We start from the raw sequence: 57,671 nt of genomic DNA, 5'->3' as shown, positions 1-57,671 counted from the left end.
GCCGGTTGACCTCCTCCTCCGAGGAGCTGGAGGCCGAGGAGCTGCGGCAGGACACCGCGGAGGCGGGCTGCACCCCGATCGCCGCCTGCGGCGACCGCGAGATCGTCACCGTCGCGGGCACGCTGCGCACCGTCACGCTGCGCCCGCGCGCGGGAGTGCCCGCGCTGGAGGCCGAACTGTTCGACGGCACCGAGGCGCTGGACGTGGTGTGGCTGGGCCGACGCTCGATCGTGGGCATCGAGCCGGGCCGCCGCCTGATCGCCAGTGGCCGGATCAGCCACGCACGCGGGCGCCGCGTGCTCTTCAACCCCCGCTACGAGCTGCGTCCGGTGGGACACGGGAGCGAGACCGCGTGAGCAACGAGGCGATCAGGGTGAGCGCGCACGGCCCGCAGGGCCCGCAGGACGACGACCGGTCCGGTCCCGGGGTGCACGAGCCGGCCGGGTCGGCGGCCGAGCCGGAGCGGGACGCCTCGAAGGAGGCGGCCGAGACGGTGCTCAAGGCGTTCGGCGGCGTGCGCGGCATGATCGACATGACGCTGCCGGGCCTGGTGTACATCATCGCGTTCAACATCACCCACAAGGTGCCGGCCGCCGCCTGGTCAGCGCTGGCGCTGTGCGCGGTGTTCGTGGTGGTCCGGCTGGTCCGCCGGGAGACCATCCAGCACGCCTTCTCCGGCGTGTTCGGGGTGGCGATCGGCGCCTGGATCTCGATGAAGACCGGCAAGGCCGAGGACTTCTACCTGCCCGGCCTGCTGTGGAACGTCCTCTACTGCGCGGGGCTCGCCGTCTCGGCGCTGGTGCGCTGGCCGATGATCGGCCTGATGCTCGGCCCGATCACCGGCGAGATGTTCACCTGGCGCAAGCAGAACCCCGGCCGGCTGGCCGCCTACACCAAGGCGACCTGGGCCTGGGTGCTGATCATGGGCCTGAAGCCGGTGATCCTGTTCCCGCTGTACTTCACCCACAACATCAACCTGCTGGGCTGGCTGAAGGTCGCCCTCGGCATCCCGCCGCTGCTGCTGGCGATGTACGTGACCTGGCGGATCCTGCTGACCGCGCCGCCGCCGATCAAGGCGGAGCTGGACGAGGACGAGCAGGCGCCGGAGAAGTGACCTCCCGGACGTGACGAAGGGCCCCGCGCACCGCGCGGGGCCCTTCGCCGTGCGGGGGCGGGTCAGCCGGCCAGCAGCGTCTCCAGCTCCTCCTCGCGCTCCTGGGCGGCGACGAACAGCAGTTCGTCACCGGCCTCCAGGGTGTCGCTGCCGCCGGGGACCAGCACCCGTCCCTCGCGGATGATGGTGACCAGCGCGGTGTCCACCGGCCAGGCGACGTCGCCGACCCGGGTGCCGACCAGGTCGGTGTCCGCGGCCAGGGTGAGCTCGACCAGGTTGGCGTTGCCCTGGGAGAAGCGCATCAGGCGGACCAGGTCGCCGACGCTCACCGCCTCCTCGACCAGCGCCGACATCAGCCGCGGGGTGGAGACCGCGACGTCCACGCCCCAGGACTCGTTGTACAGCCACTCGTTCTTCGGGTTGTTCACCCGGGCGACCACCCGCGGCACGCCGTACTCGGTCTTGGCGAGCAGCGACACCACCAGGTTGACCTTGTCGTCGCCGGTGGCGGCGATCACCACGTGGCAGCGCTGCAGCGCGGCCTCGTCCAGCGAGGTGATCTCGCAGGCGTCGGCGAGCAGCCACTCGGCGAGCGGGACGCGCTCCACCGAGATGGAGTTCGGGTTCTTGTCGATCAGCAGGACCTCGTGGCCGTTCTCCAGGAGCTCCCCGGCGATGGAACGGCCGACGGCTCCGGCTCCGGCGATGGCGACGCGCATCAGTGACCAGCCTCCTCGGGGGCCTTCGCGAACGCCGCCTCGACCGCGGTCAGTTCGTTGCGGCGCAGCATCACGTGCACCAGGTCGCCCTCCTGGACCACCATCTGCGGGGTGGGCAGCGTGCCCTCGCCGACCCGGGTGACGAACGCCACCCGGACGCCGGCGGCCTCCTCCAGCTCGGAGAGCCGGTGGCCGATCCAGGCCGGGGCGAACGCGACCTCGGCGAGCTGCACCGAGCCCGACGGGTCCTGCCAGAGCGGCTCGGCGCCGCTGGGCAGCAGCCGGCGCAGCATCTGGTCGGCGGTCCAGCGGACGGTGGCGACGGTCGGGATGCCCAGGCGCTGGTACACCTCGGCGCGGCGCGGGTCGTAGATGCGGGCCGCGACGTGCTCGACGCCGAAGTTCTCGCGGGCCACCCGGGCCGCGATGATGTTCGAGTTGTCACCGCTGGAGACGGCGGCGAAGGCGCCCGCCTCCTCGATGCCGGCTTCCTTCAGGGTGTCCTGGTCGAAGCCGACGCCGGTGACCCGGCGGCCGTTGAAGCCCGCGCCGAGCCGGCGGAACGCGGTCGGGTCCTGGTCGATGACCGCGACCGAGTGACCTTGTTTCTCAAGCGTTCTGGCGAGGGCGGAGCCCACGCGTCCGCAGCCCATGATGACGATGTGCACGCGCCTACCTCACCCGGTCCGTTGGGGTCATGACCTGCGTAAACACCGCTCATCGTCCTTCCGTGCACCCGATTCCGGGGGCCGCTGGTCGGCCGCGCCTGTGATCCGACGCGAGGGGCAACTCGGTGTTGCCCGCAAAACCTTCTGCCGACACGCTAGCCGGTCCACCGAACACAGTCTCGACCAAGGTGGCCCCGCGAGGCATCCGGTGCCACCGGGAGCCCTTACGATCCCTTGTTGTGCCTATGCCTGCTGACCTACCGAAACGCATCCTGATCGGGCGTGCGCTGCGCAGCGACAAGCTGGGGGAGACGCTCCTCCCCAAGCGCATCGCGCTGCCGGTGTTCGCCTCGGACGCGCTCTCCTCCGTCGCGTACGCGCCCGAGGAGATCCTGTTGACGCTGTCGCTGGCCGGCGCCTCGGCCATCCACTTCTCGTGGCAGATCGGCGTCGTGGTCGCCATCGTGATGCTCGCGGTGGTCGCCTCCTACCGGCAGAACGTGCACGCCTACCCCAGCGGCGGCGGCGACTACGAGGTCGCCACCGTCAACCACGGGCCGAACTCCGGCCTGGTGGTGGCGAGCGCGCTGATGGTCGACTACATCCTCACCGTGGCGGTGTCGACCACCTCCGGCGTGGCCAACGTGGTCTCCGCGGTGCCCGCGCTGCGCGGGCACGAGATGACGCTGTCGGTCTTCCTGGTCATCCTGCTGATGGGCATGAACCTGCGCGGCGTGCGCGAGTCCGGCACGGCGTTCGCCGTCCCGACGTACGCGTTCATGGTCGGCGTCATGGGCATGGTGGTGTACGGCCTGGTCCGGCACTTCGGGTTCGGCGCCGCGCTGCCCGCGGAGAGCTCCTCGTACCACCTGGCGGCGACGGACGGGAACGGTTCGCTGGCCGGGTTCGCGCTGGTGTTCCTGCTGCTGAAGGCGTTCTCCTCCGGCTGCGCCGCGCTGACCGGCGTGGAGGCGATCTCCAACGGCGTGCCGGCCTTCCGGAAGCCGAAGAGCAAGAACGCGGCGACCACGCTGCTGATGATGGCCTCCATCGCCGTGACGATGTTCATGGGCATCATCTACCTGGCCCACCTGACCGGCACGCAGATGGCCGAGAACCCGGCCGAGCAGCTGATCGGCGCGCCGGAGAACTACCACCAGAAGACCGTGCTGGCACAGATCTCCGAAGCGGTGTTCTCCAACTTCACGCCCGGCTTCTACTTCGTCGCCGCCACCACCGGCCTGATCCTGGTGCTGGCCGCCAACACCGCGTTCAACGGCTTCCCGGTGCTCGGCTCGATCCTCGCCCAGGACCGCTACCTGCCCCGGCAGCTGCACACCCGCGGCGACCGGCTCGCCTTCTCCAACGGCATCGTGCTGCTGGCCGGCGCGGCGATCCTGTTCATCGTGGCGTTCGGCGCCGACCCGAACCGGCTGATCCAGCTGTACATCGTCGGCGTCTTCGTGGCCTTCAACATGAGCCAGTCCGGCATGATCCGGCACTGGACCAGGCTGCTGCGCACCGAGACCGACCCGAAGAAGCGCGCCCACATGCAGCGCAGCCGGGCGATCAACACCTTCGGCCTGGTGATGACCATGGCCGTGCTGATCGTGGTGCTCGCCACCAAGATCGGCCACGCCTGGATCGCGATCGCCCTGATGGTGGTGCTGTTCGTCGTGATGAAGGCGATCCGCCGGCACTACGACCGGGTCAACGCCGAGCTCAAGGCCGCCGAGGAGCCCGACGACGCCGCCCCGCCGACCCGGGTGCACGCCATCGTGCTGGTCTCCAAGATCCACAAGCCCGCGCTGCGCGCCCTCGCGTACGCCCGCCTCGCCCGGGCCCAGACCCTGGAGGCCGTCACCGTCAACGTCGACCCGGCCGACACCGCGGCGCTGCGGCAGGACTGGGAGGAGCGCGGCCTGGACGTGCCGCTCAAGGTCCTCGACTCGCCCTACCGCGAGGTCACCGGGCCGGTGCTGGAGTACGTCAAGAACCTGCGCCGCTCCAGCCCGCGCGACGTGGTCGCGGTCTACATCCCCGAGTACGTGGTCGGCCACTGGTACGAGCACCTGCTGCACAACCAGAGCGCGCTGCGGCTCAAGGGCCGCCTGCTGTTCAAGCCCGGCGTGATGGTGACCTCCGTACCCTGGCAGTTGGAGTCCTCGGAGCGGCGCAAGGCGCCCAAGGCGTGGTCCGCGCCCGGTGCGGTGCGCCGCGGCGAGCCGCGGCGGCGGCCGGGGGCGGGCGGTCCGGCCGATTCCGCCGGGTCCGCCGGTCCGACCGGCGGGTCGGGCGGCGGGGCGGACGCCGCGCCGCGCGACTGAGCGCACGCGCTGCCCGTCCGGTCTCCGGATGGCCTTCAATGGCCCGTGGCGGATCGTTCCCGGTCCGCCGCGGGCCGCCGTGTTCGCCGCACGGTGCTCCACCCGTTAGTGTCCCGCTGTCTCCCGTAAGGAAGCGACCCCCGTGACCCGCAACAACCCGCCCCGCTCCTCCGGTCGCCAGGGCCGCCCCGGCCGCACGTCCGGCGCCAAGCCGGGGCAGGTCGCGCACCCGCGCTGGAGCAGCCGGCCCGCCCGGCCGGAGGCCACCGACCGGGAGGGCAACACCGCCCGCAGCCTGCCGCCGGTGCCCGGCGAGCAGCGCCCGGAGAAGCCCGTGAAGGCCGCTCCGGCGAAGAACGCTCCGGCGAAGGCCGCTCGGGCGAAGAACGCGACGAAGGCCGCGCCCAAGGACAAGGCTCCGGAGCAGGCCGGGCCGAAGCAGGCCGCGCCGAGGGGCGAGGGCGCGAAGAAGCCGGCCCGGCAGGGGCGCAAGCCCGGCGCGGTGCGCCCGACCAAGGCGCTGCGGCCCGCGCAGCCGGTGATGCGGCAGCCCTCCGGGGACCCGCTGGTCGGCGAGCGCTACGAGGTCGAGGTCGGGCCGGTCGCGCACGGCGGCCACTGCGTGGCCCGGCACGAGGGGCGGGTGCTGTTCGTCCGGCACGCGCTGCCCGGCGAGCGGGTGGTCGCGCTGGTCACCGAGGGCACCACCACCTCCCGCTTCCTGCGGGCCGACGCGGTGGAGGTGCTGGACCCCTCCAAGGACCGGATCGAGGCCCCCTGCCCGTTCTCCGGCCCCGGCAAGTGCGGCGGCTGCGACTGGCAGCACGTCACCCCCGGCGGGCAGCGCAAGCTCAAGGCCGCCGTCCTCACCGAGCAGCTCGCCAAGCTGGCCGGCCTCACCCCCGAGGAGGCCCGCTGGGACGGCTCGGTCGAACCGGTCGGCGGCAAGCTCCCGGCGGGCGAGGTCCCGGCCTGGCGCACCCGGGTCCAGTACGCGGTGGACGAGGAGGGCGGCGTCGGCCTGCGCAAGCACCGCTCGCACGACGTCCAGCCGATCGACCGCTGCCTGATCGCCGCGCCCGGCGTCACCGAACTCGGCATCGAGTCCCGGGACTGGACCGGCGTGGCCTCCGTCGAGGCGATCGCCTCCTCCGGCTCCTCCGACCGCCAGGTGATCCTGCGGCCCCGGACCGGCGAGCAGCTGCCGCTGGTCGAACTGGACCGGGAGACCTCCATCGCCCGGATCGACGACCAGGACCTCTTCCACCGCGTCCACGGCCGCACCTTCGTCCGCGAGCGCGCCGCCGGCCGCACCTGGCGGGTCTCCGAGGGCGGCTTCTGGCAGATCCACCCCGAGGCCCCCGAGACCCTGGTCGACGCCGTCCTCACCGGCCTCGACCCGCAGTGGGGCGAGAGCGCGCTCGACCTCTACTGCGGCGTCGGCCTGTTCGCGGGCGCGCTCGCCGAACGGGTCGGCGAGGAGGGCGCGGTGCTCGGCATCGAGTCCGGCAAGCAGGCGGTGGCCGACGCCCGGCACAACCTCGCCGCGCTGGAGCACGTCCGGATCGAGTGCGACAAGGTCGAGACCCTGCTGCCCCGCACCGGCATCACCTCCACCGACCTGATCGTCCTCGACCCCCCGCGCGCCGGCGCCGGCCGCGACACCGTCGCCCACCTCAGCTCCCTGGAGGCCCGCCGGATCGCCTACGTCGCCTGCGACCCGGCCGCCCTCGCCCGCGACCTGGCCTTCTTCCGCGAGGGCGGCTACCGCCCGGTCTCGCTGCGGGCCTTCGACCTGTTCCCGATGACCCAGCACTTCGAGTGCGTCGCCATCCTGGAGCCGGTCCGGTAACGGCCGGCGGCGCACCACACGCACGGGCGCGGGAGCCCTTCCCGCGCCCGTGCGGCGTTTCCCGGGGCCGGCTCCGTTCAAGGGGATGGCGTGAAGATCCGGCAGGAGTAGCATCCTCGGAACGTGTGGGCATGGTGACGCTGCGCACACGTCGTTCGCCGTGCTCAGGAGGGGAAGCCGTGCACCAGTTGACCAAGGGCGCCAACGCCGAACTGTTCGCCGAGGGGGACGAGCCGGGGCCGGTGACGGTCGCCCTGAGTTGGACCGATCCGACCGGGGCGGGCGACGCCGACGTGTCGGTGCTGCTGCTGGGCGCGGACGGCAAGGTGCGCGGGGAGACGGATTTCCTCTTCTACAACTGCCCTGCCACGCCCGACAGTTCGGTGCAGCTCCTGGGCAAGGTGCCGACCGGCAGCGGCACCCAGGACCGGATCCTGCTCGACCTCGCGGCGCTGCCCGCCGAGGTGCACCAGGTGGTCCTGGCGGCAAGCCGCTATGCCGGGGCCACCTTCGGCGAACTCGCCGAACTCCGGCTGGCCGTGCTGGACGGCGGCGGGGACACCCTGGTGGCCTTCGACATCCCCGAGGCCGGGGAGGAGACCGCGTTCGTCTTCGGCGAGATCTACCGGCGCGGCGGGGCGTGGAAGTTCCGCGCGGTCGGCCAGGGCTACCGGTCCGGGCTCGGCGGCCTCGCCGGGGACTTCGGCATCGACGTCGACCAGGAGGAGGAGACGGCGCAGGCCGAGCGGGCCGCCGAGCCGGGCGCACCGGCCATCGGTGCCGCACCGACCTCCGGGACCGCTCCGGCCGCCGAGCCGGCCGTTGCCCCACCGGCCGCGACCGCGCCGAAGCGCGCGGTGCGCACCGCCAAGAAGCGGGTCACCCTGCCGAAGGCCGCCAAGGCCGACCTCGCCGACCACCCGTCCTGGAAGCAGGCCCGGCTGTTCTCGGTGGCCGGGCTGAAGAACGAGCTGGACCGGGAGAACCGGGCCACCTCCACCCTGCTGGCGGTGATGGCCGAGGTGCCGGAGTTCGGCCGCCGGATCACCGCCATGTTCAACGCCCCGGCGGGCACCGTCCAGACCTTCACCGAGACGAGCTTCAAGCACGCCGACAGCACCGTCCGCCCCGACGGCACGATCCGGGTCAGCCGGGCCGGGAAGATCTGGACCGCCCTGGTGGAGACCAAGACCGGTGGCAGCCCGCTCAAGTCGGAACAGATGCAGGCGTACCTCGACGTGGCCCAGCGGCACGGCTACGAGACGGTCATCACCCTCTCCAACGACCTGGCGCTGGAGGGCGAGCCCCCGGTGACGGTCGACCGGCGCCGGGCCCGCAAGGTCGCGCTGCGGCACCTGTCCTGGGCCGAGGTGGCGCACGAGGCGCACCTGCTGTGCCACCACGACGGCGTGGTCAACCCCGCGCACGCCTGGCTGCTGAACGAGTTCCTGCACTACCTGCGGCACGAGAACTCCGGCTGCCACGGCTTCCAGAACATGGGCCCGGCCTGGGTGACCGTCCGCAACGCGATCTCCGAGGGCACCCTGCGGGCCGGGGACCGCAACGCGCTGCGGGTGGTGGAGAACTGGGAGCGCCTCACCCGCCAGCTGTGCCTGCGCCTGGGCGGCGAACTCGGCGTCCCGGTCTCCCCGGTGCTGCGCGGTGGCCGGCGCACCGAACCGGCGGTCCGCCGGGAGAGGGCGGTGGAGGAACTCGCGGCCGGCGGCCGGATGCGCTCCGAACTGGCGGTCCCCGGCCTGCCCGGGCCGATCGTGCTGGAGGCCGACCTGCGCACCGGCCGGATCGAGACCACGGTCGAGGTGGCCGCGGCCGAGCGCTCCAGGGCGCTCACCAGGGTCCAGTGGCTGCTGCGGCAGCTCACCGAGGCCCCGGCCGAACTGCGGATCGAGGCGCTGACCGCGGACGGCGGTCCCGGTCCGTGCGAGCTGCTGCGGGCGCTGCGGGTCGAACCCGGCCTGCTGGTGCCCGCCGACGGCGCGGAGGTCCGGGCGTTCCGGCTGACCCTGCCGGCCGGCATGGGGACCAGGCGGGGCGCGGAGGAGACCGGGTTCATCCGCAGCGTGGACACCGTCGTCGACCGCTTCCTGAACGAGGTGGTCCGGGGGCTGAAGCCCGCCGAGTGAGGTGCGGCGGGTCAGTTGTCCTGGCGGGGGCCGCGGCGGGTGCGGCGGCGGAGCAGGGCGATCGCGGGGGCGGCGAGCAGGCCGCCGCCCGCGGCGCGCAGGGTGGTGCCGAGCGTGGTGTCCGGGTCGGTCCGGCCGAGGAGGGCGAGCAGGACGGCGGCGCCGAGCAGGTAGGCGAGCAGCCCGACGAGGAAGCGCACGGCCTTGGGGAACCGCATCGGGTGCCTCCGTTCCTGGAAAGGGGCGCTCATCGTACTGGTGGGGGGCGTTCCGCCCGCCGGGCGGGGGACTCGCCGGATCGGGACGGGCGGCCGGTTTTCGCGGGGGCGCGGGCGGACATGGTGGGGGTGGGGGAGCGGCCGGTTTGCGCCCTTGTTGTGCTAGCACCTCGGCGCTAGCGTTGAAGGATGGCCAAGAAGCAGCTGAACGTCAGGGTGGACGCGACCACCGCCGAGATCGCCCGCGAGCGGGCGGAGCAGCAGGGGATCAGCATGAACCAGTACATCGAACGGCTGGTGCAGCAGGACATGGGCGAGGCCGGACGCAACTTCGTGGACGCCGCGGCGCAGTTCATGAAGGAGCACGAGGCGGTGTTCCTCGCCGAGTTCGGGTCGCCCGGCGAACTCCAGGACGTGCGCCGTTGAAGCTTGAGGTCGACCTCTCGTGGCTGCTCATGACCGCCGAGCAGTACACGCCCGGTGACCCGCAGGTCACCGACTACGGATCGCTGCTCGCGGCGATCACCAGGCACCAGGCCGAGGTCTTCGACATCGCGGTCTACCCCGAACCGCAGGACCGGGCGGCGGCGCTGATGCACCAGCTGATCCGGGTCCCCGCGCTGGAGCGCAACAACGAGCTGTTCGCCACCGCCGTGGCCTACGCGTACCTGGTGGCCAGCGGCTGCCGGGTGGCGACCACCGCGCGCGAGGTGCGCAGCCTGGCCCGGGCGATCCGGGAGGGCAAGCTCGGCATCACCGGCGTGGCGGAGCGGCTGGGCATGTGGGTGGTCGACGAGGCGGAGGAGGAAGAGGTCGGCGACGACGGCGAGGAGTGAGGCGCCCCCGCCGCACGGGCCGGACGCGTCAGGGGCCGGGAGAGCGACGAGGCGCCCGCGGGCGGGATACCCTCGACGTTCCCCCGGCCCCTGACGGCCCCCGGGGCACCGAACGATCTGCGCCGAGGATGCGAGCGAGTTGCTGCAGGACATCGAGCCCTACCTGGTCTGCCCGCACTGCGCCCGCCCGCTGGCGCTGGACGCCCGCACCCTGCGCTGCCCGAACGGGCACGGCTTCGACCAGGCCCGGCAGGGCTACGTGAGCCTGCTGGCCGGGGACGCCAAGCAGGGCACCGCCGACACCGCCGAGATGGTCGCGGCCCGCAGCGACTTCCTGGCAGCCGGCCACTACGCCCCGCTGGAACGGGCGCTGGCCGCGGCCGCGGCCGGGGTCGCGGCGGAGAGCGGGCTGGTCGCGGACCTCGGCGCGGGCACCGGCCACTACCTGGCCCGGGTGCTGGACGCCCGACCGGGCGCGGCGGGCGCGGCGCTCGACCTGTCCAAGTACGCGCTGCGGCGCGCCGCCAAGGCGCACCCGCGGGGCGGCGCGGTGGTGTGCGACGCCTGGCGGCCGCTGCCGCTGCGGGACGGCGCCGCGGACGTGCTGCTGAACGTGTTCGCGCCGCGCAACGGCCCCGAGATGCGGAGGGTGCTGCGCCCCGGCGGACGGCTGCTGGTGGCCGCCCCGACCTCCCGTCACCTGCGGGAACTGGTGGGCGCGCTGGGCCTGCTCTCGGTGGACGAGGACAAGGACCGGCGGATCGCGGAGAAGCTCGGCCCCTGGTTCGCCCCGGTGGAGCGCACCGAGGTGGAGTTCGCGCTGCGGCTGTCGCGGGCGGACGCCGCCGCCGTGGTCGGGATGGGCCCGAGCGCCTGGCACACCGACCCGGCCGCCCTGGCCGCCGCGCTGGCGGCGCTCCCCGAGCCGGTGGAGGTCACCGGCTCGGTGCTGGTCACCGCGTACGAGTGAACGCCCGGGTTCCACGACCGGGACAGTTGGGACTCGAAGGGGTGAAAGGGCGTCAGGAGGGACGTTTCTCCAGCTCAGGGCGCACCTAGAGTGCTCCGGGTGACCAGCGAAGCCCCCTTGGCCCCACCCCTGCCGTCCGCCACCGCCCGCGACACGCGGCGGACGCCCCTCCCCGCGGCGTCCGAGCCGACGGTGAAGCGCCCCACCATCGAAGAACTGCGGCTGACCTCCTTCAAGTCCTACCGGCGGGCCGTCCTGCCGATGTCGCCGCTGACCGTGCTGCACGGGCCGTCCGGGGCGGGCAAGTCCAACGCGCTGGACGCGCTGAGCGTGCTCTCCCGGCTCGCCCTCGGCGAGGAGATCAGGCCCTCGCTGGACGGCGTCGGCGGCCCGCGCGGACCGCTCGCCGTCCCGGTGCGCGGCGGGATGATCGGCTGCGTGCCGCACGGGCGCAACGCGATCATCCTGGGCTGCACCGTGCGCTCCTGCGTCGGGACGATCCGGCTCGAAGTGGTGGTGCGCACCGACGGCCGGGTCCGGGTCGCCCGCGAATGCCTCACCCTGGACGACCGCACCCTGATGGAGACCGGCGAACAGGACCTCACCCGCGGCCGGGTCAACGTCACCTGGCACAACGACTCCCGGCAGGGCGACATCCGCGCCCCGCTGCCCAGCGGCAGCCTGATCACCGCCCAACTGCCGCTGCGGGTCGCCGGATCCTCCAACGGCGAACGCAAGGTGCTGGCCGCCTCCGAGCAGGTGCTCACCGCGCTGCGCGAGGTGTTCGCGCTGCACCCCGTGCCGGCCGCGATGCGCGGCTGGGGCCGGCCCGAGCCGCAGGCCCGGCTGCTCGGCACCGCCGCCAACATCTCCGCCGTGCTCGACCGGCTGGCGCACGAGTGCCCGCGCCGCTGGGCCCGCCTGCTGCGCGCCGTCCAGGCCGCCGCCCCGCACCCGCTGCTCGGCCTCGGCGTGGCCCGCCGGGGCGACGGCGACCGGCAGCGGCTGCTCGCCGTCTTCGACGAGGGCGTGCTCGGCCGCACCGGCGCCGACCAGGCCGCCGACGGCATGCTGCGGCTGCTCGCCTTCGCCGCCGTCCTGCTCACCGGCGCCGCCGTCCTCGACGTCGACCCCGCCATCGAAGTGCCGGACGCGCACCGGCAGTTGGTGCTGCTCGCCGAGGACCTCGGGGCGGGCCTGGCCACCGACCAGATCGCCGCCCTGCTGCGGCTGGCCCGCGAGGTCACCGGCAAGGGCGACATCCGGCTGCTCGCCACGCTCCAGGAACCGGGGCCGGCGTTCGGCGCGGACGGCATCGAACTGGTCGAGTGCCGACGGGATCCGGCCACCGGGCACAGCCTGCTGCGCCGCGCCGACCCCGCGGCCCGGGTACCGGTGCAGGGGTCCGTGCCGGGCGCGGCGCAGGGTCCGGGGCAGGGCGGCGCGCCGGGTGCGGCGCAGGGGCCGGTGCAGGGCGGCGTGCAGGGCGTGGTGCCGGGCGCGGGGTACGGCTCGGTGCGCGGTGAGGGGGCGGTGGTAGACCTGGGGGAATGAACGACGAAGTGGAGCCGGCCGTGCCGGACGCCGGGCCGACGGTGCCCGAACTGCAGCGACGGCTGGCCGAGTTCGCGGCCGCCCGGAGCTGGCAGCAGTACCACACCCCGAAGAACCTGGCCTCGGCGCTGACCGTCGAGGCCGGCGAACTGCTGGAGATCTTCCAGTGGTTGACGCCCGAGCAGGCCGCCGACGTGATGTCCGACGCCCGGTCGGCGCACCGGGTCCGGGACGAGGTGGCCGACGTGCTGGCCTACCTGCTGCAACTGTGCACCGTGCTGGAGGTGGATCCGCTGCGGGCACTGGCGGAGAAGATCGAACGCAACGAGAGCAGGTTCCCGGTGCCCTAGACCGGTTGCCCGGGAGGCGCTGAGCCGGGAGCGGTGCGCCGGGAGCAGTGTGCCGGTAGCGGCCCCCCGGGTGGTGGGCGGGGTGGTGGGCCGGGTTCCCGGCGGGCGGGGAAATCATCCGGAATTCCCCCGCCCGGGGGACCCGGGTTTTCCACAGGGCCGGGTTTTCCACAGGTCCGCCGAACCCGCTGGGAGCACCCCGGGAGCGGCGGCACGCTGATCCCCGTGACCGACCGCCGAAGGACGGCGGCGGTCGACGAGGGGAGCCACCGTGGAGGCACTGCGACTGATCAAGACCGTCCGGCACGCCCTGGCCGAGGCCCGGACGACCGGGGACATCCTGCACGAGGCGTGGCAGGCCGGGCTGCTCACCGAAGCGGTCGGGGCCCGGATCGCCGACCACGACGGGGAGGCGTTCGCCACCCTCGGGCAGCTGCTCTCCGAGGCCGGGGCGCACACCGCGAGCTGTCTGCGCCAACCGCCCGAACCCGGCCTGGACGAACTGCCCGGCGGCCCGGTCGGCGTCTACCCGGAGTGGAACGGGCCGACGCTGGTCGAGCGGTTCAGCGCGCTCGGCGAGCTGGATCCGGTGCTGGCCGAACTCGCCCTGCTGCTGGAGGAGGCGAACGAGAGCCTGGTGGTGCTCGCCTGCGGGGCGGACACCGAGAGCCTGTACTGGAGCTGCATCGACGGGCTGGACGCCGGATCCGAGTGCCGCGACCTGGTGGCCGAGCTCCTGCGCGAGCAGCGGAGGCTGACGGGCGCGCGGGCCCCGGACGGAGAACCGGGGGCGGCGCAGGAGCGGGGAGGGGAACGAGGCGGGGGCCGGGACGGAGACCGGGGGGAGGGACCGCCCGGGCCGGCGGTGCCGGGCGCGGCCCGGCGGGAGGAGCCGAGGCTCGTGGTCCCGCTGGGCCCGCCGCTCCCGGCGGTGCGCGGTGCTCAGCTGCGGGGCGAGCCGTCCGCCGGGGTGTCCTGTCCGCCGAGGGCGGGCGAGGAGCGCAGGTCGGAGTCGAGTCCGGCCAGGTCGGTGTTGATCGAGGCCAGCAGTTCCTGCATCTGCTCCAACAACGACTTCGGGGAGGCGGGCGCGTCGCCCGCGGCGGGGGCCGCGGTGGTGTCCGCGGTGGGCGGCTCGGTCCAGGGCTCGGACATGAGGGGGCCCCTTCAACTCGGTGGTGCGGTGTGAAGCGCCGGGGGTCGGCGCCGCCGGTCCAACGAGTTCCCGCCGCGCACGGTCACCCCGGACCACCCGTTGAGGTCCAACCGGCAGGCCCGGTCAGCCCCAGGGGTGAGCCGAGTTTGCGGGGCCGCCCCCGCTCGGCTACGGCGCGGCGCCCGTTCGGCCGCGTCGTCGCACCCCGGAGGGGCTCCGGAGCGGGCCCGGGTGCGGGCCCGGGTGCGGAGTGCTCCCGGGTACCTACCGGAGCGGTTCCGGGCCCCGGAGCGGTTCCGGGCCGGGGAAGGCCGGACGGCCGGGCCGCTGGGGAGCGGACACCGGCCGTCGGGACGAACACCACCTGACAGGAGGTCAGTTGTGCGAGTGCAGATCCGCGTTCAGACCGCCCCACGAACCGGAGCGGGCGATCACCTCGACCGCGCCGGACTGCGAGTTGCGGCGGAACAGCAGGTTGTCCTGGCCGGACAGCTCCACCGCCTTGGCCACCGAGCCGTCCGGCGCGGTGACCCGGGTGCCGGCGGTGACGTACAGCCCCGCCTCGACCACGCAGTCGTTGCCCAGCGAGATGCCGATGCCCGCGTTGGCGCCCAGCAGGCAGCGCTCGCCCACCGAGACGACCTGCTTGCCGCCGCCGGACAGGGTGCCCATGATCGAGGCGCCGCCGCCGATGTCGCTGTGGTCGCCGACCACCACGCCCGCGCTGATCCGGCCCTCGACCATCGAGGTGCCCAGGGTGCCCGCGTTGAAGTTGACGAAGCCCTCGTGCATCACGGTGGTGCCCTCGGCCAGGTGCGCGCCCAGGCGCACCCGGTCGGCGTGGGCGATCCGGACGCCGGCCGGCGCCACGTAGTCGGTCATCCGGGGGAACTTGTCGATGCCGTACAGGGCGAGCTGCCCGCCCTGGGCGCGCACCGCCAGCCGGGCCTGCTCCACGTTGGCGACCGGGGTCGGGCCGATCGAGGTCCAGGCGACGTTCGCCAGCAGGCCGAAGATGCCGTCGAGGTTCTGGCCGTGCGGCTTCACCAGGCGGGCGGAGAGCAGGTGCAGCCGCAGGTAGACGTCGTGCGCGTCCAGCGGCTTCTCCTCCAGCGAGGAGATCACGGTGCGCACCGCCACCACCTCGACGCCGCGCCGGGCGTCGGTGCGGAGCGCCTCGGCGGCGCCGGGGCCGAGCGCCTTCTCGGCCTCCTCGGCGCTCAGCCGGACGGTGCCGGACGGGCCCGGGGCGGCGGCCAGCTCGGGCGCGGGGAACCAGGTGTCGAGGACGGTGCCGTCGGCCGCGATGGTCGCCAGGCCGGCGGCCACCGCGCCGCTTGCGGGGGAGGAGGTTTCAGCAGTCACATCCCGCACCGTAACCAATCGGGGCGAGGGCTGACCAACACGCTCACCGGACGGACAAAACCTGGTGCTCCCGGACGGGTCCGCGGGACATACTCGGCCGGGTGTTCGTATCGATCTCCACTACCGGCACCGCCGAGAACCCCGCCTCCGACCTGGGCTTCCTGCTGCACAAGCACCCCGACAAGGTGCAGCGGTTCGCCACCGCGCACGGCACGGCGCACGTCTTCTACCCCGAGGCCGGGGAGCAAGCGTGCACCGCCGCCCTGCTGCTGGAGGTCGACCCCGCCGCGCTGCTCCGCCAGGGCCGGGGCAAGGGCCGCTCCGGCTCGCCCGACCTCGCGCTCGCCCAGTACGTCAACGACCGCCCGTACGCCGCCTCCTCGCTGCTCGCGGTGGCGCTGCGCACGGTCTACCGCTCCGCGATGAAGGGCGAGTGCGCGCACCGGCCCGAACTGCCGGGCCGGGAGCTGCCGCTGCGGATCGCGCTGCCCGCCGTCCCGGTGGCCGGGGGCGACGGTCCCGCGCTGGTGGAGCGGCTGTTCGCCCCCCTGGGCTGGCAGGTCGACGCGCGGCCCGTCCCGCTGGACGAGTCCTTCCCCGAGTGGGGCGACTCCCGGTACGCGCGGCTCGAACTGACCGGCACCCGGCGGCTCGCCGACGCGCTCCAGCACCTCTACGTGCTGCTGCCCGTCCTGGACGGGGCCAAGCACTACTGGGTGGCCCCCGACGAGGTCGACAAACTGCTCGCGGCCGGCCAGGGCTGGCTCGCCGACCACCCCGAACGCGCCCTGATCGTCCGCCGCTACCTGTCCCGCCGCTGGTCGCTGACCAGGCTGGCCACGGAGCGCCTCGCGCTGGCCCGGCTGGCCGAGGCCGACGACCGCGAGGCCGAGGAGATCGACAACGCCGTGCCGGACGTCCCGGAGGTTCCGGACGCTCCGGAGACCCGGGGCGCCCCGGAGACCGCGGAGGAGGTGAGTGCCACCGGGCCGACCGACCGGGTCGCGACCGCGGCTGCGATCAAGGCCGAGGCCGGGTCCGAGACCGGGGCCGAGACCGGGGCCGAGGGGGCCGACCGCGAGCGCGGGGTGCCGCTCGCCGTGCAGCGGCGGACGGCGATCCTGGCGGCGCTGGCCCGCACCGGCGCGGCCCGGGTGCTCGACCTGGGCTGCGGGCAGGGCGAGTTGGTGGGCGCGCTGCTCAAGGAACCGCGGGTCACCGAGGTGCTCGGCGTGGACGTGTCCGCGCGGGCGCTGACGATCGCCGCCCGCCGGCTCCACCTGGACCGGCTGCCGGAGCGGACGGCCCGCCGGGTCAAGTTGGTCCAGGGCGCGCTGACGTACACCGACGCCCGGCTGAAGGGCTACGACGCGGCGGTGCTGTGCGAGGTGATCGAGCACCTCGACCTGCCCCGGCTGCCCGCGCTGGAGTACGCCGTGTTCGGCGCGGCCCGGCCCGCGGCGGTCGTGGTCACCACCCCGAACGCCGAGTACAACGTCCGCTGGGAGACCCTGCCCGCCGGGCGGATGCGCCACGACGACCACCGCTTCGAGTGGAGCCGGGCCGAGTTCGCGGCCTGGGCGGAGCAGGTCGCCGCCGGTTATGGCTACCGCGTCGAGCTGGAGCCGGTCGGCCCGGTCGACCCCGAGGTCGGCGCCCCCACCCAGCTCGCGCACTTCCGCCTCGCCGAGCCCGACACCACCGAGCCCGACACCACCGACACCGCTGCCACCGGCACCCCGTCGAACGACCTCGCCCCGGAAGGGAGCGCCCACCGATGACCACCGAAACCCCGGAGCCGACCCCCGCCCGGGCCGGCCGCCGGCTGCCCGTCACCGACGTCTCGCTGGTGGTGCTGATCGGCAGCACCGGCTCCGGCAAGTCCACCTTCGCCCGCGAGCACTTCAAGCCCACCGAGGTGATCTCCTCCGACTTCTGCCGTGGCCTGGTCTCCGACGACGAGAACGACCAGGCCGCCTCCGCCGACGCCTTCGACGTGCTGCACTACATCGTCGGCAAGCGGCTCGCGGCGGGCCGGCGCACCGTGGTCGACGCCACCAACGTCCAGGACCACGCCCGCCGGGCGCTGGTCGCGATCGCCCGGGAGCACCACGTGCTGCCGATCGCCATCGTGCTGGACGTCCCGGCCGAGGTGTGCGCCGAACGCAACCGCGCCCGGCCGGACCGGCAGTTGCCCGCCCAGGTGATCCAGCGCCACCAGCGCGACCTGCGCCGCTCGCTGCGCGGGCTGGAGCGCGAGGGCTTCCGCAAGGTGCACGTGCTGCGCGGGGTCGAGGAGATCGAGCACGCCGAGATCGTCCTGGAGAAGCGGTACAACGACCTGCGACACCTGACCGGCCCGTTCGACGTCGTCGGCGACATCCACGGCTGCCGCTCCGAGCTGGAGACCCTGCTCGGCCGGCTCGGCTACGAGCTCACCCGCGACGAACAGGGCCGCGCGGTGGACGCCGCCCACCCCGAGGGCCGCACCGCGGTCTTCGTCGGCGACCTGGTCGACCGCGGCCCGGACACCCCGGGCGTGCTGCGCCTGGTGATGGGCATGGTCGAGGCCGGCCACGCCCTCTGCGTCCCCGGCAACCACGAGAACAAGCTCGGCCGCTGGATGGGCGGCCGCAAGGTCACCGTCTCGCACGGCCTGCAGGAGTCGATCGACCAGCTGTCCGCGGAGAGCGACGAGTTCCGGGCCCGGGTCCGGACGTTCATGAGCGGCCTGGTCAGCCACTACCTGCTGGACGGCGGCGCGCTGGTGGTCTGCCACGCCGGCCTGCCGGAGAAGTACCACGGCCGCGCATCCGGCCGGGTCCGCTCGCACGCGCTGTACGGCGACACCACCGGCGAGACCGACGAGTACGGCCTGCCGGTGCGCTACCCGTGGGCCGAGGAGTACCGCGGCCGCGCCCTGGTGGTCTACGGCCACACCCCGGTGCCGGTGGCGAGCTTCCTCAACAACACCATCTGCCTGGACACCGGCTGCGTGTTCGGCGGCAGCCTGACCGCGCTGCGCTACCCGGAGCGGGAGGTCGTCTCCGTCCCGGCCGAGCAGGAGTGGTACGAACCGGTCCGCCCCATGCGCACCGACGCGCCCGGCGGCCGGGAGGGCCGCCCGCTCGACCTGGCCGACGTGACCGGCCGCCGGGTGGTGGAGACCTCCCGGCTCGGCAACGTCACCGTCCGGGAGGAGAACGCCGCCGCCGCGCTGGAGGTGATGAGCCGCTTCGCGCTCGACCCGCGGCTGCTCGCCTACCTGCCGCCCACCATGGCCCCCTCGCCGACCTCCCGGCGCGAGGGCCTGCTGGAGCACCCCGAGGAGGCGTTCCTCGCCTACCGGCACGACGGGGTGCGGCAGGTGGTCTGCGAGGAGAAGCACATGGGCTCGCGGGCCGTCGTCCTGGTCGCCAGGGACGGGGCCGCCCTGGAGAAGCGCTTCGGCCTGCCCGGCCCCGGCGCGATCTGGACCAGGACCGGCCGCGCCTTCCTGAACGACCAGGCGCTCACCGACGCGATCCTCGACCGGCTCCGGGCCGCCGCCGAGCACACCGGCCTGTTCGACGAACTCGACACCGGCTGGCTGCTGCTGGACGCCGAACTGATGCCCTGGTCGCTCAAGGCGGTCGAGTTGCTGCGCCGCCAGTACGCCGCCGTCGGCGCGGCCGCCGGGGCCGCCCTGCCCGTCGCGCTCGACGCCCTCACCCGGGCCGCCGCCCGCGGACTGGACGTGGCGGAGCTGACCGGCCGCCAGCGGGAGCAGGCCGCCGACGCCCGCGCCTTCACCGAGGCGTACCGGCGCTACTGCTGGCCGACCGAGGGCCTCGACGGCATCCGGCTGGCCCCGTTCCAACTGCTCGCCGCCGAGGGCGCCAACCTGGCACTGCGCCCGCACACCGAGCACCTCGCCCTGATCGACCGGCTGGTGGACGCCGACCGGCGGCTCGCGGCGGCGGCGGGCGGTGCCGCGCCGGTGCTGCACCGCACCGGGCGGCTGCTGGTCGACACCGGGGACGAGTCCTCGGTGGCCGCCGCCGTCGCCTGGTGGGAGGAGCTGACCGCGGCCGGTGGCGAGGGCATGGTGGTCAAGCCGGTCGAGCCGCTGCACCTGGACGGCTCCGGGCGACCGGTCCAGCCCGGCCTGAAGGTCCGCGGCCGTGATTACCTGCGGATCATCTACGGCCCGGACTACACCCGCCGCCTGGACGGACTGCGCCAGCGCTCGCTCGGCCACAAGCGCTCGCTCGCCCTGCGCGAGTACGCCCTCGGCCTGGAGGCGCTGGACCGGCTGGCGGCCGGAGAGCCGCTCTGGCGGGTGCACGAGGCGGTGTTCGCGGTGCTGGCCCTGGAGTCAGAGCCGGTCGACCCCCGGCTCTGACCCCGGGGTCGGAGGCTCCGGGCGGTCCGGGCGCGAGCCGGCCGTGGGCCGACCGTGGGCCGACCACGGGTCGGCCGTCGAATGGTTGCATGAATATTCGACTCCTCGTATACACTTCCCACTTCAGTCCGTTGACCGACCCAGGAGACCGGTATGGCGTTCAACCTCCGGAACAGGCACTTCCTCAAGGAGCTCGACTTCACTCCCCAGGAGTTCCGTCACCTGGTCGACCTGGCGGCCCAGCTGAAGGCCGCCAAGTACGCGGGCACCGAGCAGCCCCGGCTGCGCGGCAAGAACATCGCGCTGATCTTCGCCAAGACCTCCACCCGCACCCGCTGCGCCTTCGAGGTGGCCGCCCACGACCAGGGCGCCTCCACCACCTACCTGGACCCCGCCGGGTCGCAGATGGGGCACAAGGAGTCGATCAAGGACACCGCGCGGGTGCTGGGCCGGATGTTCGACGGCATCGAGTACCGCGGTGACGGGCAGGAGATCGTCGAGGAACTGGCCGCGCACGCGGGCGTCCCGGTCTGGAACGGCCTGACCGACGAGTGGCACCCCACCCAGCTGCTGGCCGACGTGCTCACCATCCAGGAGCACTCCAGCAAGCCGCTGAACGAGACCGCCCTGGTCTACCTCGGTGACGCCCGCTTCAACATGGGCAACTCGGTGCTGGTCACCGGCGCGCTGCTGGGCATGGACATCCGGATCGTCGCCCCGGCCTCGCTCTGGCCGAGCGAGGAGGTCCGCAAGGCGGCCGAGGTGCTGGCCGAGACCAGCGGCGCCCGGATCACCCTCACCGAGGACGTGGCGGCCGGCGTCGCCGGGGCGGACTTCCTCTACACCGACGTCTGGGTGTCGATGGGCGAGCCCAAGGAGGTCTGGGCCGAGCGGATCGCGCTGCTCAAGCCCTACCAGGTCTCGATGGACACCGTGCGCGCCACCGGGAACCCGGCGGTCAAGTTCCTGCACTGCCTGCCCGCGTTCCACGACCTCGGCACCGAGGTCGGCCGCCAGATGCACGAGCTCACCGGCATGTCCGAGCTGGAGTGCACCGACGAGCTGTTCGAGTCCGCGCACTCGGTGGTCTTCGACCAGGCCGAGAACCGCCTGCACACCATCAAGGCCGTGATGGTGGCGACCCTCGGGTCCTGACCCGCCGCACCCGCCCGCACCCGCCCGCACCCGCCCGCACCCGCGGTACCCACCCGCGCCCGCGGTACCCGCCGAACTCGCGGTACCCGCCGCCCCCGAACGCCCGCCGGACGCACCAGCCCGGCGGGCGTTCGGCGTCCGGGCGTCAGAAGTCGACGTCCACGCAGGCCGCCCGGTCGGCCGGGGCGTGCGGTCCGGCGGGCGCTCCCGCGTGCAGCACCAGCGAGTGCGCCTCGCCGGGCCGGAACTCCCAGGGGACGGTCGCGGTGGCGGTCCCGGCCCCGTCCGGGCCGGTGCGCACCGTCGTCCGCACCTCGTTGTCGGCCGCGTCCGAGCCCGCCACCTGCTGGTAGTGCGGCCCGGAGGACGCCGGGTCGGCGCCGCAGTAGCCGGTGTGCACGTGCGCCGGGAACTCGTGCGGGCCGGTCACCCCGGCGAGTTCCACCGTGACGGAGGTGTGCCCGGCCGCCCGGCCGACCGTGACCCGCACCTGCGAGCCGTACGGCACCAGATCGGGCGCGTGGGTGACCGCCCGGGCCGGGACGAAGCCGTCCGCCCGGTCGAAGCGGGCGTCCACCACCCGGGCGGCGCCCGCGGTGGCCGGTGCGCCCGGAGCGGGGGAGGCGGCCACCGCGCCGGGCGGGCCGACCGGCAGCAGGGCGAGCGGCACCATCAGCGCACCGGCAGCGGAGGACAGGGGCATCGCGGACCTTCCGACGGACCGTCAGGGAACACCCGACACCGTGGCCGTCCCCGCACCGCCGCGCACGCCGCCGTGCCGCACCGCCGCCCGCAGTCACCCGTACGGGAACCGGCTTCGAACGGCGCCCGACCGTGGCGGTGGCGGTGGCCGGGCCGCGGGTCAGTCCGCCGCCGCGATGCCGCGGATCTCGCAGCGCGGTCCGGTGGCGCGCATCAGGCGCAGGTCGGCGGTGACCAGCGGGGCGCCGTAGTGTTCGGCGACCGCGACGTAGGCGGCGTCGTCCGGGGTCAGGTTGTCCTTGAGCTCCCAGATCCGGCCGAGCAGCGGGGCCACCTCGACCTTGCGGATGGCCAGTCCGGGCAGCCGGCGGGTGAGGTCGGTGACCTCGTCGGCCGTCAACTGCTTGGCCAGGTACAGGCCGCGCAGCGACTGCATCACCTCGATCACCACGTGCTCGGGCGCCACCCACTCGGGGTCGGCGGCCAGCGCGGCCCGGGCGGCCTCGCCCCGGGGGCCCCGGTCGGAGAGCGACAGCACCACTGCGGAAGCGTCCACCACGATCACCCGCCCACGGTAGCCCGCCCGGGCCCGCCGCCCCGCGGCCGGGGTACCCGCCCGCGCCCGCCCCGCCCGCGCCCGTCCCGGGCCCGGTCCGCACCCGCCACGGCCCCGCCCGGAGCTCCGCGCTACCGGCTGGGCGTGGCGGTGGTGCTCAGGAGTTCGTCCCACCCGGGCGTCCGGGTGGTGGTCTCGGGGGGGAAGAGGTTCAGGCGCAGTTCCAGCGCGAGTTCGCCGACGGTGGCCCGGCTGACCGGCGGGAGGCCGCCGGTCAGCCCGGTGGAGGTCACCAGGATCCGGAAGCCGTTGTGGTCCAGCAGGTCCGCCCGGTAGCTGACGGGGCGGCCGTCCGCGGCGGGCAGGGTGACCGTCACGGCCTCGAAGTCCGAGGCCCCCTTGGAGTCGGAGTCGCAGCCGTCGGTGGCCGGGTGCCGGTCGCAGTCATAGTCCATGGCCGGGAGCCCCGGGGACAGCGAGGAGCGCTGGACGAGCAGTTCGACGGTGCCGACCTCCGCCCCGGAGGCGCCGTGCAGCCGGAACAGGAACGAGATCCCCGGGGCGTTCGCGGGCGCGGTCTTCGGCGGGTTCCCGAGTTCGGTGCTGGTGACCTCCCACCTGTCGTCCTGGCCGTATTCGGGCGGAACGGTCTTCTGCACGGTCTTGATCACGATCTCCCGGGCCGCGGCGGGCAGGGCGGCGACGACCGCGCTCCCGGGGCGGAGGGCCGGGGCGGCGGCCGGGGAGGCGGCGGGCGGGGCCGCGGCGGGGCGCAGCAGCAGTCCGCCGCCCACGGCCAGCAGGACGACCGCGGCGACGGCCCCGGTACGCGCCAACCGCCGCCGCCGCCGGATGCCGCGCCCCTGGACGGTGGCCCCGGCGATCAGCAGACCGAGGTCGGGAACGCTGTCGCCGACCGCCCGGACGAAGACGTCGCTGAGCTCCTGCTCGGGCATCGGGGGGTTTCTCGCTTTCTGACGGTCCGACGGTCGGTACGGGGCGCGGACTGCGGGGCCGCGGGCTCGCGGCGGCGTGCCGGGCGGTGCGGCACGGCCGGGCGGTGCGGCCCGGCCGGGCGGCCGGTCACTGGACCAGGCTGTCCAGTTGCGGGGCGAGCTGGCGGCGCAGCCTGGTCAGGGCGCGCAGGGCGCGGACCCGGACGGTGCCGGGGGAGAGCTGGAGTTCGGCGGCGGTCTCGTCGACGCTCCGGTCCTCCCAGTAGCGCAACACGAGCACGGCCCGGTCCCGGGGCGGCAGTTCGGCGAGGGCGGCGAGCAGGGCGACCCGCAGCGCGGGGTCGTGGTCGGGGGCGGCCTGCTCGGGGACGCTGTCGAGCACGGGCAGTTCGGTGCTGCGGCGCAGCCTGCGGTGCGAGAGGTAGCAGCGGACCAGCACGGTGCGGGCGTACGCGGCGGGGCTCTCGGCGTGCTTCACCCGGCCCCAGGAGGCGTAGATCCGGGCGAGGGCGGTCTGGGTGAGGTCCTCGGCGAGGTGCCAGTCGCCGCACAGCAGCAGCGCGGTGCGGAACAGCGCGGTGCCCCGGGTGTGCGCGAACTCCTCGAACTCGCGCCGCTCCTCGCCCGCCCTGCGTCGTCCCACCACCATCCGCACGCCCCCGTCGTCGTCCGCGGTCCCGCCGCACGCCGTCCGTACCCGGGCCGGAGCCCCCGCCGGGCCGGAGCCCGTACCCGCATTCGTCCCCGAGGAGCATGACGCGCGGGCCGAGGGGTCGCGTTACACCCCGGCCGGGGTTCGTTCGGGTGCCCGTGGGGGCGGGGAGGTGCACTCTGGTGGGGAGGCCGCGGCGACGCGGTGCCGTGCCGGGACGAGCCGGTGGAGTGTGGGTGGAACCCATGCACTATGGTTTATCTCGACATCGAGATACATTCCGCGTTACGCTTTATCTTGACGTCAAGATACTTGCCGAGGGGCGCAGCCCTCCATCATCGGCGCGGTAAGCGGTGGCAGTCAGGTTAGCTAAGGCTTACCTTATCACCGGGTGGACCAAGAAGGAGTCAGTCGTGTCCGCGAACAGCTTCGACGCCCGCAGCTCGCTGCAGGTGGGCGACGAGTCGTACGAGATCTTCAAGCTCTCCGCCGTCGAGGGTGCCGAGCGGCTGCCGTACAGCCTCAAGGTCCTGCTGGAGAACCTGCTCCGCACCGAGGACGGCGCCAACATCACCGCCGACCACATCCGCGCCCTCGGCGGCTGGGACCCGACGGCCGAGCCGTCCGAGGAGATCCAGTTCACCCCGGCGCGCGTGATCATGCAGGACTTCACCGGCGTGCCCTGCGTGGTCGACCTGGCCACCATGCGCGAGGCCGTGAAGGAGCTGGGCGGCGACCCGTCCAAGATCAACCCGCTGGCGCCGGCCGAGCTGGTCATCGACCACTCCGTCATCGCCGACAAGTTCGGCACCCCGGACGCCTTCGTCCAGAACGTCGAGATCGAGTACGGCCGCAACAAGGAGCGCTACCAGTTCCTGCGCTGGGGCCAGACCGCGTTCGACGAGTTCAAGGTCGTCCCGCCCGGCACCGGCATCGTCCACCAGGTCAACATCGAGCACCTGGCCCGCACCGTCATGGTCCGCAACGGCCAGGCGTACCCCGACACCTGCGTCGGCACCGACTCGCACACCACCATGGTCAACGGCCTGGGCGTGCTGGGCTGGGGCGTCGGCGGCATCGAGGCCGAGGCCGCGATGCTCGGCCAGCCGGTCTCGATGCTGATCCCGCGCGTGGTCGGCTTCAAGCTGAACGGCCAGCTCCCGGCCGGCACCACCGCCACCGACCTGGTGCTCACCATCACCGAGATGCTGCGCAAGCACGGTGTGGTCGGCAAGTTCGTCGAGTTCTACGGCGAGGGCGTCACCGCGATCCCGCTGGCGAACCGCGCCACCATCGGCAACATGTCGCCGGAGTTCGGCTCGACCTGCGCGATCTTCCCGATCGACGCCGAGACCATCAACTACCTGAAGCTCACCGGCCGCGACGAGCAGCAGCTCGCCCTGGTCGAGGCGTACGCCAAGGAGCAGGGCCTCTGGCACGACCCGTCGGTCGAGCCGGTCTACTCCGAGTACCTGGAGCTGGACGTCTCCACCGTCGTCCCGTCGATCTCCGGCCCGAAGCGCCCGCAGGACCGCGTGGTCCTGGCCGAGGCCGCGCAGAAGTTCGCCGAGGCGCTGCCGACCTACTCGGCCGAGGCGTCGAAGCCGACCACCGTCACCTCCCCCGACGGCTCGACCTACGAGATCGACAACGGCGCGGTCGTGATCGCCTCGATCACCTCCTGCACCAACACCTCCAACCCCTCCGTCATGCTGGGCGCCGCCCTGCTGGCGAAGAAGGCCGTGGAGAAGGGCCTGCACGTCAAGCCCTGGGTCAAGACCACCCTGGCGCCCGGCTCCAAGGTCGTCATGGACTACTACGAGAAGGCCGGCCTGCTCCCGTACATGGAGAAGCTGGGCTTCAACCTGGTCGGCTACGGCTGCGTCACCTGCATCGGCAACTCGGGCCCGCTGCCCGAGGAGGTCTCCGCCGCGGTGAACGAGTCGGACCTCGCGGTCGTCTCGGTGCTCTCCGGCAACCGCAACTTCGAGGGCCGGATCAACCCGGACGTCAAGATGAACTACCTGGCCTCCCCGCCGCTGGTGGTCGCCTACGCCCTGGCCGGCAACATGAACGTCGACATCACCCGCGACGCCCTGGGCCAGGACGCCGACGGCAACGACGTCTTCCTCGCCGACATCTGGCCGTCGGAGCAGGAGGTGGCCGACACGGTCGCCGGCTCCATCGACGAGGCCATGTTCGACAAGGGCTACCAGGACGTCTTCGCCGGCGACCACCGCTGGCAGTCGCTCCCCGTCCCGACCGGCAACACCTTCGAGTGGGACGCGGAGTCGACCTACGTCCGCAAGCCCCCGTACTTCGAGGGCATGGCCACCACCCCGAGCCCGGTGACCGACATCTCCGGCGCCCGCGTGCTGGCCAAGCTGGGCGACTCGGTCACCACCGACCACATCTCCCCGGCCGGCAACATCAAGCCGGGCACCCCGGCGGCGCAGTACCTCACCGAGCACGGTGTGGAGAAGCGTGACTTCAACTCCTACGGCTCGCGCCGCGGCAACCACGAGGTCATGATCCGCGGCACCTTCGCCAACATCCGCCTGCGCAACCAGATCGCGCCGGGCACCGAGGGCGGCTACACCCGCGACTTCACCCAGGCCGACGGCCCGGTGTCGTTCATCTACGACGCCTCGCAGAACTACCAGGCCGCCGGCACCCCGCTGGTCGTCCTGGCGGGCAAGGAGTACGGCTCCGGCTCGTCCCGCGACTGGGCGGCCAAGGGCACCGCGCTGCTCGGCGTCAAGGCCGTCATCGCCGAGTCCTACGAGCGCATCCACCGCTCCAACCTGATCGGCATGGGCGTCCTGCCGCTGCAGTTCCCGGCCGGCGAGAACGCCGACTCGCTGGGCCTGACCGGCGAGGAGACCTTCGAGTTCACCGGCGTGACCGAGCTGAACGAGGGCCGCACCCCGAAGACCGTCAAGGTCAAGGCCGTCGCCGCGGCGGGCAACACCGTCGAGTTCGACGCGGTGGTGCGCATCGACACCCCCGGCGAGGCGGACTACTACCGCAACGGCGGCATCCTGCAGTACGTGCTGCGCAGCCTCATCGGTTGATCAGGCACAGCGGCTGAGCCGGACAGTGGCCACGAAGGCCGCATCGCCCCTCGCGGGGCGGTGCGGCCTTTGCCGTTCCTTGGCACGGATCCTGCCGTTCCCCTTGTGCGGGGCCCTCCGAGTGGACTAAACCTCTCCACAGCACATGGTCCATACCAATTGACGCTGAATCGGAGAGATTCACGGAATGACCAGACGCAGCTCCGCCGCACTCCTCGTCGCGGCCACGCTCGGCGCCCTGCTCGTCTCCCCGGCGGCCGCCCAGGCCCACGGGAACGACGACCGCGGGGGCAACCACCGGCTGGAGGGCCAGCGGGTCGGCTACTTCACCCAGTGGGGCATCTACAGCGGCTTCTCCGCCAAGAACGTCCAGACCAGCGGCCAGGCGGGCAAGCTGACCGTGATCAACTACGCCTTCGGCAACGTCTCCGCCGACGGCACCTGCTTCGAGGCCAACGCGGCCGGGGTGGGCGACGCCTGGGCCGACTACCAGCGACCGGTGGGCGCCGAGGAGTCGGTGGACGGCGTCGCGGACACCGCCGACCAGCCGCTCAAGGGCAACTTCAACCAGATCCGCAAGCTCAAGGCGGAGAACCCGCAACTGCGCGCGGTGATCTCGCTGGGCGGCTGGAGCTGGTCCAAGTACTTCTCGGACGCGGCGCTCACCGACGCCTCGCGGAAGAAGTTCGTCTCCTCCTGCATCGACCTGTACCTCAAGGGGAACCTGCCGCAGCTGGGCTCCGCCGAGGGCGGCGCGGGCGCGGGCGCCGGGGTGTTCGACGGCATCGACATCGACTGGGAGTACCCGGGCGGCGGCGGTGACGGCGGCAACGTGGTGCGGCCCGAGGACGGCAGGAACTACACCCTGCTGATGCAGGAGTTCCGCCGCCAGCTGGACGCGCTGTCCGGCAAGAAGGGCCCGCACTACCTGCTCACCGCGGCGGTCCCGGCCGGCGAGTCGAAGATCGACCAGATCGAGGTCAAGAAGGTCGCCAAGTCGGTGGACTGGCTGAACCTGATGACCTACGACCTGCACGGCCCGTGGGAGGCCCAGGGGCCGACCAACCACGACGCCAACCTGTACACCGACAAGGCGGACGCCTCCGGGCTGAAGCTGAGCGTCGACCGGGTGGTGCGGACCTACCTGGACCGCGGCCTGCCCGCCAAGAAGGCCGTGGTGGGCGTCCCGTTCTACGGCTACGGCTGGACGGGCGTGCCGGCCGGCCCGAAGAAGAACGGCCTGTACCAGTCCGCCACCGGCCTGGCCCGGGGCGGCAACCTGCCCTACAACCAGATCAAGGACCTGCCGGGCACGGTCTTCACCGACCGCGCGCACGGGGCGACCTGGAAGTACGACGGCACCGAGTTCTGGACGTACGACACCCCGGAGCTGCTGACCGGCAAGGCCCGGTACGTCGAGGAGAACGACCTGGGCGGCGTGATGGCCTGGTCGCTCGACAACGACGACGCCCGGGGCACCCTGGTCGCCGCCCTGGACAAGGGTCTCCGGGACGACTGACCCGCCGTCAACCGCCCCGCGGGGGCGGCTCGCGCGCAGCTTCGCGCGGTACGGTTCGGCACACCGTACCGCGCGAAGCTGCGCGTTTTCGTGCCCGGGCGAGCAGGAACGAGCGCGATCCGGATCCGGGGCGTGACGCGGACCCGTAATTTTCAGGGTTCCTGCGCATTGCACATGCTGCATCGCCGACAACGGTTCGACTGTCAGGTTTGTTATCAGACCCGCTGACTATTGCCGCTGAGTGAACAGTGGACTATACCTTTGCAGCATCATCACACCGCCTCTGACCGGCATCTTCGCCGCTGGGCACCTTCCGGGCTACGGGAGTTGACGCGTCGTCAGCTCCGGTCCGCTTCTTCTGGAACTGAGGGGTTAGGGCACTCATGGGCTCTGCAACTGAGTACAACCGTCGCGACCTGTTCAAGCGTGCGGCCGCGATCACCGTCCTCGCGGCGGGCGGCACTTCGCTGCTCGCGGCCTGCGCCGGCGGTTCCGGCAGCAGTGACAGCAAGTCGGGTGCCTCCCCGACGCTCGGGAGCGACAACAAGAACCCGTTCGGCGTGAAGGCCAGCGACGCGCTCGACGTCGTGATCTTCAAGGGCGGCTACGGCGACGACTACGCCAAGGTCTTCGAGGACGCCTACAAGAAGGCGTACGCCGGTGCGAACGTCTCGCACCTCGGCACCCAGGAGATCAGCGGCAAGCTGCAGCCGCGCTTCAACGCCGGCAGCCCGCCGGACGTCTTCGACAACTCCGGCGCCCAGGCCATGAAGGCGGACGTCCTGGTCAGCGCGGACCAGCTGACCGACCTGACGGTGCTGCTGGACGCCCCGTACCTGGACGACCCGACCAAGAAGATCCGCGACGTGCTGCTGCCGGGCACCATCGAGCAGGGCACCATCAACGGCAAGATGTACTCGCTGAACTACGTCTACACCGTGTTCGGCCTGTGGTACTCCGCCAAGCTCTTCAAGGACAAGGGCTGGGCCGTCCCGAAGACCTGGGACGAGTTCATCACCCTCTGCGGCACCATCAAGGCCGCGGGCATCGCCCCGTTCGCGCACCAGGGCAAGTACCCCTACTACGCGAACTACATCATCTTCAGCCTGATCGCCAAGCAGGGCGGCCAGGACCTGGTCAAGAAGATCAACGCCTGTGACGCGTCGGCCTGGGACGACCCGGCGGTGCTGGCCGGCGTCACCGCGTTCAACAAGATCATGGAGGGCGACTACCTCCTCCCCGGCACCAACGGCATGACCCACACCGAGTCGCAGACCGCCTGGTGCCAGGGCAAGGCCGCCTTCATCCCGTCCGGCTCCTGGCTGGAGAACGAGATGCTGGACTCCACCCCGGCCGACTTCGACATGGCCTTCCTGCCGGTCCCGTCGCTGCCCGGCGACAAGCTGCCCGCCACCGCCCTGTGGGCCGGCGCCGGCGAGCCCTTCATGGTTCCGAGCAAGGCCAAGAACAAGGCCGGCGGCCTCGAGTTCCTGCGCATGATGCTGACCAAGGACGGCTCCTCCAAGTTCGTGGCCACCGCGAACTCGCTGACCGTCCTGAAGGACGGCGTCAACGCCGACGTCCAGCTCAAGCCGGGCACCAAGTCCTCGGCGGTGGCGGTCAAGGCGGCCGGCGACGTCACCTTCAGCTTCAGCTTCCAGGACCTGCAGACCGCGTTCGACGCCGAGGTCGAGAACGCCACCAACGAGCTGGTCAACAAGCGCATCAGCCCGGCGGACTGGGTCGCCCGCGGCAAGGCCGCGACCGCCAAGAAGGTCTGACCCCCCGGTAGGCCGACGGCCTGACACCGCAAGGCCGGGGTCCGCGCGCGGACCCCGGCCGTTCCACGCGACACCGCAGTTCCAGGCCTGTCTGACCACAGGCTGTCGGCGGACAGGAGCAGCTCCCATGCGACACCGTAAAACACCGTTCATCTTCGGGTTCCTCGTGGTTCCCGTCGCGCTGTACATCCTTCTGGTCATCTGGCCCTACCTGCAGACCTTCGGTTACTCGCTGACCGACTGGTCCGGCGCCTCGTCCGAGATGAACTTCATCGGACTGGACAACTACACCAAGCTGTTCCAGGACAGCGCCTTCCTCGGCGCGCTGCAGCACAACCTGCTGCTGCTGATCGTGCTGCCGCTGGCCACCATCCTGCTGGCGCTGTTCTTCGCCTTCATGCTCAACGTGGGCGGCAAGAGCAGCACCGGCGGCGTGCAGGGCGTGCGCGGCTCGGCCTTCTACAAGGTCGTCTTCTTCTTCCCGCAGGTGCTCTCGGTCGCCATCCTGTCGGTGCTCTTCCAGGGCGTGTACCGGACCGACAAGGGCGGCCTGCTCAACGGCGTCCTGATCGCGCTCGGCATCGTCGACGAGCAGCACCCCTGGGACTTCGCGTCCAACCCGACCTTCGGCCTGTGGTGCATCATGGGTGTGATCGTCTGGTCCGGCGTCGGCTTCTACCTGGTGCTGTTCTCGGCCGCGATGCAGAGCATCCCGAAGGACATCTACGAGGCCGCCATGCTGGACGGCGCCAAGCGCGGCACCACCTTCTTCAAGATCACGCTGCCGCTGCTCTGGGAGAGCATCCAGACCGCCTGGGTCTACCTCGCGATCGCCGCGATGGACGCCTTCGCACTGGTCTCCACGATGACCCCCGGCGCGTACTACGGCGGTGGCCCGGACCACCACAGCGAGATCATGGCGACCTTGCTGATGCGCAACTTCATCACCTTCGGCAAGGCCGGTTACGCCTGCGCCATGGGTGTGGTGATCTTCTTCATCACCCTGGTCCTGTCCGTCGTCTCGCTCCGGGTCACCCGGCGCGAGAAGATCGAGTTCTGAGGTCCCCGGCATGAGCACCAACACCGACGCGACCACCGGCATCCCGGCCCAGCGCAACGGCGGGAACGACAAGCCGCGCAAGCCCGTCAAGGAGCAGCGCTTCGCCGACGGCGGGGGAGTCCTCAACGTCTTCTCGCACGGCTTCCTGGCCCTGTGGGCGGTCCTGATCATCGGCCCGCTGGCCTGGATCATCCTCGGCTCGTTCAAGAACAACGCCGAGATCGGCGACAGCGCGTGGAGCTGGCCCTCGCACTGGGGCTTCGACGCCTTCACCCGCGCCTGGGACAAGGGCATCGGCGACTTCTTCGTCAGCACCGTGATCGTGCTGGCGGGGTCGCTCACGCTGACCATGCTGCTCGGCTCGATGGCCGCCTACGTGCTGGCCCGCTACGAGTTCCGCGGCAACCGGGTCATCTACTACTTCTTCGTGGCCGGCGCGATGTTCCCGGTCTACCTGGCGCTCGTCCCGCTGTTCTTCATGATGAAGAACCTCGGCACCGTCATCCCGTGGCTCGGGCTGAACCAGTACGCCGGCCTGATCCTGGTCTACACCGCCTACTCGCTGCCGTTCACCGTGTTCTTCCTGCACTCGTTCTTCCGGTCGCTGCCCAGCGCCGTCCACGAGGCCGCGATGATCGACGGCTGCTCGCACAGCCGGGCGTTCTTCCAGGTCATGGTGCCGATGGCGAAGTCCGGCCTGATCAGCGTGTTCATCTTCAACGTGCTCGGCCAGTGGAACCAGTACCTGCTGCCGCTGACCCTGATGCAGCAGCAGAGCAGCAGCGACCCGGACCGCTCGATGCTGGCCCAGGGCCTGATGAACCTGGCCCAGCAGTCCGGCTACGCCAGCGACTTCCCCGGCCTGTTCGCCGGCATGACGATCGCGATGCTGCCGGTGCTGGTGGTGTACCTGTCCTTCCAGCGCCAGGTCCAGGCGGGCCTGACCTCGGCCACCCTGAAGTAGTCGCAGTACCCTCGCACGTGGGGCAACTCCCTCTCCAGAGGAGGGAGTTGCCCCACGCGGCGTTACCGGGCGTCGCACTCCTGGGCCCGCAGCGCCCGGGCCAGGTCGTCCCGGCACTCCAGCACCAGCCGGCGCAGCGCCGGGGCGGCGTCCGGGTGGGCGGCCAGCCAGGCGTCGGTGGTCGCCAGGGTCTCCGGGGTGGTCTGGTAGCGCGGGAAGAAGCCGCCGACGATCCGCATCGCGATCTCGATCGAGCGCTCCGCCCAGACCGACTCCAGCAGTTCGAAGTACGGCTCGGCGTAGGCGGCGGTCAGCTCCCGCTGGCCGGGCTGGTTGAAGCCCGCGATCCGGGCCTCCACCAGGGCGTTGGGCAGTTCGTCGGAGTCGACCACGGCGGTCCAGGCGGCGGCCTTGGCGCCCGGGGTGGGCAGCGCGGCCAGGCAGTGGGTCTGCTGGCGGCGGCCGCTGGCGGTGTTGTCGCGCTCCAGCTCGGCGGCCAGCTCCGCGCCGGTGGCCTCCCCGTGCGCGGCCAGCGCCAGCCAGAACGTCCAGCGCAGCTCCTGGTCGACGCTCAGGCCGTCGATCCGGCCGGTGCCGTCGAGCAGTCCGCGCAGCAGCCGCAGGTGGTCGGCGCGCTCGGCGGTGTCGGCCAGGAACCGGGCCCAGGCCAGCTGGTGGTCGCTGCCGGGGACGGCCCGCGACAGCTCGCGCAGCGCGCACTCGGCGAGCGCGGTGCCGTACTCGGCGCGCCCGGCCGGGTCGGCGTACAGCGCCAGCGCGGTGGCGGCCTGCTGGTGCAGCGACTGCAGCACGCCGACGTCGGACTCCCGGCCGGCGAAGCGCTGCACCAGGTCGAGGTAGTCGCGGGTGGGCATCAGGCCGTCCCGGGTCAGGTTCCACACCGCGGACCAGGCCAGCGCCCGGGCCAGGCTCGGGGCGTCGGGGCCCGCCTGGTCGGCGAGGCCGCCGAGGCCGGTGCGCAGGGTCTCCAGCGAGCGGTCGTCGAACCGGACCTTGCAGTACGTCAGGTCGTCGTCGTTGACCAGCACCAGCGCGGGCACCGGCCGCCCGGCGGCGGCGGCGACCACGGTGCGCTCCCCGGCGACGTCCAGCTCGTAGCGGTCGGTGCGCAGCAGCGCGCCGTCCTCGGCCAGGTCGTACAGGCCGACCGCGATCCGGTGCGGGCGCAGCGGCGCGCCGTCCTGGCGGACCGCCAGTTCGGTGATCCGGCCCTCGGCGTCGTGGGTCAGCTCGGGGGCCAGGGTGTTGACGCCGGAGGTCTGCAGCCAGGCGGCGGACCAGCTGCGCAGGTCGCGGCCGCTGGTCTCCTCCAGGGCGTCCAGCAGGTCGTCCAGCACGGTGTTCCCGAAGGCGTGCTTGCGGAAGTAGGCGCGGGCGCCCTCGAAGAAGGCGTCCCGGCCGACGTAGGCCACCAGCTGCTTGAGGACGGAGGCGCCCTTGGCGTAGGTGATGCCGTCGAAGTTGAGCTTGGCGTCCTCCAGGTCGCGGATGTCCGCGGTGATCGGGTGGGTGGTGGGGAACTGGTCCTGCCGGTACGCCCACGCCTTGCGGCGGTTGGCGAAGGTGATCCAGGCGGAGCGGTACCGGGTGCCGGCGCCGATCTGCGCGTAGGAGCCCATGAAGTCGGCGAACGACTCCTTCAGCCACAGGTCGTCCCACCACTTCATGGTGACCAGGTCGCCGAACCACATGTGGGCCATCTCGTGCAGGACCACGTTGGCCCGGGACTCGTAGGCGGCCTCGGTGACCTTCGAGCGGAAGACGAACTCCTCGCGGAAGGTCACGCAGCCCGGGTTCTCCATCGCGCCGATGTTGTACTCGGGGACGAAGCACTGGTCGTACTTGCCGAACGGGTACGGGTAGTCGAACTCCCGGTGGAAGAAGTCCAGGCCCTGCTTGGTGACGGTGAGGATCTCCTCGGCGTCGAAGTACGGGGCGAGCGAGCGCCGGCAGGTGGCGGCCAGCGGGATCTCCAGCACCGCGCCGTCGGCGAGTTCGCGGGTGTAGTGGTCGCGCACCACGTGGTACGGGCCGGCCACCACGGCGGTCAGGTAGGTGGAGATCGGCCGGGTCGGGGCGAACCGCCAGGTGCGGGCGGCGCCCTCGTCGGTGATCTCCTCGTGCACCGCGTTGGCGTACACGTCCCAGGCGGCGGGGGCGGTCACGGTGAAGGTGAACGGGGCCTTCAGGTCCGGCTGCTCGAAGTTCGCGAAGACCCGGCGGGCGTCGGCCGGTTCGTAGTGGGTGTACAGGTAGGTCTCGCCGTCCGCCGGGTCGACGAAGCGGTGCAGCCCCTCGCCGGTGCGGCTGTACGCGCACTCGGCGACCACGGTCAGCTCGTTGTGCGCGGCCAGCACCGGCAGCGCCACCCGGGTGCCGTCGAACACCTCGGCCGGGTCCAGCGCGAGCCCGTTCAGCTCGACCGAGACCACCTCGGGGGCCAGCAGGTCGGCGAAGCTGCTCGCGCCGGGCTCGGCGCAGTCGAAGGAGATCCGGGTGGTGGAACGGAAGGTGGGCCGGCCGGGGTCGGCCGCCGCACTGACGTCCAGGTGGACGCGGTAGCTCTCCACCCGGATGATCGCGGCCCGGTCGCGGGCCTCCTCACGGCTCAGGTTCTTGCCCGGCACGTCGGTACTCCTCTGTACGGAACACACGGTTTTCGGAGTGTTCATGGCACTCCGTCGGGGGCATCCTTTCACGTCGTCCGGCCTGTGCCATTGCACTGGAGGAGGAATCAACCCGGACCGCCCGCCGTTTGCACCCGGGGAACAAATCCCGACCCGCCGACCCCGAAGGACGCCGTCAGTGACGACCGCAGACTCCCGCAAGATCGCCGACTTCTGGTTCGACCCGATCTGCCCCTGGGCCTGGATGACCTCCCGCTGGATGCTGGAGGTCGAGAAGCTCCGCCCGGTGGACACCCGCTGGCACGTGATGAGCCTGTCCGTCCTCAACGAGAACCGGGACGACCTGCCCGAGCAGTACCGGGAGCTGCTGGCCGCCGGCTGGGGCCCGGTCCGGGTCCTGATCGCCGCCGCGCAGGCGCACGGCGACAAGGTGCTCGGCCCGCTCTACACCGAGCTCGGCACCCGCTTCCACAACCAGGGCCTGCCCAACACCCGGGAGACCGTCGTGGCCGCGCTGCGCGCCGCGAACCTGCCCGAGGAGCTGGCCGACGCCGCCGACACCGACGCGCACGACGACGCGCTGCGCGCCTCGCACGCCGAGGGCATCGGCCTGGTCGGCGAGGACGTCGGCACCCCGGTGATCGCCGTCGACGGCCCGGACGGCGACCGCGTCGCCTTCTTCGGCCCGGTCGTCACGCCCACCCCGCGCGGCGAGGCCGCCGCCCGGCTCTGGGACGGCACCGTCCTGGTCGCCTCCACCCCCGGCTTCTACGAGATCAAGCGCACCCGCACCGCCGGCCCGTCCTTCGAGTAGCCGCCCGCCCGCCGGAGCCCCGCACCCCCACCGGGGGAGCGGGGCCCCGCCGCGTCAGGGCGCGGCCGGCCGGCGCCCGCGCAGCGCGCCCACCACCGCCAGCAGCAGCGTCAGCCCGGCCGTGAAGTACAGCTGCACGCGGTTGGCGGGGTCCAGCGTCATCAGCACCAGCACCGCCAGGATCGCCGCCAGCGCCAGGTAGGTCAGGTACGGGAACGCCCACATCCGGACCGGGAGTTCGGCCGCCGACAGGTGCCGCCTGGCCCGCAGCTGGGCGACGCAGATGAACCCCCAGACCACCAGCACCGCCGCGCCCACCATGTTCAGCAGCCAGGAGAAGACCGTCTCCGGCCACCAGTACGACAGCAGCACCGCCAGGAACCCGAACCCGCAGGAGGCCAGCACCGCCCGGCGCGGCACGCCCCCGGAGATCCGGGACAGCGCGCGCGGGCCGTGGCCGCGGGCGATCAGCGAGTGGGCCATCCGCGAGGAGCCGTAGATGTTGGCGTTCATCGCCGACAGCAGCGCGATCAGCACCACCACGTTCATCAGCTGGGCCGCGCCCGGGATGTTCAGCGCGTCCAGCACGGCCACGTACGGGCCCGGCCTGACCACCGCCGGGTCGTCCCACGGCACCAGCGTGACGATCACCGCCATCGAGCCGACGTAGAACAGCGCGATCCGCCACATCGCGGTGCGCACCGCGATCGCCACGCTGCGCCGCGGGTCCTCGGACTCGGCGGCCGCGATGGTGACGGTCTCCAGGCCGCCGTACGCGAAGACCGAGGCCAGCAGGCCGGTGACCAGGCCGCTCGCCCCGTTCGGGAGGAAGCCGCCGTGGCCGGTGAGGTTGCTCAGCCCGGGCGCGGGGGTGCCCGGCAGCAGGCCGCAGACCGCCAGCACGCCGATCACCAGGAAGGCGGTGATGGCCAGCACCTTGATCGCGGCGAACCAGAACTCGAACTCGCCGAAGTTGCGGACGGCGGCCAGGTTGGTCAGGCAGAAGAAGGCCATGAAGACCGCCACCCAGGCCCAGGACGGCACCCCGGGCAGCCAGCCGGAGACGATCCCGGCCGCGCCGATCGCCTCGACCGCGACGCCCACGCACAGCAGCACCCAGAACAGCCAGCCCACGGTGAACCCGGCCCAGCCGCCGACCTCCCGCTCGGCGTGCACCGAGAAGGAGCCGGAGGCGGGGCGGGCGGCGGACATCTCGCCGAGCATCCGCATCACCAGCATCACCAGCAGCCCGGAGGCGGCGAAGTCCAGCACCACGGCCGGCCCGGCCGCGGCGATCCCGGAGCCGGAGCCGACGAACAGCCCGGCGCCGATCACGCCGCCGAGCGCGATCATCGACAGGTGGCGCTGCTTGAGGCCGTGGGACAGGCCCGCGTCCTCGGCGGCCGGCTCCCGGGCGGGCGCGGTCTCGGGGGAGGGGGTGCGGGGCATGCGGCGATTCCAGACTGTTCGACTGATTGGTCAGGTTCAGGGGGGTCTGTCCACTATTCGGCAAGGGATGCGGGCCGCCCAAGCGGTACCGCCATCCGGACGCGGCCGTGACCGCGCGTGCCCGGCCGGCTGCGCGGCGCACGGATGAGGGCCCGGTCACAGGCCGGATCCGACAAGCCGGGACGGTCCGCTTTTGTCACGGCCGACGCGGCGCGAAGCGCCTGACAGCGCGTAGGTTCACAGGTGATCACCGCACCTGAGCCAACGAAACCCCGGGAGCAGCCGTGGCCATCGCCGCACCGATACCGTCCACCGCCGTCCTCGCCGACCTGCTGCCGCAGGCCTCCACCCGGCTCGGCGCCCGCGCCCGCGACCTCGCCCTGGTGGCCGGCGGCGCCGCGCTCACCGGCCTGGCCGCGCAGCTCTCGGTGCCCGTCCCCGGCTCGCCGGTGCCGGTGACCGGCCAGACCTTCGCCGCGCTGCTGGTCGGCACCGCGCTCGGCGCCCGCCGCGGCGCCGCCGCGCTCGGCCTCTACCTGGCGGCCGGCGCGGCCGGCCTGCCCTGGTTCGCCGAGGGCAGCTCGGGCGCCGGCCTGGCCACCCTCGGCTACGTGATCGGCTTCGTGCTGGCCGCCGCGCTGACCGGCGCGCTGGCCCGCCGCGGCGCCGACCGCAGCCCGCTGCGCACCGCCGGCGCGATGGCGCTCGGCAGCCTCACCATCTACGCCGTCGGCGTGCCCTACCTGGCCTTCGCCCTGGACGTCCCGCTGGCGAAGGCCGCCCACCTCGGGCTCTACCCCTACCTGGTCGGCGACGCGCTCAAGATGGCGCTCGCCATGGGCGCCCTGCCGCTCACCTGGAAGCTGCTCGGCCGCCGCTGACGCAGCGTCACCACCGCCGGGCCCGCGCCCCTGTCGGGGAGCGGGCCCGGCGGCATGTCACACTCGTGGTCATGCGCGTCTACCTGGGCTCCGACCACGCCGGATACGAACTGAAGAACCACCTCGTCGAGTGGCTGAAGGGGGCCGGGCACGAACCGGTCGACTGCGGCCCGCACATCTACGACGCCGAGGACGACTACCCGCCGTTCTGCCTCCGGGCGGCCGAGCGCACCGCCGCCGACCCCGAGGCGCTGGGCGTGGTGATCGGCGGCTCCGGCAACGGCGAGGCGATCGCCGCCAACAAGGTCAAGGGCGTCCGGGCCGCCCTCGCCTGGAGCGAGCAGACCGCCGCCCTCGGCCGCGAGCACAACAACGCCAACGTGATCTCGATCGGCGGCCGGATGCACACCGTCGAGGAGTCCACCAAGTTCGTCGAGATCTTCCTCAACACCCCGTACAGCGGCGAGCCGCGGCACACCCGCCGGATCGACATGCTGTCCGAGTACGAGACCACCGGCGAGCTCCCGCCGATCCCGGCCCACCACCCGCAGGGCTGAGCCGACGGGGGGCGCCCGGACGGGCGCCCCCGCCCGGCCGCGCTCAGAAGCCGTGCGGCAGCCAGGGCTCCAGGTCCGAGCGGAACGCCGCCGAGGCCGGCCCCAGCGTCCCCGGCCGCAGCTCGCGCACCAGGCCCGCCGCGGCCAGCGCCGCCAGCGAACCGCCGCCCAGGTACACCGAGGCCAACTCGCGGACGTCCAGCTCCAGTTCGGCCGGATCGCCGGTGCGCACGCAGGAGACCGGCCCGCCCGGCGCCGCCGTCAGCCGCCAGCGCCCCGCGTTCCACGGGCAGAACGCGTCGGTCACCCCCAGCACCACGTCCACCGCCGCCGGGTACCCGCGCGCCTCCAGCGCCGCCGGCAGGTCCACCAGCCGCAGGTACATCCCGTCCACGATCCGCGGCAGCAGGTGCCGGACGTCCGACACCAGGTGCAGCAGCGCGTCGTCCACCGGCAGGTTGTCCGCCTCCACCCGCTCGGTCAGGTCCAGGTCCAGCAGGAACTCCCACAACCGGGCCGCCACCCACGGCCGTCCGGCCTGCACCACCCGCACCCGCACCACCCCGGCCGCGCCCCGGTCGGTCCACTCCGACTTCACCGCGTACCGGGCGTAGCCCAGCAGTTCACCGCTCCCCGGGTCCTCGGCCAGCACGCACTGCAGCGGCGAGAAGCCGCCCCGCCCGGACGGCACGTCCAGCACCGGGACGGCCTCCCAGCCCGGCCGCCGCAGCAGGGTGCCCGGCCGGGCGGTGGCCAGCCGGGCGTACAGCTCCTCGCAGCGCGGCAGTTCGGCGACCGGGTCGGCCAGCCGCAGCACCACCCCGCCGTCCCGCTCCGGGGTGTGCACCCGCACCCGGCCTCGCAGCATCGACACCGCCGCCTTGCGGGTGGCGGGCCCGTACCCGAAGCGGCCGTAGATCACCGGCTCGGACGCGGTCAGCACCGCCAGCGGCTCCCCGGCCGCCCGCACCCCGTCCAACTGGCCGCGCATCAGCGCGGTCAGCGCGCCCCGCCGCCGGTGCGTCGGCAGCACCCCCACCGCGGCCACCCCCGCCGCCGGCACCACCGCCCCGCCCGGCACCACCAGCCGGAAGTCGAACGAGCCTCCCCCACCCACCAGTTGACCGTCCGACCAGACGGCCAGGGTGCGTTCCACCCCGATCAGCCGCCGCCACAGCTCCCGCTCCTGCGGGGACTCCTGGTCGCCGCCGAAGGCCACCTCCACCGTCCGGTACCAGGTGTCCCACTCCTCGGCGCGCAGCGGCCGGACGCTCAGTTCGGGGTGTCGAATCGTCATGCCGCCTGCCTACCACCGGCCCCCGCGCCCGGCGAGCCGATGACGCCACCGCCCTGACGTGTCCCGGGCGGCCGAAACCCGGCCTCCGCTGCACCCGGTGCCACCCGGGCCGTCGACGCGGGCACCGGCGGTGGATAAGGTCGGTCCCCATGGCCGGCAGCGCGCGTCCCAGTGCGACGGGCCGGGACGGCCGACCGTCCCGCGAACCCGTGACGGCCCGGCTGCGCGCGGCGCTGTACCGGGCCCGGCGCAGGCTGCGCCGCACCGGCGTCGACTACTTCCGCGGCGACGGCGCCGACTGGTGGGCGTTCGCCGCGCTCGCCCTGGCCGTCCCGCTGCTGGTGCTGCTCAACATCGTCGCCCCCGACTGGGCCCCGCCCACCGCCCTGGTGCTGCCGGTCCTGGCCGGCGCCCTGCTGCTGCGCCCCGGCACCCTGGTGCTGCTGTACGCCGTCGCGGCCGGCGGCCTGATCACCGAGTCCGTGGTGCACACCGGCGAGCAACTGGCCGGCGACCTCCCCGCGGCCTACCGGCACGGCGTCACCCCCGGCGCGGCCCTGGTGGTCGGCGCGGTCGGCGTCGCCGGGCTGCTGGTCGCCCAGTTCCGCCGCCGGATCGGCGTGCCCTGGCGCGGCGGCTCCACCATGCTGTTCGACCTGCGCGAGCGGATCCGGGTGCAGGGCCGCGTCCCGGTCCTGCCCGACGGCTGGCACACCGACACCGCGCTGCGTCCGGCCGGCGGCCAGTCCTTCTCCGGCGACTTCATGGTCGCCGCCCGCACCGGCCCCGGCGGCCGGGTACTGGAGGTCGTCCTCGCCGACGTCTCCGGCAAGGGCATGGACGCGGGCAGCCGCGCCCTGCTGCTCTCCGGGGCCTTCGGCGGACTGCTCGGCTCGCTGCCCGCCCACGACTTCCTGCCCGCCGCCAACGGCTACCTGCTGCGCCAGGACTGGGCCGAGGGCTTCGCCACCGCCGTCCACCTGGTCGTCGACCTGGACAGCGGCGAGTACGAGCTCCTGTCGGCCGGCCACCTCCCCGGCATGCACCGCCTCGCCGGGGCCGGGCACTGGGAGGTCAAGGAGGCCGAGGGCCCGCTGCTCGGCGTCTACGACGGCGCCAAGTTCGAAGGCGTGCGCGGCACTTTGGGCCCCGGGGACGTGCTGATGCTGTGCACCGACGGCATGGTGGAGATCCCCGGCCGGGACCTGGGCGAGGGCATGGACCGGCTGATGGGCGAGGCCGACCGGCTGGTCGCCACCACCCCGGTGGCCGGGCGCTCGGGCGCCGCGGTCCGACTGATCGACAGCGTGGCCAAGCACGTCAACGACGACCGCGCGGTGCTGCTGGTCTGGCGCCGCTGAGCGGCACCGGGCGCCGCCCGCCCCGGCCCGCGCGCGGGTCCGGCGCACACGCCGCCGCGCACCGCCGCGGTCGGCCCCGCGGGGCGCCGGAGCGGATCCCGCGGGCGCCCGGGTGCGCGGGAAAGGTGCGCGGGACGTGCCCGCGGGGTGTCAAACCCGGACGTTGATCTTCGGCCAATTCCACTGGCATACCCGGCCGGTGGGCGGATGCCCGGCCTGCCTGCCGCTTTGCCGCCGCCACCGCGGCGGACCGCGGCCCGCCGACGGTCCGTCAGGACCCGTCCGCTATCGTCACGGTCGGCGAAAATCAGCCCCAGCACGCGGGTTGGGGCCCCGGGTGACGGGGCAAGTCCTTTACGCACTCCGCACGAGCGACCACACTGAGTCCGGATGGAGTGGTGGGGACACGGGGGGCAGGGGCCGGTTTCCGCCTGGAGCCGTCGCCGGTTCCGACCCGAATCCCCGCCACGAATCGAGGAAGTGAGTCCCGGTGGCCTTCTCCGTCTCCGCCCTGGTCCTGTTCGGCATCATCGTCGCCATCTTCATCCGCAACAAGCAGTTGAAGACAGGCCACGCCGTCATGGCAGCGCTCTTCGGCTTCATGCTCAGCCAGTCGAACATGGCAGCCCCGATCACCCAGTTCCTCCAGTCGGTCTCCAAGGCGATCTCCGGCATCGCCGGCTGACGCCCCGTCCGACCGGACCGGGGAGCGCGTTCCGACGGACGGGAGCCACCCCCCGGACCGTCCCAGAGTCCTGCCCGCGGGTGACCAGGGTCACCCGCATCGTCACGCCGGGTCAGCGCCCGAGCGCGCACGGTGGCCGAAGTCGCCCACCGTGCCTGGTTCGTGGGCGCACCGTCATGATCCCGTACGCGCACCGCAGCCCGGTGGCGGCGGAGCGTGACCTGGCGGACCGTCAGCCCCCTCCCGAGCCCGGGGACGGGGCTTTTCGGCGCTTGCCAGCTCGGCGAGCCGTGGGTTTTGCTTCCTCCGCAGCCCGGACATCGGCCGGGCTGGTCGCCGAGCGGAACGCCTAGTCCTGCCGCCGCCCGGTGCCGACCAGAGACCACGCCACGGCAGGAGCGGGGGAACCACAGGTAGTACGCCGGACCCGGAACGCACGGGGACGGCTCGGGGTGAAGCCGCCACAGCGCGGCCGGGCAACTCTCGCCCGAACCCGACAGCTCACCTCGCAGGCGTCGGAGAGGAACAGCTTCATGTCCGCTCAGGGCAAGCACCGCAAGCCGCGCCTGGCCACCGTCGTCCGCATCGCCATCGCCGCCGGCGTCGCCGGCGCCGCGGTCGGCCTCCCGGTCACCGCCGCCTCCGCGCACACCGCCGACCAGCACGACGGCGCCCGCCAGTGGGCCAACGTCTCGGTCGACGCCACCCCCGTCGCCGACACCACCACCGACGCCGCCGCCCCGGCCGCGGAGTCCTACCGGGTCGCCGCCGGCGACACCCTCTCCAAGATCGCCACCGCGAAGAACGTGGACGGCGGCTGGGAGAAGCTCTACCAGGACAACCGCTCGGTCATCGGCGGCAACCCGAACCTGATCTACCCGGGCCAGCAGCTGACCGTCAACGGCCAGGCCGCCGCGACGACCTCCGCCGCCACCTCCTCGGACGCCGCGGCCACCACCGCCGCCCCGAAGACCTCGACCAAGTCGAGCACCGGCACCGCGAAGACCCAGGCCCAGGCCCAGACCCAGAAGTCGACCTCCTCGTCGTCCTCCTCCTCGGCCTCGTCCTCGTCGTCCACCGCGAAGTCGTCGACCGGGAGCGCCACCACCGGCACGTCCACCACCACCGGCTCCACCGCGAGCTCCTCCTCCGGCTACGTCGCCCCCGCGCCGGGCAGCGTCACCACCGGCTACAAGGTGGCGGGCTCCAGCTGGTCCAGCGGCTACCACACCGGCATCGACTTCCCGGTCGCCACCGGCACCAGCCTGAAGGCGATCGCCAACGGCACCGTGGTCTCGGCCGGCAACGGCGGCGCCTACGGCAACCAGGTCGTCATCAAGCTCGCCGACGGCAAGTACGCCCAGTACGCGCACCTGTCCTCGATCTCCGTCTCGGCCGGCCAGGCCGTGACCGCGGGCCAGCAGATCGGCCTCTCCGGCGCCACCGGCAACGTGACCGGCCCGCACCTGCACTTCGAGATCCGCACCACCCCGGACTACGGCTCCGACATCGACCCGATCGCCTACCTGGCGGCCCACGGCGTCAACGTCTGATCCCCGGCACCACCCCCGAAGGCCCCGCGTTCCGCTGCGCGGGGCCTTCGGGCGTCCCGGATCGCGGATCGCGGACCCGGAGCGCGGAGCCCGGGAACGGCGGAGGCCCCGACCGCTGCTGCGGTCGGGGCCTCCGGCCTCGTGGAGCGGGTGACGAGAATCGAACTCGCGTGACCAGTTTGGAAGACTGGGGCTCTACCATTGAGCTACACCCGCAAAGGAGCGTCCGCCACCACCCGAGGCGGTGCGGACCGCCCCAGCGTACCTGGTCGGGTCGGTGGATTGCACACTCCTCCGCCGTTGTCGGCTCGCCGATATCGCCCCGGTCCGGGGCGGGCCGACGTGTACTCTTCTGCTCGGCACCACGGGGTGTGGCGCAGGTTGGTAGCGCGTCCGCTTTGGGAGCGGAAGGCCGTCGGTTCGAATCCGGTCACCCCGACCGTGTGCGGCAGGGTCTCGTCAGCGGGCGGGGCCCTGTTGTCGTTGCCGCCGCCCCCGGCGTCGTCGTTGCCGCCGCCCCCGGCCCCCGGCCTCCCGCGCGCACCCCGGTGCCGGGCACAGTCGCTTTCGTGGTACCGGTAGGATGGACCGCTGGCGGTAGTACGGACAGCATTGCAGCCCCAACCGCCTATCGCCCTGACCGCAAGCCCCCTAGGAGACCCAACCGTGAAGAGCGCCGTCGAGACTCTGAACCCCACTCGGGTTCGACTCACCGTCGAGGTGCCCTTCGAGGAGCTCAAGCCCAGCCTCGACGCGGCGTACAAGAAGATCAACCAGCAGGTCACCGTTCCGGGCTTCCGCAAGGGCAAGATCCCGAACAAGGTGATCGACCAGCGCTTCGGTCGTGGCGCGGTGCTGGAGGAGGCCGTCAACGACGCGCTTCCGCGCTTCTACACGCAGGCCGTCGACGAGGGCCAGATCGACGTCCTGGGCCAGCCCGACATCACCGAGATCGAGGGTGTCGAGAACCTGGCCGACGGCGGTGACCTCAAGTTCACCGCCGAGGTCGACGTGCGCCCCGAGGTCACCCTGCCCGAGTTCGCCGAGATCGCGGTCGTGGTCGACCCGATCGAGGTCAGCGACGAGGACATCGAGAAGTCGCTGGAGCAGCTCCGCGAGCGCTTCGCCTCCGTCAAGGACGTCGAGCGCGCCGCCGGCGAGAACGACATCGTCGTGATCGACCTGGAGGCCAAGGTCGACGGCGAGGTGCCGGAGGACGGCACCGCCACCGGCGTGAGCTACGAGATCGGCTCCGGCCGCCTGCTGGACGGCATCGACGAGGCCGTGATCGGCCTGTCCGCCGGCGAGTCCAAGACCTTCACCACCACCCTCAAGGGCGGCACCCAGGTCGGCAAGGACTCCGAGGTCACCGTCACCGTGACCACCGTCCAGGAGAAGGAACTCCCCGAGCTGGACGACGAGTTCGCGCAGCTGGCGAGCGAGTTCGACACCCTGGAGGAGCTCCGCGCCGACTCCGTCAAGCGCCTGGAGCGCATGAAGGAGTTCGACCAGGCCACCCAGGCCCAGGAGAAGGTCCTCGACGAGCTGCTCTCGCGCGTCGAGATGGAGTACCCGGAGAAGCTGCTCGCGGACGAGATCGGCACCCGCAAGCACAACCTGGAGCACCACCAGCTGGAGCCGATGGGCCTGACCCTCGACACCTACCTCGCCTCCCAGGACAAGTCCCGCGAGGACTACGAGAAGGAGACCGAGGAGCAGGCGAAGAAGGGCATCAAGACCCAGTTCGTGCTGGACCAGATCGTCAAGAACGAGGAGCTGGGCGTCAACCAGGAGGAGCTCACCGAGCACCTCATCCGCCGCGCCGCCGGCTCCGGCCTGACCCCGGACCAGTTCGCCCAGCAGGTCGTCCAGGGCGGCCAGGTCCAGCTGCTGGTCGGCGAGGTCGCCCGCGGCAAGGCGCTGGCCCTGGTGGTCGAGGCCGCCAAGGTGACCGACACCAACGGCGAGACCGTCTCCTTCGAGGACGACGAGGAGGAGACCACCGAGGCCGCCGAGGCCGCCGCGGAGGGCACCTCCGAGGAGTCCGCCGAGGCCTGATCCCGCTGACCCGCCGGTCCGCCGGCGGGCCCGCGAAGGCAACCGGGAACGGGCCCGGACACCGCACGGTGTCCGGGCCCGTTCGCGTTCCTCCGTACCGGTAGCGCGAGTTCGGCCTGCTCACCCCGCTCACCCTGCGCTCACAGCGAACAGTTCTGCGTGGGGGATTCAGCGGCGGGGCCTGCGCGTTAGGGTCGGTGGACAGCGACACACACGCAGATCGACTGAGCAGGTGGCTAAGTGACGTTCCCGCAGATGCAGATGCCTGGCCCGATGGCACCGCACGCCGCCGGCGGCGACGTGGGTGGCGGCCTGGGCGACCAGGTCTACAACCGGCTGCTCAACGAGCGCATCATCTTCCTCGGCCAGCAGGTCGACGACGACATCGCCAACAAGATCACCGCCCAGCTGCTGCTGCTCGCGGCGGACCCCGAGAAGGACATCTACCTCTACATCAACTCCCCGGGCGGATCCATCTCGGCGGGCATGGCGATCTACGACACCATGCAGTACATCAAGAACGACGTGGTCACCATCGCGATGGGCATGGCGGCGTCGATGGGCCAGTTCCTGCTGACCGCGGGCGCCAAGGGCAAGCGCTTCTCGCTGCCGAACGCCAACATCCTGATGCACCAGCCCTCCGCGGGCCTCGGCGGCTCCGCCACCGACATCCGGATCCAGGCCGAGCAGTTGCTGCGCACCAAGAAGCGGATGTCGGAGCTCATCGCCCACCACAGCGGCCAGTCCTTCGAGCAGATCACCGCGGACTCCGACCGCGACCGCTGGTTCACCCCGGAGGAGGCCAAGGCGTACGGCCTGATCGACGAGATCATGCACAGCGCCGCGGACGTCCCCGGCGGCGGCGGTACCGGCGCCGGCCTGGCCGGCTGACCGGCAACGCAACCCTGACCGCACGCTTCGGAGGACCAGAAACCATGAACATCCCCAGCCTGTCGGGCGCGAAGGCCCGCCTGGAGGACATGCGCGCCGAGGGCCGCTACATCGTCCCGCGCTTCGTCGAGCGCACCTCGCAGGGCATCCGCGAGTACGACCCGTACGCCAAGCTGTTCGAGGAGCGCATCATCTTCCTCGGCTCGCAGGTGGACGACGTCTCCGCGAACGACATCATGGCGCAGCTGATCTGCCTGGAGTCGATGGACCCGGACCGGGACATCTCGCTCTACATCAACTCGCCCGGCGGCTCGTTCACCGCGCTGACCGCGATCTACGACACCATGCAGTTCGTGAAGCCGGACATCCAGACGGTCTGCATGGGCCAGGCGGCCTCGGCCGCCGCGGTGATCCTGGCCGCGGGCACCCCCGGCAAGCGCCTCGCGCTGCCGAACGCCCGGGTGCTGATCCACCAGCCGTACACCGAGACCGGCCGCGGCCAGGTGTCGGACCTGGAGATCCAGGCCAAGGAGATCTTCCGGATGCGCGAGCAGCTGGAGACCATGCTGGCCAAGCACTCCAGCAAGGACGTCGAGCAGGTCCGCGAGGACATCGAGCGCGACAAGATCCTCACCGCCGAGGAGTCGCTGGAGTACGGGCTGATCGACCAGATCGTCTCGACCCGGAAGAACTCGTACACCGACTGACCCGCCGCCCCGGGGTGGTGCGTACGTGACGTACGCACCACCCCGGGGCGTTCCGGTCCGGGCTCCCGTCCCGCACAATGGGCAGTCGGGTCCATGCGCCCGCGACGGCATCTGTTCGGTATCAATTCGCCCAGGGCGTAGGGCAGAGCGGTCGAAGTCGGCGGAAACAGCGGCTCGGCAGAGTACCGTCGGATACCAGACCGACCGCCGACGGCGCAGCCGGTCTCACAGCACCAGGCCCCGACCCCCGCGGGGCCCCTGGCGAAGGGGAAGCACCTCGTGGCACGCATCGGAGACGGTGGCGACCTGCTCAAGTGCTCGTTCTGCGGCAAGTCGCAGAAGCAGGTGAAGAAGCTGATCGCCGGGCCAGGCGTGTACATCTGCGACGAGTGCATCGACCTGTGCAACGAGATCATCGAGGAGGAGCTCGCCGAGAGCTCCGAGGTGCGCTTCGAGGAGCTCCCGAAGCCCCGCGAGATCTACGAGTTCCTGGACCAGTACGTGGTCGGGCAGGACCTCGCGAAGAAGGCGCTGTCGGTCGCGGTCTACAACCACTACAAGCGCGTCCAGGCCGGCGAGGCCGGGCGCAGCGGCAGCGGCCGGGACGACGCGATCGAGCTGGCCAAGTCCAACATCCTGCTGCTGGGCCCCACCGGCTCCGGCAAGACGCTGCTGGCGCAGACCCTGGCCCGGATGCTGAACGTGCCGTTCGCGATCGCGGACGCCACGGCGCTGACCGAGGCCGGCTACGTCGGCGAGGACGTCGAGAACATCCTGCTGAAGCTGATCCAGGCGGCCGACTACGACGTCAAGAAGGCCGAGACCGGGATCATCTACATCGACGAGATCGACAAGGTCGCCCGCAAGAGCGAGAACCCGTCGATCACCCGGGACGTCTCCGGCGAGGGCGTGCAACAGGCGCTGCTGAAGATCCTGGAGGGCACCACCGCCTCGGTGCCGCCGCAGGGCGGCCGCAAGCACCCGCACCAGGAGTTCATCCAGATCGACACCACCAACGTGCTGTTCATCGTGGGCGGCGCGTTCGCGGGCCTGGAGCGGATCATCGAGGGCCGGGCCGGCGCCAAGGGCATCGGCTTCGGCGCGACCATCCGCTCCAAGCGCGAGGTCGACTCGGCGGACCACTTCCGCCAGGTGATGCCGGAGGACCTGGTGAAGTTCGGGATGATCCCGGAGTTCATCGGCCGCCTGCCCGTCATCACCAGCGTGCACAACCTGGACCGCGAGGCGCTGCTGCAGATCCTCACCGAGCCGAAGAACGCGCTGGTGAAGCAGTACCGCAAGCTGTTCGAACTCGACGGCGTGGAGCTGGAGTTCACCCGGGACGCGCTGGAGGCGATCGCCGACCAGGCGATCCTGCGCGGCACCGGCGCGCGCGGTCTGCGGGCCATCATGGAGGAGGTGCTGATGTCCGTGATGTACGAGGTGCCGTCCCGGCAGGACGTCGCCCGCGTGGTGGTCACCGGGGACGTCGTCTCCAAGCACGCGATCCCGACCCTCGTCCCGCGCGACATGATCAAGCGCGAGCGCCGGGAGAAGAGCGCCTGAGGCGCCGCCCGGCCCGCCACCGAGGGCAACGGGGAAGGGCCCCGCACCGTCACCGGTGCGGGGCCCTTCCCCGTGTGCGCCGCTCGCGCCTCGACCGCGGCGCGGCGGGGGCTACTTGAGGATCTCGGAGGTCTGGCGCAGCTCGCGGGAGTCGGCGGCGACCTTGTCGAGGGTGATGTCGTCGCCCTGCTCCAGGACGATCACCAGGGTCGAGTAGTCGGCCCAGGCGCAGACGTTGAGCTCGGTGTCGGAGCTGGTCACGACGGCGCAGGACATCGTGCCGCCGAGCGGCCCGGCGTCCACCGACTTCTTCTGGGAGACGGTGTCCCCCTCCTCCTCCATCTGCTTGAACTGCGCGTCGACCTGGGCCTCGGGCCGGGTGATCTTGCCGTAGCCACCGGCGGCGACCACCAGCCGGCTCTGGTCGTCCGTGGTGTAGAGGGCCGCGACGGTGCCGTCCATCACCAGGTCGGAGTCCTTCTTGATGCTGTCGGCCAGCCCCTGGGCGGTGTCCGCGCCGGCCTCGCTGCTCATGCCCTGGAAGTTCGCGGGCAGGACCAGCTTGTACTTGCCGGTCTTGGAGACGGTGTCGTAGGCGAGGTAGCCGACCACGCCGGCACCGGCCAGGATCACCGCGGACACGATCGACAGCGTGATCCACAGGCCCTTGCGGGAGGACTTCTGCGGCGGAGCCGGGTAACCGGCCGGGTAGCCGGGGGCGCCGGCCGGGTAGCCCTGGGGCGGGAGCGCGGCCCCGCCCCAGGACTGCTGCGGCTGCTGGGGCTGCGGGTAGCCGTACCCGGGCTGCTGCTGCGGGGCGCCGGGCGCGCCCTGCGGGGGTATGGGGGCGCCGGGGGCCTGCGGCGGCCCGAAACCGGACTGCGGCGGGCCGAACTGGTTGTCGGACACGGCTGGGGCTCCGTTCACACGTGAAGAAGAAGGTGGTGCGGGGTCTACTTGGCCACGGTGGAGGCGTCCCGGATCTGGCGGGCCAGCGCTGCCATCTGGTCGATCGAGAGCGGCTGGGCGGTCGGGTCGACGTCGCTCGCGCTGATGCTGCCCAGCGTGGAGTGGGTGGCGAAGACGCAGGCGGGCTGGTCCTGCGAGGTCTCCTTGCCGCTCACGGTGACGGTGATGTTGACCACCGCGCAACGCAGTTGGCTGCCCGGGTCCTTCGAGTCCTTGGCGTCGAAGCTCTTGAACTTCTGCTTCCAGGTGACCTTGCCGTCGCCGTCCGCCTCGCCGTTGGAGTCGTCGAGGGTCTGCTCGACCTTGGCGACCATGGCGTTGGCGGCCTTGTTCGGGTCGTCCACGGTGCCCCAGGTGCCGCTCAGGCTGGCGATGCCGCCCTCGCCCTTCTGGAAGGAGATGCTGATCGAGGACTCGAAGGTGCCGGCGCCCTCCAGACCGGTCAGGCCGTTGCCGTCGCGGGCGGACTTCTTGGTGTAGCCCGCCACGCTCTCCGGGGCCGCGAGCTTGAACTTGGCCTTGGTGTCGGCGCCCTTGGCCGGGTCGGTGCTGTCACCGCCGCCCTTCAGGCCCCACCAGGCGCCGCCGCCGATCACGGCCAGCGTCACGATGACGATCACCGCGATCAGACCGCCGCGGCCCTTGGCCGGCGGGGGCGGCGGCGGGTAGCCGCCGTAGCCCTGCTGCGGCGGCACGCCGTACTGCTGGGGCGGCTGCTGGCCGTAACCGGGTTGCTGGCCGTAGCCGGGCTGCTGGCCGTAGCCGGGCTGGGGGGCGGGCGGCTGCTGCGGGTAGCCGTACCCGGGCTGCGACTGCGGCTGCGGCGCCCCGTACCCGGGCTGCGGCTGGCCGTAGCCCGGCTGCGGGGGCGGCGGCGGAGCGCCGTAGGGCTGCTGCGGCTGCCCCTGCGGATACTGCTGCGGTCCCTGCCCCTGGCCGTACATCAGTCGTCAGTCTCCCCCGCCGCTTACGAGTCGCGCGGCCGTGTCATCGGTCGAATGGTCTACCATGCGGCACGCTATCGTACGGCCCCCCCGGCGCGCCCGAGTGGTCCGCGCACAATCGGTTCGTAACCGCGGTCCGGCCTTCCGTAAACTGTGCGTCGTGACCGACACCACGAACCAGCGCCCCACGAGCTCGCAGCCCGGGGCCGACGCAGCCACCCTCCCGACGACCTACGCCCCGGCCGAGGTAGAGGGCGAGCTGTACGAGCGCTGGGTCGAGCGCGGTTACTTCACGGCCGACGCGAAGAGCGAGAAGCCGGCGTACACCATCGTCATCCCGCCCCCGAACGTCACCGGCGCGCTGCACCTGGGCCACGCCTTCCAGCACACGCTGATGGACGCGCTGACCCGCCGCAAGCGGATGCTCGGCTTCGAGGCGCTTTGGCTCCCGGGCATGGACCACGCGGGCATCGCCACCCAGAACAAGGTGGAGCAGCAGCTCGCCGAGGCCGGCCTGTCCCGGCACGACCTGGGCCGGGAGGCCTTCGTCGACAAGGTCTGGGAGTGGAAGGAGAACTACGGCGGCCGGATCCTCGGCCAGATGCGCCGCCTCGGCGACGGCGTGGACTGGTCCCGCGAGCGCTTCACCATGGACGAGGGCCTCTCGCAGGCCGTCCAGACCATCTTCAAGAAGCTCTTCGACGACGGCCTGATCTACCGCGCCGAGCGCATCATCAACTGGTGCCCGCGCTGCCTGACCGCGCTGTCCGACATCGAGGTCAACCACGAGGACGTCCCCGGCGAGCTGGTCTCGATCCGCTACGGCGACGGCGCGGACTCGATCGTGGTCGCCACCACCCGGGCCGAGACCCTGCTGGGCGACACCGCGATCGCCGTCCACCCGTCCGACGAGCGCTACGCGCACCTGGTCGGCCGGACGGTCAAGCTGCCGCTGACCGACCGGGAGATCCCGGTCGTCGCCGACGAGCACGTCGACCCGGAGTTCGGCACCGGCGCCGTCAAGGTGACCCCGGCGCACGACCCGAACGACTTCGCCATCGGCCAGCGCCACAACCTGCCGAACCTGACGGTGATGGACGAGCGCGGCACCATCACGGTGCACGGCCCGTTCCTCGGCCTGGACCGGCACGACGCCCGCGCCGCCGTGGTCGGCGCGCTGCGCGAGCAGGGCCGGATCGTCGCCGAGAAGCGCCCGTACGACCACGCGGTCGGCCACTGCTCGCGCTGCAAGACCGTGGTCGAGCCGCGGCTGTCGCTGCAGTGGTGGGTCGACGTCAAGCCGCTGGCCAAGGCCGCGGGCGACGCGGTCCGCGACGGCCGGGTGCAGATCCACCCGAAGGAGCTGGAGCGCCGCTACTTCGACTGGGTCGACAACATGCACGACTGGTGCATCTCGCGCCAGCTCTGGTGGGGCCACCGGATCCCGGTCTGGTACGGCCCGGACGGCGAGGTCGTCTGCGTCGGACCGGACGAGCAGCCGCCCGCCGGCGAGGGCTGGCACCAGGACACCGACGTCCTGGACACCTGGTTCTCCTCCGGCCTGTGGCCGTTCTCCACCCTCGGCTGGCCGGAGAAGACCCCGGACCTGGAGAAGTTCTACCCGACCGACGTGCTGCTGACCGGCCACGACATCATCTTCTTCTGGGTCGCCCGGATGATGATGTTCGGCCTGTACGCGATGGACGGCCAGGCGCCGTTCCACACCATCGCGCTGACCGGCCTGGTCCGCGACGAGTTCGGCAAGAAGATGTCGAAGTCCTTCGGCAACGTGGTCGACCCGCTGGACTGGATGGACGCCTACGGCGCCGACGCCGTCCGCTTCACGCTGGCCCGCGGCGCCAACCCCGGTGCGGACGTGCCGATCGGCGAGAGCTGGGTCCAGGGCTCGCGCAACTTCTGCAACAAGATCTGGAACGCCGTCCGCTTCGCCCTGATGAACGGCGCCACCGTCGAGGGCCCGCTGCCCGCGCCGGAGGAGCTGACCGCCGCCGACCGCTGGATCCTGTCCCGGCTGAACGCGACCGTCGCCGAGGCCGACGCCCTGTACGACGACTACCAGTTCGCCAAGCTCTCGGACGCGCTGTTCCACTTCGCCTGGGACGAGGTCTTCGACTGGTACGTCGAGCTCTCCAAGACCACGCTGAACGAGGGCGGCGTGCGGGCCGACCACGCCCGCCGGGTCCTCGGCGAGGTGCTCGACGTGACGCTGCGCCTGCTGCACCCGATCGTCCCGTTCGTCACCGACGCGCTCTGGACGGCGCTCACCGGCGCCGAGTCGGTGGTGGTCGCCGAGTGGCCGAAGGACTCCGGCTACCGGGACGCCGACGCCGAGTCGGAGATCGCCCAGCTCCAGCAACTGATCGTCGAGATCCGCCGGTTCCGCGAGGCCCAGGGCCTGCGGGACGCCCAGAAGGTCCCGGCCCGGCTGGCGCTGGCCGGCCACCGGCTGGAGGCGCACGAGGCGGCGATCCGCTCCCGGGTGCGCCTGACGCAGCCGGAGGAGGGCTTCCACGCCACCGCCTCGCTGCCGGTGGCCGGCACGACGGTCGAGCTCGACCTGTCCGGCACCATCGACGTCCCGGCCGAACGCAAGCGCCTGCAGAAGGACTTGGCGGCGGCCGAGAAGGAGAAGGCGCAGGCCAACGGCAAGCTCGGCAACGAGGCGTTCCTGGCCAAGGCGCCGGACGAGGTGGTCGCCAAGATCCGCACCCGACTGGCGGCCGCCGATGCCGACATCGAGCGGATCACCGCCCAACTCGCGGCGCTGCCGCAGGGCTGACCGCACGTCAGGAAGGGCCGTCGCTCCCCCGGGGGCGGCGGCCCTCCGCCTTTTCCCGAGTTGTTCCCGGCGGTCTGTCAATTCCCTTGCCCGCGCGTCGCGGTACCGGTGGCGCACCCCCTATTCGGCGTCATTACGCGGCAATTGGCGTGCCGAGCCAATTGGAATGCATTGCGTTGCCGATCCCCGCGCGTTCAGCGACCTTTGCACTTCCGATGTGTACGGTGGGCGAAGTTCCCATTCGGGCGGGGCACGAACGGAGGGTGCGCGCATGATGGCGACCGGGGAGTTGGCCGACGAACTTTCGGAGGAACTTCCGAGGGAAGAGGTGGAGGCGGCCAAGGCCAGGGCGGCGACGCTGCTGCTGGCATTCCGGCACGGGAACCAGGTGGCCTTCGACACCGAGCTGGACCGGCTGCTCGCCGAGCACGTCGAGCGCGAGGTGGCCACCCTGCTGGTGTGGATCGCCGCCGAGGCGGTCCGCAAGGCGTACGCCCCCGAGGTCGCCGACCGGGTGCTGCGCGGCCTCGCCCGGCGCGCCCCGCACGACACCGCGCAGGTGCCGGTGGACGAGGAGGCGGCCGGGGCCGCCCTGCTGCTGGAGGCCGTCGCCGCGGGCGACGTGGCCGAGGTCCGCACCCTGGTGGCCGGCACGCCCGACACCACCTACCTGCTCGGCGGCCTGGTGCAGGCGGTGGCGATGATGCTGCCGCTGCTGCCGGAGGGCGAGGCCGAGGAGATCGCCGCCGAGCTGCGTCGCCGGCACGCCGGCCGGCTGCCGATGCCCCGCGGCACGTACTGACGGATCGTCACTGCGCGCCCCGGGGCGGGTGGTTCCCGCCCCGGGACGCGCGCGCCGGATCAGGTCACGGCATCGCGTGCAGGTGCGCGCCGATCGTGTTGGCGATCGGGTTGCCCGCGGTGGCGTCCCAGTTGGTGGACCAGGTCATCGCGCCGCCGATCGTCGGCCAGGTCTGACTCGGCTTGAACGAACCGCAGTTGGTGCCGGAGGCCAGGCAGTCCAGCGCGTTGTTCACGGTCGCCGGGCTGATGTACCCGCCGCCCGCCGCGCTGGTGGACGCCGGGACGCCGAGGCCGACCTGGTCGGGCCGCAGGCCGCCCTGGAGCTGGATGCAGGCCAGGCCGGTGAGGAAGTTCTCGGTGCCCTGCGAGTACACGCCGCCGTCGCAGCCGAGCATCGCCCCGCTGTTGTAGTACTGCATGTTGACGATGGTCAGGATGTCCTTGGTGGCCAGCGCCAGCTTGAAGTACTCGCCGCCGGTGGACTGCATGCCGATGGTCTCCGGCGCCATGGTCAGCACGAACCCGGAGCCGACCTTGGCCGCCAGGGTGTGCAGCGCCTGCGACATGTAGGTGGAGTTGACGCCGTTCTCCAGGTCGATGTCGATGCCGTCGAAGCCGTACTGCTGGATCAGGCCGTAGGCCGAGTTGGCGAAGTTGGTCGCCGCGGTGGAGTTGGCCACCGAGACGGTGCCGTTCTGCCCGCCGACCGAGATGATCACCTTCTTGCCGGCCGCCCGCTTGGCCGCGATGTCGGCCTTGAACTGGGCCTCGGTGTAGCCGCCGAGCTTGGAGGAGAGCGTCGGGTCCAGGGTGAAGCTGAGCCCGCCCTGGGTGCTGGTGGCGTCCGCGAAGGCCACCGCGATGATGTCGTACGCGGCCGGGACGTCACTGATCCGCTGCGGGGTGGCGCCGTTGTAGAAGTCCTGCCAGTAGCCGGTCAGCAGGTGCTTGCGCTGCGGCGGCGCGGTCGGGCTGACGGTCGGGGACGGCGGCGGGCTCGACTGCGGGGGCGTCGGGGACGCCGAGGTGCTGTTCGTCGGCGTCGGGTCGACGATGACCGTCGGTGACGGCGAGGGCGACGGGCTGTTGGGCGCGGTGCCCGGGCCGACCAGCGAGACCTTGTCCACGGTGAACGGGGTCTGCCCGTACCAGCCGTGGAACCACACCGACACCGAGGTGGTGGACGCGCCGGTGGTGAAGGTCGAGGTCAGGGTGTTCCAGCCGGAGTTGGAGCTCCAGGTGGACGGGTCGGTGCCGCCGGTGCCGGTGACGCCCGCGAACACGTAGCCGCCCTGCACCACGGCGCTCAGGGTGTACGTCGAGTTCGGCAGCACGGTGACGCTCTGGCTGCAGTTGGCGTAGTCGGTGCCGGCCGGGGAGCCCTGCAGGTCCCAGCCGGTGGCGGCGTTGTTGACCGCGGTGACGGTCGGGCCGCAGGTCCACGGGCTGATGTGGTTGCCGGCCGCGAAGTCGCCGTTGGCGATCACGTTCACGCTGGGCGCGACGTCGGCGGTGGCCGTGCCGGTGCCGGCCATCAGCAGGCCGACCATGCCGGTGGAGGCCGCCACCAGGCCGGCGAGCAGGGCCCGTCCGGTGCGCCGGCGGGGCTGTGGTTGGGGCGGTAGTGCACGCATGCCATCTCCATGTGGGGGAGTGTCGATGGGGGTGCGGTGCGGGGAGCTTCGAGCGGGGAGCGGTGGGAGCGACTCACACGGTGGAGTAGACCAATTCCGGTGTCAAGAGGGCCTGCGCCCCGGGGCGCCCCTCCGGGCCGGGCGCACGGAGTCCTTAGACTGGCGGGGTGAGCGACAAGGCCGAGCCCAACCCCTACACCGTCCGTCCCGCCGACTCCGGCGGCACCGACCCCGAACTGCGCGCCGTCGAGGCCGAGCTGGCCACCCGCTGGCCGGAGAACAAGATGGAGCCCTCGCGCGACCGGATCGAGGCGCTGATGGACATCCTCGGCCAGCCGCAGCGCTCCTACCCCTCGATCCACATCACCGGCACCAACGGCAAGACCTCCACCGCCCGGATGATCGAGCAGCTGCTCGGCGCCTTCGAGCTGCGCACCGGCCGCTACACCTCGCCGCACGTGGAGTCGGTCACCGAGCGGATCAGCCTGGACGGCGCGCCGATCAGCCCCGAGCGGTTCGTCGAGACCTACCGGGACGTCGAGCCCTACGTGCGGATGGTGGACGCCGCTCAGCCGATCGCGATGTCCTTCTTCGAGGTGCTCACCGGCATGGCCTACGCCGCCTTCGCGGACGCCCCGGTGGACGTCGCGGTGGTCGAGGTCGGCCTGGGCGGCACCTGGGACGCCACCAACGTGATCGACGCCCAGGTCGCCGTGATCACCCCGATCGGCCTGGACCACACCGACAAGCTCGGCGACACCACCGGGAAGATCGCGGTCGAGAAGTCCGGGATCATCAAGCCCGGCGCGCTCGCGGTGGTCGCCCAGCAGCAGCTGGACGCCGCCGAGCAGATCCTGCGCCGCGCCGTCGAGGTGGACGCCACGGTGGCCCGCGAGGGCATGGAGTTCGGCGTGCTGCGCCGCGAGGTCGCGATCGGCGGCCAGCTGGTCACCCTGCGCGGCCTCGGCGGCCACGAGTACCAGGACCTCTTCATCCCGCTGCACGGCGACCACCAGGCGCAGAACGCCGCCCTCGCGCTGGCCGCCGTCGAGGCGTTCTTCGGCATCGGCCAGGGCGGCGCCGAGCACCTGGACGAGGAGAAGGTCCGGCAGGCGCTGTTCGGCGTCTCCTCCCCGGGCCGGCTGGAGGTGGTCCGGCGCAGCCCCACCGTCATCCTGGACGCCGCGCACAACCCGCACGGCGCGCAGGCCGCCGCCGCCGCGATCGGCGAGGCGTTCGGCTTCACCAAGCTGGTCGGCGTGATCGCCACCAGCGGCGACAAGGACGTCACCGGCCTGCTGGAGGTCTTCGAGCCGATCCTCGCCGAGGTCGTGGTCACCCAGAACTCCACCCACCGCGCGATGCCGGTCGACCGGCTGGCCGCGATCGCCGTGGAGGTCTTCGGCGAGGACCGGGTGCAGGTCGAGCCGCGGCTGGACGACGCGATCGACGCCGCCGTCACCCTGGCCGAGGAGGAGGACCTCGGCGGCGCGGGCGTCCTGGTCACCGGCTCCGTCATCACGGTGGGCGAGGCGCGCCTGCTGTTCGGAAGGAAGTAACCGCAGATGCGCACCCTGTGCTCCTCCACGCTGATCGGCGAGGCGCTGCTGATCATGTTCGCCGGCCTGGTCGCGATGAAGCTCACCGACGTCGGCACCGGCACCATCTGGGCGGTCAGCGCGGCGGCGATCGTGCTGTGCGTGCTGCTCTGCGGCGCGATCACCCGCCCCGGCGCGGTGCAGGTCGGCTGGGCGCTGCAGGTGGCGGTGCTGGCCAGCGGGCTGGTGCTGCCGACCATGTACGTCTTCGGCGTCGTCTTCGGCGGGCTGTGGTGGTGCTCGGTGCACTACGGCCGCAGGATCGACGAGCTCAAGGCGCAGCGGGCCGCCGCCGCGGAGCCGGCCGCCGTCTGACCGCCGTCCGCCCGGCCCGTGACCGGCCTGGTCAACGGGCCGGGGTAGTGTCGGTGCCACAGTC

General features: G+C 72.4%; 47 protein-coding genes, 2 tRNA genes and 1 riboswitch (1 of these 50 only partly in view). Of the genes, 34 read left to right on the top strand and 15 right to left on the bottom strand.

Translation table 11 applies throughout. The features are described 5' to 3' along the window. Positions 1 to 356, top strand: partial view of an OB-fold nucleic acid binding domain-containing protein gene (locus tag ABD345_RS03065; RefSeq protein WP_344550101.1) — the 3' portion only. It extends 55 nt beyond the left edge of the window; only the last 356 of its 411 coding nucleotides appear in the window; its start codon lies beyond the left edge, outside the window; it ends in the stop codon at positions 354 to 356. Beyond that, complete coding sequence (locus tag ABD345_RS03060) at positions 353 to 1,114, top strand: DUF3159 domain-containing protein (protein WP_344550100.1); 762 nt, start codon at positions 353 to 355, stop codon at positions 1,112 to 1,114. Before ABD345_RS03065 ends, ABD345_RS03060 begins: the two co-directional genes overlap by 4 nt. 62 nt (positions 1,115 to 1,176) lie before the next feature. Here ABD345_RS03060 and ABD345_RS03055 read toward each other — a convergent pair whose 3' ends face one another. Next, entirely contained in the window at positions 1,177 to 1,833 is a 657-nt protein-coding gene (locus ABD345_RS03055) for an NAD-binding protein (protein WP_030906692.1), read from the bottom strand. Further along, a complete protein-coding gene (locus tag ABD345_RS03050) occupies positions 1,833 to 2,501 on the bottom strand; it encodes a potassium channel family protein (RefSeq protein ID WP_344550099.1) in 669 nt (222 codons plus the stop codon). The genes ABD345_RS03055 and ABD345_RS03050 overlap by 1 nt, the downstream gene beginning before the upstream one ends. 245 nt (positions 2,502 to 2,746) lie before the next feature. On the opposite strand from ABD345_RS03050, the gene ABD345_RS03045 reads away from it, so the two are divergent. The 3 genes from ABD345_RS03045 to ABD345_RS03035 all read left to right on the top strand — a co-directional run bounded on the left by ABD345_RS03045 (position 2,747) and on the right by ABD345_RS03035 (position 8,824). Further along, positions 2,747 to 4,828: an APC family permease gene (locus tag ABD345_RS03045; RefSeq protein WP_344550098.1), complete on the top strand. Its 2,082-nt coding sequence runs from the start codon at positions 2,747 to 2,749 to the stop codon at positions 4,826 to 4,828. A gap of 541 nt (positions 4,829 to 5,369) precedes the next feature. Then, positions 5,370 to 6,680 (top strand): class I SAM-dependent RNA methyltransferase, encoded by a 1,311-nt coding sequence (locus ABD345_RS03040; RefSeq protein ID WP_344550113.1) that lies wholly within the window; start codon positions 5,370 to 5,372, stop codon positions 6,678 to 6,680. 179 nt (positions 6,681 to 6,859) lie between these two features. Beyond that, positions 6,860 to 8,824, top strand: coding sequence for a TerD family protein (locus ABD345_RS03035; RefSeq protein ID WP_344550097.1), 1,965 nt, complete (start codon positions 6,860 to 6,862; stop codon positions 8,822 to 8,824). 11 nt (positions 8,825 to 8,835) lie between these two features. Here the strand turns inward: ABD345_RS03035 and ABD345_RS03030 are convergent, their stop codons facing one another. Beyond that, on the bottom strand, positions 8,836 to 9,042 hold the full coding sequence (locus ABD345_RS03030; RefSeq protein WP_344550096.1) for a hypothetical protein: 207 nt from the start codon (positions 9,040 to 9,042) through the stop codon (positions 8,836 to 8,838). 189 nt (positions 9,043 to 9,231) lie between these two features. On the opposite strand from ABD345_RS03030, the gene ABD345_RS03025 reads away from it, so the two are divergent. The 6 genes from ABD345_RS03025 to ABD345_RS03000 all read left to right on the top strand — a co-directional run bounded on the left by ABD345_RS03025 (position 9,232) and on the right by ABD345_RS03000 (position 13,941). Then, on the top strand, positions 9,232 to 9,468 hold the full coding sequence (locus tag ABD345_RS03025) for a toxin-antitoxin system HicB family antitoxin (protein WP_344550095.1): 237 nt from the start codon (positions 9,232 to 9,234) through the stop codon (positions 9,466 to 9,468). Continuing rightward, the gene (locus tag ABD345_RS03020; protein ID WP_344550093.1) at positions 9,465 to 9,878 is read left to right on the top strand and encodes a fic family toxin-antitoxin system, toxin component; all 414 of its coding nucleotides are present in this window, start codon (positions 9,465 to 9,467) and stop codon (positions 9,876 to 9,878) included. The genes ABD345_RS03025 and ABD345_RS03020 overlap by 4 nt, the downstream gene beginning before the upstream one ends. 139 nt (positions 9,879 to 10,017) lie before the next feature. Further along, the gene (locus ABD345_RS03015) at positions 10,018 to 10,848 is read left to right on the top strand and encodes a putative RNA methyltransferase (RefSeq protein WP_344550092.1); all 831 of its coding nucleotides are present in this window, start codon (positions 10,018 to 10,020) and stop codon (positions 10,846 to 10,848) included. 99 nt (positions 10,849 to 10,947) lie between these two features. Next, entirely contained in the window at positions 10,948 to 12,402 is a 1,455-nt protein-coding gene (locus tag ABD345_RS03010) for an AAA family ATPase (protein ID WP_344550091.1), read from the top strand. Continuing rightward, complete coding sequence (locus ABD345_RS03005; protein ID WP_344550090.1) at positions 12,399 to 12,752, top strand: nucleotide pyrophosphohydrolase; 354 nt, start codon at positions 12,399 to 12,401, stop codon at positions 12,750 to 12,752. Before ABD345_RS03010 ends, ABD345_RS03005 begins: the two co-directional genes overlap by 4 nt. Positions 12,753 to 13,023: 271 nt before the next feature. Next, complete coding sequence (locus ABD345_RS03000; protein WP_344550089.1) at positions 13,024 to 13,941, top strand: DUF6099 family protein; 918 nt, start codon at positions 13,024 to 13,026, stop codon at positions 13,939 to 13,941. 342 nt (positions 13,942 to 14,283) lie between these two features. On the opposite strand, the gene dapD is transcribed toward ABD345_RS03000, so the two are convergent. After that, complete coding sequence (gene dapD, locus ABD345_RS02995) at positions 14,284 to 15,273, bottom strand: 2,3,4,5-tetrahydropyridine-2,6-dicarboxylate N-succinyltransferase (protein ID WP_380273339.1); 990 nt, start codon at positions 15,271 to 15,273, stop codon at positions 14,284 to 14,286. 101 nt (positions 15,274 to 15,374) lie between these two features. Between dapD and ABD345_RS02990 the strand changes: the two genes are divergently transcribed. From ABD345_RS02990 to argF, 3 genes are all read left to right on the top strand, one after another. Beyond that, on the top strand, positions 15,375 to 17,054 hold the full coding sequence (locus ABD345_RS02990; RefSeq protein WP_344550087.1) for a 3' terminal RNA ribose 2'-O-methyltransferase Hen1: 1,680 nt from the start codon (positions 15,375 to 15,377) through the stop codon (positions 17,052 to 17,054). Continuing rightward, positions 17,051 to 19,657, top strand: a complete 2,607-nt coding sequence (locus tag ABD345_RS02985) for a polynucleotide kinase-phosphatase (protein WP_344550086.1) — start codon at positions 17,051 to 17,053, stop codon at positions 19,655 to 19,657. Before ABD345_RS02990 ends, ABD345_RS02985 begins: the two co-directional genes overlap by 4 nt. Positions 19,658 to 19,810: 153 nt before the next feature. Then, positions 19,811 to 20,812, top strand: coding sequence for an ornithine carbamoyltransferase (argF, locus tag ABD345_RS02980; RefSeq protein WP_344550085.1), 1,002 nt, complete (start codon positions 19,811 to 19,813; stop codon positions 20,810 to 20,812). A gap of 145 nt (positions 20,813 to 20,957) precedes the next feature. On the opposite strand, the gene ABD345_RS02975 is transcribed toward argF, so the two are convergent. The 4 genes from ABD345_RS02975 to ABD345_RS02960 form a co-directional block, all read right to left on the bottom strand. Next, positions 20,958 to 21,515, bottom strand: coding sequence for a superoxide dismutase family protein (locus ABD345_RS02975; protein ID WP_344550084.1), 558 nt, complete (start codon positions 21,513 to 21,515; stop codon positions 20,958 to 20,960). A gap of 159 nt (positions 21,516 to 21,674) precedes the next feature. Next, on the bottom strand, positions 21,675 to 22,079 hold the full coding sequence (locus ABD345_RS02970; protein ID WP_344550083.1) for a type II toxin-antitoxin system VapC family toxin: 405 nt from the start codon (positions 22,077 to 22,079) through the stop codon (positions 21,675 to 21,677). 122 nt (positions 22,080 to 22,201) lie between these two features. After that, positions 22,202 to 23,026, bottom strand: coding sequence for a hypothetical protein (locus ABD345_RS02965; protein ID WP_344550082.1), 825 nt, complete (start codon positions 23,024 to 23,026; stop codon positions 22,202 to 22,204). Between the two features lie 127 nt (positions 23,027 to 23,153). After that, positions 23,154 to 23,675 (bottom strand): SigE family RNA polymerase sigma factor, encoded by a 522-nt coding sequence (locus tag ABD345_RS02960; protein WP_344550081.1) that lies wholly within the window; start codon positions 23,673 to 23,675, stop codon positions 23,154 to 23,156. Positions 23,676 to 24,091: 416 nt separating this feature from the next. On the opposite strand from ABD345_RS02960, the gene acnA reads away from it, so the two are divergent. The 5 genes from acnA (at position 24,092) to ABD345_RS02935 (ending at position 32,076) form a co-directional block, all read left to right on the top strand. Continuing rightward, a complete protein-coding gene (gene acnA, locus ABD345_RS02955; RefSeq protein WP_344550080.1) occupies positions 24,092 to 26,752 on the top strand; it encodes an aconitate hydratase AcnA in 2,661 nt (886 codons plus the stop codon). 187 nt (positions 26,753 to 26,939) lie between these two features. Beyond that, positions 26,940 to 28,271, top strand: coding sequence for a glycoside hydrolase family 18 protein (locus tag ABD345_RS02950; RefSeq protein WP_344550079.1), 1,332 nt, complete (start codon positions 26,940 to 26,942; stop codon positions 28,269 to 28,271). A gap of 383 nt (positions 28,272 to 28,654) precedes the next feature. After that, positions 28,655 to 30,052, top strand: coding sequence for an N-acetylglucosamine/diacetylchitobiose ABC transporter substrate-binding protein (gene ngcE, locus ABD345_RS02945; RefSeq protein WP_344550078.1), 1,398 nt, complete (start codon positions 28,655 to 28,657; stop codon positions 30,050 to 30,052). Between the two features lie 127 nt (positions 30,053 to 30,179). Continuing rightward, complete coding sequence (locus tag ABD345_RS02940; RefSeq protein WP_344550077.1) at positions 30,180 to 31,112, top strand: carbohydrate ABC transporter permease; 933 nt, start codon at positions 30,180 to 30,182, stop codon at positions 31,110 to 31,112. Between the two features lie 10 nt (positions 31,113 to 31,122). Further along, entirely contained in the window at positions 31,123 to 32,076 is a 954-nt protein-coding gene (locus ABD345_RS02935) for a carbohydrate ABC transporter permease (protein WP_344550076.1), read from the top strand. Positions 32,077 to 32,138: 62 nt separating this feature from the next. On the opposite strand, the gene pepN is transcribed toward ABD345_RS02935, so the two are convergent. Beyond that, positions 32,139 to 34,724, bottom strand: coding sequence for an aminopeptidase N (pepN, locus tag ABD345_RS02930; protein WP_344550075.1), 2,586 nt, complete (start codon positions 34,722 to 34,724; stop codon positions 32,139 to 32,141). Positions 34,725 to 34,902: 178 nt separating this feature from the next. Between pepN and ABD345_RS02925 the strand changes: the two genes are divergently transcribed. Further along, the gene (locus ABD345_RS02925) at positions 34,903 to 35,538 is read left to right on the top strand and encodes a mycothiol-dependent nitroreductase Rv2466c family protein (RefSeq protein WP_380273329.1); all 636 of its coding nucleotides are present in this window, start codon (positions 34,903 to 34,905) and stop codon (positions 35,536 to 35,538) included. A gap of 54 nt (positions 35,539 to 35,592) precedes the next feature. On the opposite strand, the gene ABD345_RS02920 is transcribed toward ABD345_RS02925, so the two are convergent. Then, the gene (locus ABD345_RS02920; protein WP_344550074.1) at positions 35,593 to 36,987 is read right to left on the bottom strand and encodes an amino acid permease; all 1,395 of its coding nucleotides are present in this window, start codon (positions 36,985 to 36,987) and stop codon (positions 35,593 to 35,595) included. A gap of 284 nt (positions 36,988 to 37,271) precedes the next feature. Between ABD345_RS02920 and ABD345_RS02915 the strand changes: the two genes are divergently transcribed. Both ABD345_RS02915 and ABD345_RS02910 read left to right on the top strand, forming a co-directional pair. Then, the gene (locus ABD345_RS02915) at positions 37,272 to 37,868 is read left to right on the top strand and encodes a biotin transporter BioY (protein WP_344550073.1); all 597 of its coding nucleotides are present in this window, start codon (positions 37,272 to 37,274) and stop codon (positions 37,866 to 37,868) included. Between the two features lie 71 nt (positions 37,869 to 37,939). Then, a complete protein-coding gene (locus ABD345_RS02910) occupies positions 37,940 to 38,425 on the top strand; it encodes a ribose-5-phosphate isomerase (protein ID WP_344550072.1) in 486 nt (161 codons plus the stop codon). 43 nt (positions 38,426 to 38,468) lie between these two features. Here ABD345_RS02910 and ABD345_RS02905 read toward each other — a convergent pair whose 3' ends face one another. After that, positions 38,469 to 39,722 carry a GNAT family N-acetyltransferase gene (locus tag ABD345_RS02905; protein ID WP_344550071.1) on the bottom strand — a complete coding sequence of 418 codons (1,254 nt, stop codon included), beginning with the start codon at positions 39,720 to 39,722 and terminating at the stop codon, positions 38,469 to 38,471. 149 nt (positions 39,723 to 39,871) lie between these two features. On the opposite strand from ABD345_RS02905, the gene ABD345_RS02900 reads away from it, so the two are divergent. The 3 genes from ABD345_RS02900 to ABD345_RS02890 all read left to right on the top strand — a co-directional run bounded on the left by ABD345_RS02900 (position 39,872) and on the right by ABD345_RS02890 (position 43,321). After that, positions 39,872 to 41,083: a PP2C family protein-serine/threonine phosphatase gene (locus ABD345_RS02900; RefSeq protein WP_344550070.1), complete on the top strand. Its 1,212-nt coding sequence runs from the start codon at positions 39,872 to 39,874 to the stop codon at positions 41,081 to 41,083. 490 nt (positions 41,084 to 41,573) lie between these two features. Further along, positions 41,574 to 41,768, top strand: a complete 195-nt coding sequence (locus ABD345_RS02895; protein ID WP_344550069.1) for a hypothetical protein — start codon at positions 41,574 to 41,576, stop codon at positions 41,766 to 41,768. A 409-nt stretch (positions 41,769 to 42,177) separates the two neighbouring features. Beyond that, a riboswitch (cyclic di-AMP (ydaO/yuaA leader) is annotated at positions 42,178 to 42,296 on the top strand. 5 nt (positions 42,297 to 42,301) lie between these two features. Further along, entirely contained in the window at positions 42,302 to 43,321 is a 1,020-nt protein-coding gene (locus tag ABD345_RS02890; protein WP_344550068.1) for a M23 family metallopeptidase, read from the top strand. A gap of 142 nt (positions 43,322 to 43,463) precedes the next feature. On the opposite strand, the gene ABD345_RS02885 is transcribed toward ABD345_RS02890, so the two are convergent. Further along, positions 43,464 to 43,537, bottom strand: a tRNA-Gly gene (locus ABD345_RS02885). Positions 43,538 to 43,686: 149 nt separating this feature from the next. On the opposite strand from ABD345_RS02885, the gene ABD345_RS02880 reads away from it, so the two are divergent. The 5 genes from ABD345_RS02880 to clpX all read left to right on the top strand — a co-directional run bounded on the left by ABD345_RS02880 (position 43,687) and on the right by clpX (position 48,543). Continuing rightward, positions 43,687 to 43,760: transfer RNA gene (locus ABD345_RS02880), tRNA-Pro, on the top strand. 227 nt (positions 43,761 to 43,987) lie between these two features. After that, entirely contained in the window at positions 43,988 to 45,379 is a 1,392-nt protein-coding gene (gene tig / locus ABD345_RS02875; RefSeq protein ID WP_344550067.1) for a trigger factor, read from the top strand. 261 nt (positions 45,380 to 45,640) lie between these two features. Continuing rightward, positions 45,641 to 46,270: an ATP-dependent Clp protease proteolytic subunit gene (locus ABD345_RS02870; protein WP_051816579.1), complete on the top strand. Its 630-nt coding sequence runs from the start codon at positions 45,641 to 45,643 to the stop codon at positions 46,268 to 46,270. A gap of 44 nt (positions 46,271 to 46,314) precedes the next feature. After that, the gene (locus ABD345_RS02865) at positions 46,315 to 46,977 is read left to right on the top strand and encodes an ATP-dependent Clp protease proteolytic subunit (RefSeq protein ID WP_176187896.1); all 663 of its coding nucleotides are present in this window, start codon (positions 46,315 to 46,317) and stop codon (positions 46,975 to 46,977) included. A 279-nt stretch (positions 46,978 to 47,256) separates the two neighbouring features. Next, positions 47,257 to 48,543 carry an ATP-dependent Clp protease ATP-binding subunit ClpX gene (gene clpX / locus ABD345_RS02860; RefSeq protein ID WP_014135752.1) on the top strand — a complete coding sequence of 429 codons (1,287 nt, stop codon included), beginning with the start codon at positions 47,257 to 47,259 and terminating at the stop codon, positions 48,541 to 48,543. 111 nt (positions 48,544 to 48,654) lie between these two features. Here the strand turns inward: clpX and ABD345_RS02855 are convergent, their stop codons facing one another. Together ABD345_RS02855 and ABD345_RS02850 are read right to left on the bottom strand one after the other, a co-directional pair. Continuing rightward, positions 48,655 to 49,452 (bottom strand): hypothetical protein, encoded by a 798-nt coding sequence (locus ABD345_RS02855; RefSeq protein WP_344550065.1) that lies wholly within the window; start codon positions 49,450 to 49,452, stop codon positions 48,655 to 48,657. Between the two features lie 44 nt (positions 49,453 to 49,496). Further along, positions 49,497 to 50,456 carry a hypothetical protein gene (locus tag ABD345_RS02850; RefSeq protein WP_344550064.1) on the bottom strand — a complete coding sequence of 320 codons (960 nt, stop codon included), beginning with the start codon at positions 50,454 to 50,456 and terminating at the stop codon, positions 49,497 to 49,499. A 160-nt stretch (positions 50,457 to 50,616) separates the two neighbouring features. Between ABD345_RS02850 and ABD345_RS02845 the strand changes: the two genes are divergently transcribed. Beyond that, positions 50,617 to 53,256, top strand: coding sequence for a valine--tRNA ligase (locus ABD345_RS02845; protein WP_344550063.1), 2,640 nt, complete (start codon positions 50,617 to 50,619; stop codon positions 53,254 to 53,256). 271 nt (positions 53,257 to 53,527) lie between these two features. After that, on the top strand, positions 53,528 to 54,058 hold the full coding sequence (locus ABD345_RS02840) for a hypothetical protein (protein WP_344550062.1): 531 nt from the start codon (positions 53,528 to 53,530) through the stop codon (positions 54,056 to 54,058). A gap of 64 nt (positions 54,059 to 54,122) precedes the next feature. Here the strand turns inward: ABD345_RS02840 and ABD345_RS02835 are convergent, their stop codons facing one another. Continuing rightward, positions 54,123 to 55,694, bottom strand: a complete 1,572-nt coding sequence (locus tag ABD345_RS02835; RefSeq protein WP_344550061.1) for a chitinase — start codon at positions 55,692 to 55,694, stop codon at positions 54,123 to 54,125. A gap of 167 nt (positions 55,695 to 55,861) precedes the next feature. On the opposite strand from ABD345_RS02835, the gene folC reads away from it, so the two are divergent. Both folC and ABD345_RS02825 read left to right on the top strand, forming a co-directional pair. Beyond that, positions 55,862 to 57,253: a bifunctional tetrahydrofolate synthase/dihydrofolate synthase gene (gene folC, locus ABD345_RS02830; protein WP_344550060.1), complete on the top strand. Its 1,392-nt coding sequence runs from the start codon at positions 55,862 to 55,864 to the stop codon at positions 57,251 to 57,253. Between the two features lie 6 nt (positions 57,254 to 57,259). Beyond that, positions 57,260 to 57,607, top strand: coding sequence for a DUF4233 domain-containing protein (locus tag ABD345_RS02825; protein ID WP_344550059.1), 348 nt, complete (start codon positions 57,260 to 57,262; stop codon positions 57,605 to 57,607). Positions 57,608 to 57,671 lie beyond the last annotated feature (64 nt).

The organism is Kitasatospora saccharophila (genome assembly GCF_039529925.1).
Classification (GTDB): Bacteria; Actinomycetota; Actinomycetes; order Streptomycetales; family Streptomycetaceae; genus Kitasatospora; species Kitasatospora saccharophila.
Note: the sequence above shows the minus strand (reverse complement) of the source record. Positions and strands in the feature narration are given on the sequence as shown.

Coding starts and splice junctions, on each gene's coding strand:
- ABD345_RS03055 (WP_030906692.1), bottom strand. CDS start 1,833: ATGCGCGTCGCCATCGCCGGAGCCGGAGCCGTCGGCCGTTCCATCGCC.
- ABD345_RS03045 (WP_344550098.1), top strand. CDS start 2,747: ATGCCTGCTGACCTACCGAAACGCATCCTGATCGGGCGTGCGCTGCGC.
- ABD345_RS03040 (WP_344550113.1), top strand. CDS start 5,370: ATGCGGCAGCCCTCCGGGGACCCGCTGGTCGGCGAGCGCTACGAGGTC.
- ABD345_RS03030 (WP_344550096.1), bottom strand. CDS start 9,042: ATGCGGTTCCCCAAGGCCGTGCGCTTCCTCGTCGGGCTGCTCGCCTAC.
- ABD345_RS03025 (WP_344550095.1), top strand. CDS start 9,232: ATGGCCAAGAAGCAGCTGAACGTCAGGGTGGACGCGACCACCGCCGAG.
- ABD345_RS03005 (WP_344550090.1), top strand. CDS start 12,399: ATGAACGACGAAGTGGAGCCGGCCGTGCCGGACGCCGGGCCGACGGTG.
- ABD345_RS02985 (WP_344550086.1), top strand. CDS start 17,051: ATGACCACCGAAACCCCGGAGCCGACCCCCGCCCGGGCCGGCCGCCGG.
- argF (WP_344550085.1), top strand. CDS start 19,811: ATGGCGTTCAACCTCCGGAACAGGCACTTCCTCAAGGAGCTCGACTTC.
- ABD345_RS02975 (WP_344550084.1), bottom strand. CDS start 21,515: ATGCCCCTGTCCTCCGCTGCCGGTGCGCTGATGGTGCCGCTCGCCCTG.
- ABD345_RS02965 (WP_344550082.1), bottom strand. CDS start 23,026: ATGCCCGAGCAGGAGCTCAGCGACGTCTTCGTCCGGGCGGTCGGCGAC.
- ABD345_RS02960 (WP_344550081.1), bottom strand. CDS start 23,675: ATGGTGGTGGGACGACGCAGGGCGGGCGAGGAGCGGCGCGAGTTCGAG.
- ABD345_RS02950 (WP_344550079.1), top strand. CDS start 26,940: ATGACCAGACGCAGCTCCGCCGCACTCCTCGTCGCGGCCACGCTCGGC.
- ngcE (WP_344550078.1), top strand. CDS start 28,655: ATGGGCTCTGCAACTGAGTACAACCGTCGCGACCTGTTCAAGCGTGCG.
- ABD345_RS02940 (WP_344550077.1), top strand. CDS start 30,180: ATGCGACACCGTAAAACACCGTTCATCTTCGGGTTCCTCGTGGTTCCC.
- ABD345_RS02935 (WP_344550076.1), top strand. CDS start 31,123: ATGAGCACCAACACCGACGCGACCACCGGCATCCCGGCCCAGCGCAAC.
- ABD345_RS02920 (WP_344550074.1), bottom strand. CDS start 36,987: ATGCCCCGCACCCCCTCCCCCGAGACCGCGCCCGCCCGGGAGCCGGCC.
- ABD345_RS02910 (WP_344550072.1), top strand. CDS start 37,940: ATGCGCGTCTACCTGGGCTCCGACCACGCCGGATACGAACTGAAGAAC.
- ABD345_RS02905 (WP_344550071.1), bottom strand. CDS start 39,722: ATGACGATTCGACACCCCGAACTGAGCGTCCGGCCGCTGCGCGCCGAG.
- ABD345_RS02900 (WP_344550070.1), top strand. CDS start 39,872: ATGGCCGGCAGCGCGCGTCCCAGTGCGACGGGCCGGGACGGCCGACCG.
- ABD345_RS02890 (WP_344550068.1), top strand. CDS start 42,302: ATGTCCGCTCAGGGCAAGCACCGCAAGCCGCGCCTGGCCACCGTCGTC.
- ABD345_RS02870 (WP_051816579.1), top strand. CDS start 45,641: ATGCCTGGCCCGATGGCACCGCACGCCGCCGGCGGCGACGTGGGTGGC.
- ABD345_RS02865 (WP_176187896.1), top strand. CDS start 46,315: ATGAACATCCCCAGCCTGTCGGGCGCGAAGGCCCGCCTGGAGGACATG.
- ABD345_RS02850 (WP_344550064.1), bottom strand. CDS start 50,456: ATGTACGGCCAGGGGCAGGGACCGCAGCAGTATCCGCAGGGGCAGCCG.
- ABD345_RS02840 (WP_344550062.1), top strand. CDS start 53,528: ATGATGGCGACCGGGGAGTTGGCCGACGAACTTTCGGAGGAACTTCCG.
- ABD345_RS02835 (WP_344550061.1), bottom strand. CDS start 55,694: ATGCGTGCACTACCGCCCCAACCACAGCCCCGCCGGCGCACCGGACGG.
- ABD345_RS02825 (WP_344550059.1), top strand. CDS start 57,260: ATGCGCACCCTGTGCTCCTCCACGCTGATCGGCGAGGCGCTGCTGATC.